This is a genomic window from Cupriavidus sp. GW821-FHT07C08 (assembly GCF_059419025.1).
In genome coordinates, this window is record NZ_JBWKQZ010000020.1 from 1 (window position 1) to 55,331 (window position 55,331).

The 55,331-nt window shown below is 67.7% G+C and carries 55 protein-coding genes (1 of these 55 running past the window's edge); 24 read left to right on the forward strand and 31 right to left on the reverse strand.

Annotation, left to right across the window (positions count from 1 at the left end):
- The first annotated feature begins 297 nt into the window (after positions 1-297).
- Positions 298-1,038, forward strand: coding sequence for a glycine zipper 2TM domain-containing protein (locus AC07UK_RS23250; RefSeq protein WP_494686313.1), 741 nt, complete (start codon positions 298-300; stop codon positions 1,036-1,038).
- Positions 1,039-1,175: 137 nt separating this feature from the next.
- Positions 1,176-2,195 (forward strand): hypothetical protein, encoded by a 1,020-nt coding sequence (locus tag AC07UK_RS23255; protein WP_436221206.1) that lies wholly within the window; start codon positions 1,176-1,178, stop codon positions 2,193-2,195.
- A gap of 43 nt (positions 2,196-2,238) precedes the next feature.
- On the opposite strand, the gene iscX is transcribed toward AC07UK_RS23255, so the two are convergent.
- The 15 genes from iscX to uvrB form a co-directional block, all read right to left on the reverse strand.
- Positions 2,239-2,433: a Fe-S cluster assembly protein IscX gene (gene iscX, locus AC07UK_RS23260; RefSeq protein ID WP_436221205.1), complete on the reverse strand. Its 195-nt coding sequence runs from the start codon at positions 2,431-2,433 to the stop codon at positions 2,239-2,241.
- A gap of 33 nt (positions 2,434-2,466) precedes the next feature.
- Entirely contained in the window at positions 2,467-2,805 is a 339-nt protein-coding gene (gene fdx, locus AC07UK_RS23265) for an ISC system 2Fe-2S type ferredoxin (RefSeq protein ID WP_114134611.1), read from the reverse strand.
- 40 nt (positions 2,806-2,845) lie between these two features.
- Entirely contained in the window at positions 2,846-4,711 is a 1,866-nt protein-coding gene (gene hscA / locus AC07UK_RS23270; protein ID WP_494686314.1) for a Fe-S protein assembly chaperone HscA, read from the reverse strand.
- Positions 4,712-4,807: 96 nt separating this feature from the next.
- Complete coding sequence (gene hscB, locus AC07UK_RS23275; protein WP_436221203.1) at positions 4,808-5,326, reverse strand: Fe-S protein assembly co-chaperone HscB; 519 nt, start codon at positions 5,324-5,326, stop codon at positions 4,808-4,810.
- Between the two features lie 63 nt (positions 5,327-5,389).
- Positions 5,390-5,611, reverse strand: a complete 222-nt coding sequence (locus AC07UK_RS23280) for a DUF3565 domain-containing protein (protein WP_010809023.1) — start codon at positions 5,609-5,611, stop codon at positions 5,390-5,392.
- A gap of 24 nt (positions 5,612-5,635) precedes the next feature.
- Positions 5,636-5,956, reverse strand: coding sequence for an iron-sulfur cluster assembly protein IscA (gene iscA, locus AC07UK_RS23285; RefSeq protein WP_010809024.1), 321 nt, complete (start codon positions 5,954-5,956; stop codon positions 5,636-5,638).
- A 43-nt stretch (positions 5,957-5,999) separates the two neighbouring features.
- On the reverse strand, positions 6,000-6,398 hold the full coding sequence (gene iscU / locus AC07UK_RS23290) for a Fe-S cluster assembly scaffold IscU (RefSeq protein ID WP_010809025.1): 399 nt from the start codon (positions 6,396-6,398) through the stop codon (positions 6,000-6,002).
- Between the two features lie 67 nt (positions 6,399-6,465).
- The gene (locus tag AC07UK_RS23295; protein WP_436223054.1) at positions 6,466-7,689 is read right to left on the reverse strand and encodes an IscS subfamily cysteine desulfurase; all 1,224 of its coding nucleotides are present in this window, start codon (positions 7,687-7,689) and stop codon (positions 6,466-6,468) included.
- 55 nt (positions 7,690-7,744) lie between these two features.
- Positions 7,745-8,299 carry a Fe-S cluster assembly transcriptional regulator IscR gene (iscR, locus tag AC07UK_RS23300; RefSeq protein ID WP_114134615.1) on the reverse strand — a complete coding sequence of 185 codons (555 nt, stop codon included), beginning with the start codon at positions 8,297-8,299 and terminating at the stop codon, positions 7,745-7,747.
- 105 nt (positions 8,300-8,404) lie between these two features.
- A complete protein-coding gene (locus AC07UK_RS23305; RefSeq protein WP_494686315.1) occupies positions 8,405-10,501 on the reverse strand; it encodes a site-specific recombinase in 2,097 nt (698 codons plus the stop codon).
- Between the two features lie 88 nt (positions 10,502-10,589).
- Positions 10,590-11,078 carry a low molecular weight protein-tyrosine-phosphatase gene (locus AC07UK_RS23310; RefSeq protein ID WP_436221201.1) on the reverse strand — a complete coding sequence of 163 codons (489 nt, stop codon included), beginning with the start codon at positions 11,076-11,078 and terminating at the stop codon, positions 10,590-10,592.
- A gap of 91 nt (positions 11,079-11,169) precedes the next feature.
- Positions 11,170-11,412 carry a hypothetical protein gene (locus tag AC07UK_RS23315; protein WP_316148966.1) on the reverse strand — a complete coding sequence of 81 codons (243 nt, stop codon included), beginning with the start codon at positions 11,410-11,412 and terminating at the stop codon, positions 11,170-11,172.
- A gap of 33 nt (positions 11,413-11,445) precedes the next feature.
- Positions 11,446-11,667 (reverse strand): hypothetical protein, encoded by a 222-nt coding sequence (locus AC07UK_RS23320; protein WP_013956112.1) that lies wholly within the window; start codon positions 11,665-11,667, stop codon positions 11,446-11,448.
- Positions 11,668-11,687: 20 nt separating this feature from the next.
- Positions 11,688-11,987, reverse strand: coding sequence for a putative quinol monooxygenase (locus tag AC07UK_RS23325; protein ID WP_013956111.1), 300 nt, complete (start codon positions 11,985-11,987; stop codon positions 11,688-11,690).
- Between the two features lie 66 nt (positions 11,988-12,053).
- Positions 12,054-14,138, reverse strand: coding sequence for an excinuclease ABC subunit UvrB (uvrB, locus tag AC07UK_RS23330; RefSeq protein ID WP_436221200.1), 2,085 nt, complete (start codon positions 14,136-14,138; stop codon positions 12,054-12,056).
- A gap of 239 nt (positions 14,139-14,377) precedes the next feature.
- On the opposite strand from uvrB, the gene AC07UK_RS23335 reads away from it, so the two are divergent.
- Both AC07UK_RS23335 and AC07UK_RS23340 read left to right on the forward strand, forming a co-directional pair.
- Positions 14,378-15,574 (forward strand): amino acid aminotransferase, encoded by a 1,197-nt coding sequence (locus AC07UK_RS23335; RefSeq protein ID WP_494686316.1) that lies wholly within the window; start codon positions 14,378-14,380, stop codon positions 15,572-15,574.
- A gap of 312 nt (positions 15,575-15,886) precedes the next feature.
- Complete coding sequence (locus AC07UK_RS23340; protein ID WP_436221199.1) at positions 15,887-17,146, forward strand: polyhydroxyalkanoate depolymerase; 1,260 nt, start codon at positions 15,887-15,889, stop codon at positions 17,144-17,146.
- A 52-nt stretch (positions 17,147-17,198) separates the two neighbouring features.
- Here AC07UK_RS23340 and AC07UK_RS23345 read toward each other — a convergent pair whose 3' ends face one another.
- Positions 17,199-17,834, reverse strand: coding sequence for a TetR/AcrR family transcriptional regulator (locus AC07UK_RS23345; RefSeq protein ID WP_013956107.1), 636 nt, complete (start codon positions 17,832-17,834; stop codon positions 17,199-17,201).
- 295 nt (positions 17,835-18,129) lie between these two features.
- Here AC07UK_RS23345 and rsxB point away from each other — a divergent pair, with 295 nt between their 5' ends.
- Together rsxB and nth are read left to right on the forward strand one after the other, a co-directional pair.
- Positions 18,130-18,936, forward strand: a complete 807-nt coding sequence (gene rsxB, locus AC07UK_RS23350) for an electron transport complex subunit RsxB (RefSeq protein ID WP_494686341.1) — start codon at positions 18,130-18,132, stop codon at positions 18,934-18,936.
- Positions 18,933-19,577, forward strand: a complete 645-nt coding sequence (gene nth / locus AC07UK_RS23355; protein WP_436221198.1) for an endonuclease III — start codon at positions 18,933-18,935, stop codon at positions 19,575-19,577. The genes rsxB and nth overlap by 4 nt, the downstream gene beginning before the upstream one ends.
- A gap of 22 nt (positions 19,578-19,599) precedes the next feature.
- Here nth and AC07UK_RS23360 read toward each other — a convergent pair whose 3' ends face one another.
- Positions 19,600-20,226 (reverse strand): TetR/AcrR family transcriptional regulator, encoded by a 627-nt coding sequence (locus AC07UK_RS23360; protein ID WP_494686317.1) that lies wholly within the window; start codon positions 20,224-20,226, stop codon positions 19,600-19,602.
- 84 nt (positions 20,227-20,310) lie between these two features.
- On the opposite strand from AC07UK_RS23360, the gene AC07UK_RS23365 reads away from it, so the two are divergent.
- From AC07UK_RS23365 to AC07UK_RS23375, 3 genes are read left to right on the forward strand one after another with little or no spacing between them, the layout of a single operon-like run.
- Entirely contained in the window at positions 20,311-21,876 is a 1,566-nt protein-coding gene (locus tag AC07UK_RS23365; RefSeq protein ID WP_494686318.1) for a flavin-containing monooxygenase, read from the forward strand.
- A complete protein-coding gene (locus tag AC07UK_RS23370) occupies positions 21,873-22,856 on the forward strand; it encodes an alpha/beta fold hydrolase (RefSeq protein ID WP_494686319.1) in 984 nt (327 codons plus the stop codon). The genes AC07UK_RS23365 and AC07UK_RS23370 overlap by 4 nt, the downstream gene beginning before the upstream one ends.
- A gap of 17 nt (positions 22,857-22,873) precedes the next feature.
- Positions 22,874-23,599, forward strand: a complete 726-nt coding sequence (locus AC07UK_RS23375; RefSeq protein WP_494686320.1) for a Coq4 family protein — start codon at positions 22,874-22,876, stop codon at positions 23,597-23,599.
- 71 nt (positions 23,600-23,670) lie between these two features.
- Here the strand turns inward: AC07UK_RS23375 and AC07UK_RS23380 are convergent, their stop codons facing one another.
- Positions 23,671-24,258, reverse strand: a complete 588-nt coding sequence (locus tag AC07UK_RS23380; protein WP_436221193.1) for a malonic semialdehyde reductase — start codon at positions 24,256-24,258, stop codon at positions 23,671-23,673.
- Positions 24,259-24,346: 88 nt separating this feature from the next.
- Positions 24,347-25,285, reverse strand: a complete 939-nt coding sequence (locus AC07UK_RS23385; protein WP_494686321.1) for a DMT family transporter — start codon at positions 25,283-25,285, stop codon at positions 24,347-24,349.
- 103 nt (positions 25,286-25,388) lie between these two features.
- Between AC07UK_RS23385 and AC07UK_RS23390 the strand changes: the two genes are divergently transcribed.
- Together AC07UK_RS23390 and AC07UK_RS23395 are read left to right on the forward strand one after the other, a co-directional pair.
- On the forward strand, positions 25,389-25,820 hold the full coding sequence (locus tag AC07UK_RS23390; protein WP_010809044.1) for a DUF1841 family protein: 432 nt from the start codon (positions 25,389-25,391) through the stop codon (positions 25,818-25,820).
- 133 nt (positions 25,821-25,953) lie between these two features.
- Entirely contained in the window at positions 25,954-27,270 is a 1,317-nt protein-coding gene (locus AC07UK_RS23395) for a phospholipase A (protein ID WP_494686322.1), read from the forward strand.
- Positions 27,271-27,301: 31 nt separating this feature from the next.
- Here AC07UK_RS23395 and AC07UK_RS23400 read toward each other — a convergent pair whose 3' ends face one another.
- Positions 27,302-27,733: a thioredoxin family protein gene (locus AC07UK_RS23400; protein WP_494686323.1), complete on the reverse strand. Its 432-nt coding sequence runs from the start codon at positions 27,731-27,733 to the stop codon at positions 27,302-27,304.
- Between the two features lie 88 nt (positions 27,734-27,821).
- Positions 27,822-28,382 carry a nucleotide exchange factor GrpE gene (gene grpE, locus AC07UK_RS23405; protein ID WP_436221190.1) on the reverse strand — a complete coding sequence of 187 codons (561 nt, stop codon included), beginning with the start codon at positions 28,380-28,382 and terminating at the stop codon, positions 27,822-27,824.
- A gap of 275 nt (positions 28,383-28,657) precedes the next feature.
- On the opposite strand from grpE, the gene AC07UK_RS23410 reads away from it, so the two are divergent.
- A complete protein-coding gene (locus AC07UK_RS23410; protein ID WP_010809048.1) occupies positions 28,658-28,831 on the forward strand; it encodes a hypothetical protein in 174 nt (57 codons plus the stop codon).
- 67 nt (positions 28,832-28,898) lie between these two features.
- Here AC07UK_RS23410 and AC07UK_RS23415 read toward each other — a convergent pair whose 3' ends face one another.
- The 3 genes from AC07UK_RS23415 to hrcA all read right to left on the reverse strand — a co-directional run bounded on the left by AC07UK_RS23415 (position 28,899) and on the right by hrcA (position 31,547).
- Positions 28,899-29,294: an RNA-binding S4 domain-containing protein gene (locus tag AC07UK_RS23415; RefSeq protein ID WP_494686324.1), complete on the reverse strand. Its 396-nt coding sequence runs from the start codon at positions 29,292-29,294 to the stop codon at positions 28,899-28,901.
- The gene (hemH, locus tag AC07UK_RS23420) at positions 29,291-30,406 is read right to left on the reverse strand and encodes a ferrochelatase (RefSeq protein WP_494686325.1); all 1,116 of its coding nucleotides are present in this window, start codon (positions 30,404-30,406) and stop codon (positions 29,291-29,293) included. The genes AC07UK_RS23415 and hemH overlap by 4 nt, the downstream gene beginning before the upstream one ends.
- Positions 30,407-30,512: 106 nt before the next feature.
- Positions 30,513-31,547: a heat-inducible transcriptional repressor HrcA gene (gene hrcA, locus AC07UK_RS23425; RefSeq protein WP_013956091.1), complete on the reverse strand. Its 1,035-nt coding sequence runs from the start codon at positions 31,545-31,547 to the stop codon at positions 30,513-30,515.
- Between the two features lie 102 nt (positions 31,548-31,649).
- Here hrcA and AC07UK_RS23430 point away from each other — a divergent pair, with 102 nt between their 5' ends.
- The 4 genes from AC07UK_RS23430 (at position 31,650) to mprA (ending at position 36,624) form a co-directional block, all read left to right on the forward strand.
- Positions 31,650-32,567, forward strand: a complete 918-nt coding sequence (locus tag AC07UK_RS23430; protein ID WP_013956090.1) for an NAD kinase — start codon at positions 31,650-31,652, stop codon at positions 32,565-32,567.
- Positions 32,568-32,633: 66 nt separating this feature from the next.
- Entirely contained in the window at positions 32,634-34,388 is a 1,755-nt protein-coding gene (gene recN / locus AC07UK_RS23435) for a DNA repair protein RecN (protein WP_494686326.1), read from the forward strand.
- Positions 34,389-34,437: 49 nt separating this feature from the next.
- Positions 34,438-34,887: a hypothetical protein gene (locus AC07UK_RS23440; protein ID WP_011614896.1), complete on the forward strand. Its 450-nt coding sequence runs from the start codon at positions 34,438-34,440 to the stop codon at positions 34,885-34,887.
- Between the two features lie 108 nt (positions 34,888-34,995).
- Positions 34,996-36,624 carry an MprA protease, GlyGly-CTERM protein-sorting domain-containing form gene (gene mprA / locus AC07UK_RS23445; protein WP_494686327.1) on the forward strand — a complete coding sequence of 543 codons (1,629 nt, stop codon included), beginning with the start codon at positions 34,996-34,998 and terminating at the stop codon, positions 36,622-36,624.
- 18 nt (positions 36,625-36,642) lie between these two features.
- Here the strand turns inward: mprA and rrtA are convergent, their stop codons facing one another.
- Entirely contained in the window at positions 36,643-37,281 is a 639-nt protein-coding gene (gene rrtA / locus AC07UK_RS23450; RefSeq protein ID WP_436221185.1) for a rhombosortase, read from the reverse strand.
- Positions 37,271-40,144: a bifunctional [glutamate--ammonia ligase]-adenylyl-L-tyrosine phosphorylase/[glutamate--ammonia-ligase] adenylyltransferase gene (gene glnE / locus AC07UK_RS23455; RefSeq protein WP_494686342.1), complete on the reverse strand. Its 2,874-nt coding sequence runs from the start codon at positions 40,142-40,144 to the stop codon at positions 37,271-37,273. Before glnE ends, rrtA begins: the two co-directional genes overlap by 11 nt.
- A 329-nt stretch (positions 40,145-40,473) precedes the next feature.
- Between glnE and AC07UK_RS23460 the strand changes: the two genes are divergently transcribed.
- The 3 genes from AC07UK_RS23460 to tldD all read left to right on the forward strand — a co-directional run bounded on the left by AC07UK_RS23460 (position 40,474) and on the right by tldD (position 47,168).
- On the forward strand, positions 40,474-44,754 hold the full coding sequence (locus tag AC07UK_RS23460) for a YhdP family protein (protein WP_494686328.1): 4,281 nt from the start codon (positions 40,474-40,476) through the stop codon (positions 44,752-44,754).
- 23 nt (positions 44,755-44,777) lie between these two features.
- Positions 44,778-45,608: a carbon-nitrogen hydrolase family protein gene (locus AC07UK_RS23465; protein ID WP_436221182.1), complete on the forward strand. Its 831-nt coding sequence runs from the start codon at positions 44,778-44,780 to the stop codon at positions 45,606-45,608.
- 99 nt (positions 45,609-45,707) lie between these two features.
- On the forward strand, positions 45,708-47,168 hold the full coding sequence (tldD, locus tag AC07UK_RS23470) for a metalloprotease TldD (RefSeq protein WP_114134000.1): 1,461 nt from the start codon (positions 45,708-45,710) through the stop codon (positions 47,166-47,168).
- Positions 47,169-47,232: 64 nt separating this feature from the next.
- Here tldD and AC07UK_RS23475 read toward each other — a convergent pair whose 3' ends face one another.
- Positions 47,233-48,288 (reverse strand): class I SAM-dependent methyltransferase, encoded by a 1,056-nt coding sequence (locus tag AC07UK_RS23475; protein WP_316148943.1) that lies wholly within the window; start codon positions 48,286-48,288, stop codon positions 47,233-47,235.
- Positions 48,289-48,410: 122 nt separating this feature from the next.
- Between AC07UK_RS23475 and AC07UK_RS23480 the strand changes: the two genes are divergently transcribed.
- Together AC07UK_RS23480 and aroG are read left to right on the forward strand one after the other, a co-directional pair.
- On the forward strand, positions 48,411-48,656 hold the full coding sequence (locus AC07UK_RS23480; protein WP_148271560.1) for a hypothetical protein: 246 nt from the start codon (positions 48,411-48,413) through the stop codon (positions 48,654-48,656).
- A gap of 144 nt (positions 48,657-48,800) precedes the next feature.
- On the forward strand, positions 48,801-49,880 hold the full coding sequence (gene aroG, locus AC07UK_RS23485; protein WP_013956081.1) for a 3-deoxy-7-phosphoheptulonate synthase AroG: 1,080 nt from the start codon (positions 48,801-48,803) through the stop codon (positions 49,878-49,880).
- Between the two features lie 99 nt (positions 49,881-49,979).
- Here the strand turns inward: aroG and AC07UK_RS23490 are convergent, their stop codons facing one another.
- Positions 49,980-50,378 (reverse strand): c-type cytochrome, encoded by a 399-nt coding sequence (locus tag AC07UK_RS23490; protein ID WP_436221181.1) that lies wholly within the window; start codon positions 50,376-50,378, stop codon positions 49,980-49,982.
- A 9-nt stretch (positions 50,379-50,387) separates the two neighbouring features.
- Positions 50,388-50,735 carry a c-type cytochrome gene (locus AC07UK_RS23495; RefSeq protein WP_354687598.1) on the reverse strand — a complete coding sequence of 116 codons (348 nt, stop codon included), beginning with the start codon at positions 50,733-50,735 and terminating at the stop codon, positions 50,388-50,390.
- Positions 50,736-51,274: 539 nt separating this feature from the next.
- Between AC07UK_RS23495 and AC07UK_RS23500 the strand changes: the two genes are divergently transcribed.
- Genes AC07UK_RS23500 through AC07UK_RS23510 form a run of 3 tightly spaced genes read left to right on the forward strand, consistent with a single transcriptional unit; the run spans position 51,275 to position 53,976 of the window.
- Positions 51,275-52,165: an AAA family ATPase gene (locus AC07UK_RS23500; protein ID WP_436221180.1), complete on the forward strand. Its 891-nt coding sequence runs from the start codon at positions 51,275-51,277 to the stop codon at positions 52,163-52,165.
- Between the two features lie 13 nt (positions 52,166-52,178).
- Entirely contained in the window at positions 52,179-52,772 is a 594-nt protein-coding gene (locus tag AC07UK_RS23505; protein ID WP_436221179.1) for a GNAT family N-acetyltransferase, read from the forward strand.
- A gap of 28 nt (positions 52,773-52,800) precedes the next feature.
- Positions 52,801-53,976 (forward strand): vWA domain-containing protein, encoded by a 1,176-nt coding sequence (locus AC07UK_RS23510; RefSeq protein WP_013956076.1) that lies wholly within the window; start codon positions 52,801-52,803, stop codon positions 53,974-53,976.
- 61 nt (positions 53,977-54,037) lie between these two features.
- On the opposite strand, the gene AC07UK_RS23515 is transcribed toward AC07UK_RS23510, so the two are convergent.
- Together AC07UK_RS23515 and AC07UK_RS23520 are read right to left on the reverse strand one after the other, a co-directional pair.
- A complete protein-coding gene (locus AC07UK_RS23515; protein WP_436221178.1) occupies positions 54,038-55,027 on the reverse strand; it encodes a Bug family tripartite tricarboxylate transporter substrate binding protein in 990 nt (329 codons plus the stop codon).
- Positions 55,028-55,086: 59 nt separating this feature from the next.
- Positions 55,087-55,331, reverse strand: the end of a protein-coding gene (locus AC07UK_RS23520) for an aldehyde dehydrogenase (protein WP_494686329.1). The gene runs 1,207 nt beyond the window's last position; the window shows 245 of its 1,452 coding nt (coding positions 1,208-1,452); its start codon lies beyond the right edge, outside the window; it ends in the stop codon at positions 55,087-55,089.

A 55,331-nucleotide genomic window follows, 5' to 3' on the forward strand; every position in this document is an offset into this window, starting at 1 on the left:
TTGTCAACTTCACCCGAAGTTAACACCGTCCAATCCCGTTTACAACCTTTCCTATCGAGATGTGGGTAAAGGCAAGCGCCTGCGGGAGAGGGAGCACACAATCGGTAGTCGAGATCACTTCGCCAACTCATCGATTGTTACAGCCTGCGCCGCACCAGCCGACACTAGAAGCACCCAACCCATTGATATAAAAAGCTTTTTCCGCCTACATATATTTACAAAAACAAACGGAAAACGCAGCCCGCTTCGGCCACACTGGTTCCATCCCATCGCGGCCTTCGCCGCACCGGAGCCACAATGCAGAGCCAAGCCACCTCGCCAGACCACACCCCCGCCCCGCTGCCGCCGCAACGCCGGCTGCATCCGCTGATTGGCGCGGCGGCCGTGGCCGTGGTGATCGCCAGCCTGACCGCTGTCGCCGCCGTGACCGGCGTGCTGCCGATCAGCAAGGCCAACCCCGACCTGCAAACGCAACAAGGTCCGCAGGGCCCGCTGCCAGTCACCGCGGAAACCGCGCCCCCGCCGGGCAGCACCACGCGCCCACCGGTCTACGATGACGGCCAGCCGCGCCCGGCCAATCAGGACGCTGCCCGTTCGTCGCAAGCCGCACCGCGCACCGCCCCGGCACGCCAGGCCGCGCAGCGCGACAGCGAGCCGCGCGCCAGCCAGCGTGCCGACACCGAGCGCCAGGCAGCCAAGGGCAGCCCCTACGCCGGCCGTATCGTCTCCGTGACGCCGGTCGAGACCCAGAAGCCCAACACCAGCGGCCTGGGCGCGCTCGGCGGCGCCGTGGTGGGTGGCCTGCTGGGCAACCAGGTCGGCAAGGGCAACGGCCGCATCGTCGGCACCGTGGTGGGTGCCGTGGGCGGCGGCGTAGCCGGCAACCAGATCGAGAAGGCGGTCAGCAAGGACACGCATTACGAAGTGCGCGTGCGCATGGACGATGGCAACCACCGCAGCTTTACCTACGAGCAGAACCCTGGCGTGCAGGTGGGCCAGCGCGTGCACCTGGAGAATGGTGCGCTGGTGACCGGGTGACCGGGTGACCGCCCACCGCACGCGCCGGCGCATTTAGTGTGCCGTTACAAACCAAGGCCGGCTTGTCGTCGGCCTTTTTCATGGTCGCTTTGCTATGATTCTTGGGCGCCACCTCCCGGTGGACCGGAGTCCATACCATGCAGCCAGCCCCCCACAACACCTGCAGGATCTGGCAACGGCTTCTCCCACTGGCCGGCGCGCTGCTGCTGGCGCTGTCGCACCACGCGGCGCATGGGCAGGAATTGCTGCTGCTCGGCGGCCTCCAGTCGACGGAATCCCTCGGCGAGCGCAGCTACGGCTACGCCTACTCCTACCAGCACAACCTCGGCGAGAACTGGTACGCGACCTTCACCTACCTGAATGAAGGCCATGTCACCAACCATCACCGCGACGGCCACAGCGTCCAGCTTTGGTGGCGCTACCTGGCCCTGGACCGCAGGCTGACGCTGGCCCTCGGCGCCGGCCCTTACCGCTATTTCGATACTACCGACCAGCGCTCGGACGGCACCTACGACAACCACCACGGCTGGGGCGCGCTGCTGAGCGCTGCGGCAACCTGGTATGTGAACGGTGGCCCCTGGATGCTGCAGGCGCGCTACAACCGGACGCAGACGGCTTCGAGCATCAAGACCAACACGCTGCTGGTGGGCGTCGGCTACCAGCTCGATCGCGGTGACCGCGGCGGGCCGGTGGTGCCGCCGCCGGGCCGGACCGACAATGTCACGCAGAATGAGCTGACGGTGTTTCTTGGCGAAACCATCGTCAACAGCTTCGATTCACAGACTTCTTTCGCCAAAGCGGTGGAATACCGGCGCGGGCTGTGGCAATACGTGGACGGCACGGTCAGCTACATCAACGAGGGCGAAAACGCGGCGCTGCGCCGCAACGGCGTGGCCGCGCAGGCGTGGCTCACGCGCGCGTTCTTCCACGATAAGCTGACGCTCGGGGTCGGCGTGGGCCCGTACTATGCAGTCGACCTGAGCCAGAAAGGCCTGGGCGCGGCCAGCCCGCCGTCGCGCTGGTCCGGCCTGATGTCGATGTCGGCCAGCTACCGGCTCGGCAACCACTGGCTGACGCGGCTGACATGGAACCGCACCGTGACCGGCTACGACCGCGATACCGACGTGATCCTGGCGGGCGTCGGCTACCGCTTCTAAGCAAACAGGCCGGCGGAGCCGGCCTGTTTCAGGGCGTTCTTGCTTATTGGGATTCTTCGATCCAGGCGGCCTGGATCGCTTCCAGGATCTTCTCGCCGGAACGCTCCGGCATATCGGCAAAGCCATCCAGTTCCAGCACCCAGCGGCGCAGGTCGGTGAATCGCACCGACATGGGATCCACATCGGGATACTTGTCGTACAGGGCTGCCGCGATGTCGTAGGTATCGGTCCACTTCATGGGGTTATTCTCCGCTGAGGTCTGCCGGGCCGCTCAGTGGCCTTCCTTGGCGTGGTTGATGGTGTACTTCGGGATCTCGATGGTCAGGTCTTCCTCATCGACGATGGCCTGGCACGACAGCCGCGAATTCGGCTCCAGCCCCCAGGCCTTGTCGAGCAGGTCTTCTTCCTTCTCTTCGGCCTCGTTGAGCGAGTTGAAACCCTCGCGCACGATCACGTGGCAGGTGGTGCAGGCGCACGATTTCTCGCACGCATGCTCGATCGCGATGCCGTGCGAGAGCAGCGCATCGCAGACGCTGACACCCGCCTCGGCTTCAATCACCGTCCCATCCGGGCAGTATTCGACGTGGGGCAAAACTATGATCTGTGGCATCTCGTGTCCTGGTATCTGTAATGCGGTGCAGGCGTGGTGATCAGCCCAGCTCCTGCACCTTGCGCCCCGCCAGCGCGCTCTTGATCGAGCGGTCCATGCGGCGGGCAGCGAATTCGTCGGTGCCGAGCGACAGCTTTTCCACCGCGGCGTGGATGGCTTGGTGGTCGTCGCCGGTGGCGATCTCGCGCACCGTGGCCATCAGCGCTTCCACCGCAGTGCGCTCCTCGGCCGACAACAGGTCGCCATCGGTTTCCAGCGCGCGCTGCGTGGCCTCGACCAGCCGGTCGGCTTCGACGCGCTCTTCGGCCAGCGCGCGGCTCTTCATGTCGTGCTCGGCCTCGCGGAAGCTGTCCTGCAGCATGCGCGCGATATCGTCGTCGGCCAGGCCGTACGACGGCTTGACCGTGACCGAGGCCTCCACACCCGAATGGGTCTCGCGCGCGGTCACCGACAGCAGGCCGTCGGCGTCGACCTGGTAGGTCACGCGGATGCGCGCCGCGCCCGCCACCATCGGCGGGATGCCGCGCAGCTCGAAGCGCGCCAGCGAGCGGCAGTCGCTGGCCAGCTCGCGCTCGCCCTGCAGCACGTGGATCGCCATCGCGGTCTGGCCGTCCTTGAAGGTGGTGAATTCCTGCGCGCGCGCCACCGGGATGGTGCTGTTGCGCGGGATGATCTTCTCGACCAGGCCGCCCATGGTCTCGACGCCCAGCGACAGCGGGATCACGTCGAGCAGCAGCCAGTCTTCGCCCGGGGCATGGTTGCCGGCCAGCAGGTTGGCCTGCATCGCGGCGCCCAGCGCCACCACGCGGTCCGGGTCCAGGTTGGTCAGCGGGGTCTGGCCGAAGTAGTCGCCCACGGCCTTGCGGATCGATGGCATGCGCGTGGCGCCGCCCACCAGCACCACGCCCTTGACGTCATCGGGGGTCACACCGGCGTCGCGCAGCGCCTTGCGCACCGGCGCCAGCGTTTTCTGCACCAGGTGTGCGGTGATCTGTTCAAAGGTTTCGTCGGTCAGAGCCAGGTGAACGATCTCGCCGGAATCGAGCACGGCATCGATCACGGTACTGTCCGCTTCCGACAGCGCTTCCTTGGCCGCGCGCGCGCGCACCATCAGCAGGCGCATGTCCTGCGCCGACAGCGGCTGCAGGCCGGCCTGCTCGACGATCCAGCACAGCACGCGCTGGTCGAAATCGTCGCCGCCGAGCGCCGAGTCGCCGCCCGTGGCCATCACTTCGAACACGCCCTGCGTCAGCTTGAGCACCGAGATATCGAAGGTACCGCCGCCCAGGTCGTAGACCGCGTAAATGCCTTCCGACGCATTGTCCAGCCCGTAGGCAATAGCCGCCGCGGTCGGTTCGTTGAGCAGGCGCAGCACTTCCAGGCCGGCCAGGCGCGCGGCGTCCTTGGTCGCCTGGCGCTGGGCCTCGTCGAAGTACGCCGGCACGGTGATGACCGCGCCGACCAGGTCGTCGCCCAGCGTGTCTTCGGCGCGCTGGCGCAGCGTGGCGAGGATCTCGGCCGAGATCTCGACCGGGCTCTTCACGCCGGCCGCGGTCTTGATCTGCAACATGCCGGGCGCGTCGACGAAGTCGTATGGGCTGTGCTCGATATTGGCGATGTCGCGCAGGCCGCGGCCCATGAAGCGCTTGACCGAGACGATGGTGTTCTTGGGGTCGCGCACCGCTTCATCCTGGGCCCGGTAGCCGATATGCGTGGTGCGGTCCGGCAGGTAGCGCACGACCGACGGCAGCAGCGCGCGGCCGCGTTCGTCGCCCAGCACTTCGGGAATGCTGCTGCGTACTGCGGCCACCAGCGAGTTGGTGGTGCCGAGGTCGATGCCGACGGCCAGGCGGCGTTGGTGGGGCGCCGGCGACATGCCGGGTTCGGAAATCTGGAGCAGTGCCATGGTAATTCTTCGCTGTCTTGTGCGGCAGGGGAAGCCGCCATGCGGGCGGATCTCGCGCCGGGCGCCATTTTGTCACGGGCCCGGCAAACGTGCCGGTCAGTCTTCCAGCCGGTCGATGGCCTCGCTGGTATCGTGCTCGATCTTCTCGATAAACATCAGTTGCCGTACCGCGCCGCCGGCCGCCTCGTTGTCGCCGGAATCCAGCAGCGCGCCCAGTGTTTCGTGGCGCTCGCGCTTTTCCTGGCGCAGCTCGCGCAGCAGCGCATCGAGCCGGTCCACTGCGCGCTCTTCCACCGCTTCCTGCAGCGCTTCGCGCCATTCCATCTGCTGCATCAGGAAGGCCGGCGTCATGGCCGTGTTGTTTTCGGCCTGCACATCGACGCCGCGCAGCTTCAGCAGGTAGGTCGCGCGCCGCAACGGCTGCCGCAGCGTACGGTAGGCTTCATTGGCATGCGCGGCCCACTGCATGGCCACGCGACGCTCGGCGTCGCCCGCCTTGGCAAAGCGGTCCGGATGTGCCTGCGACTGCACGGTGCGGTATGCCGCATCCAGCGCGGCCTCGTCGACACCGTACTGCGCCGGCAGGCCGAACAGCGCAAAAAAATCGTCTTTCAACTGCTTCCCCAAGAAAAAGGAGCGGCCGCGCCGCCCCTTTGTCCATTGCCGCCACGGTGCCGCTCAGGCGGGCTTGCGTGCCCACTCGGCCGGCGGTTCGTTGCGGTCGCACTTCAGGCAGTTCACCCGCATGCCGATCATGCCGGCGCGGCCCTGCTCGCTTTGCGTCCATGGCCGCGACTGCCACGGCGGGTCGTGCCGCATATGCTGGCCGTGCCCGCATTCGAGTTCGGCCACCCAGTGGCCTTCCTCGTCCCGGCGGAACCCGACGATGCTGCGCTCCACCGGGGCTTGCTTGCGCTGGCGCGCTCAGACCGTGAAGGACTCGCCGCAGCCGCACTCGTCCTTGACGTTGGGGTTGTTGAAGCGGAAACCTTCGTTCAACCCTTCACGTGCGTAGTCGAGTTCGGTGCCGTCGATATACGGCAGGCTCTTGGCGTCGACGATGACCTTGATGCCGTGCGATTCGAACACCGCGTCTTCCGGCAGCAGCTCGTCCACATATTCCAGCTTATAGGCCAGGCCCGAGCAGCCGGTGGTCTTCACGCCCAGGCGCAGGCCCACGCCCTTGCCGCGGCGTTCCAGGTAGCGGGCCACATGCTTGGCCGCCTTCTCGGTCATGGTGATCATCGTTGCGTCTTCCTTCGTCGATGCCGTGGTCAGTGCGACAGAATCAGGCAGCCTTCTGCTCGGCGCCGTGCTTCTTCTTGTAGTCTTCGACGGCGGCCTTGATCGCGTCTTCGGCCAGGATCGAGCAGTGGATCTTCACCGGCGGCAGCGCCAGTTCTTCGGCGATTTGGGTGTTCTTGATCTCCAGCGCCTGATCCACGGTCTTGCCCTTGACCCACTCGGTCACGAGCGAGGACGAGGCAATGGCCGAGCCGCAGCCGTAGGTCTTGAACTTGGCGTCTTCGATCACGCCAGCCTCGTTGACCTTGATCTGCAGCTTCATCACGTCGCCGCAGGCCGGCGCGCCGACCATGCCGGTGCCGACCGCATCGTCGTTCTTGTCGAACGAACCGACGTTGCGGGGGTTTTCATAGTGGTCGAGAACCTTGGTGCTGTATGACATTTTGCTTACCTCTTGCGTATCTTTGCGGGGGTATTGCTTTTTGTACTGATGATCTGTGGCGGGCGCGTCAGTGCGCGGCCCACTGGATCGAATTCAGGTCGACGCCGTCCTTGAACATCTCCCACAGCGGCGACAGGTCGCGCAGCTTGCCGATCTTGCTCTTGAGCAGTTCGATGGTGTAGTCGATTTCCTGCTCGGTGGTGAAGCGTCCCACCGTGAAGCGGATCGAGCTGTGGGCCAGTTCATCGTTGCGGCCCAGCGCGCGCAGCACATACGACGGCTCCAGCGAGGCCGAGGTGCAGGCCGAACCCGACGACACCGCCACGTCCTTGATCGCCATGATCAGCGACTCGCCTTCGACGAAATTGAAGCTGACGTTCAGGTTGTGCGGCACGCGGTGTTCCAGGTCGCCGTTCAGGTAGACCTCTTCCATGTCCGACAGGCCGTTCCACAGGCGGTCGCGCAGCATGCGGATGCGTTCGTTTTCGGTCGCCATCTCTTCGCGGGCGATGCGGAAGGCTTCGCCCATGCCGACGATCTGGTGCGGGGCCAGCGTGCCCGAGCGCATGCCGCGCTCATGGCCGCCGCCGTGCATCTGCGCCTCGATGCGCACGCGCGGCTTGCGGCGCACGTACAGCGCGCCGATGCCCTTGGGGCCGTAGGTCTTGTGGGCCGAGAACGACATCAGGTCGCACTTCAGCTTGTTCAGGTCGATTGCCACCTTGCCGGTCGCCTGCGCGGCGTCGCAATGGAAGATGATGCCCTTCTCGCGGCAGATCTCGCCGATCTGCTCGACGTCCTGGATCACGCCGATCTCGTTGTTGACCAGCATCACCGAGACCAGGATGGTGTCCGGGCGCAGTGCCTGCTTGAACACTTCCATGTCGAGCAGGCCGTTTTCCTTCACGTCCAGGTAGGTCACTTCAAAGCCCTGGCGCTCCAGCTCGCGCGTGGTGTCGAGCACGGCCTTGTGCTCGGTCTTCAGGGTGATGAGATGCTTGCCCTTGCCCGAATAGAAGTTCGCGGCACCCTTGATCGCCAGGTTGTTCGATTCGGTCGCGCCCGACGTCCACACGATCTCGCGCGGGTCGGCGCCGACCAGTGCGGCCACCTGCTCACGCGCTTCTTCCACCGCGCGCTCTGCTGCCCAGCCGTACGCATGGCTGCGCGAGGCGGGGTTGCCGAACTGCTCGCGCAGGTACGGAATCATCTTGTCCGCCACGCGCGGGTCCACCGGCGTGGTGGCCGAGTAATCCATGTAGATGGGGAAATGTGGGGTGCTCATCGTTATGACTGCCTTGTTAGGGACCGCTGATCGCTGTTTTGCTGTCGTTGCCTGGGCGCGCTCAGGACTGCGCCAGGCTGAAAACTGAATTCACCATTCTGGCCCGGACCGGCTTTTCCTGCTTGTCGGCCTTGCCGCGCACCGCTGCCGCCGGCTGCGCGGCGTCTTCGCGCATGTCGTGCAGTACGGCCGCGGGCTGGCGCTCGCGCTGCTGGTCCACCAGGTTCTTGAGGGAAACGGAGTCGAGGTACTCGACCATCTTCTGGTTCAGCGTGGCCCACAGTTCGTGGGTCATGCAGCGCCCGGAGCCGTCATCTCCGTTACAATTGCCCTTGCCGCCGCATTGGGTGGCATCCAGGGGCTCGTCCACGGCGATGATGATGTCCGCCACGGTGACGTCTTCGGCCTTGCGCGCCAGACTGTAGCCGCCGCCCGGGCCGCGCACGCTTTCAACGATCTCGTGCCGGCGCAGCTTGCCAAACAGCTGTTCCAGGTAGGACAACGAGATCTTTTGCCGCTGGCTGATGCCGGCGAGCGTGACCGGTCCCTGGTCCTGGCGCATGGCCAGGTCGATCATCGCAGTGACCGCGAAGCGGCCTTTGGTGGTCAGTCTCATGGTGCAGGGCTCTGGGGGTGATGCCAATACTTGATCGTTTCCGTCAAGTATAAAGGTACCCGACTAATTCAGTCAACTACCCTGCCGCACCGCACCACGTCCCCATCACGCTTCGCGCCCGCCTGCGGCCGTCTCCGGGCCTGCCATGCGCGGCGGCATGACCAGCGACAGCGGGTGCGTCAGGATGCGCCGCCGCACGGCCGCGCTCAGCTCCGCGCGGTCCACGCGCCGCAGGTTGCGTGACCGCAGCGCCATATTGAACGCCAGCGCGAAGCTCACCGCCACGTTCAGCATCCCCATCAGCGCAATGCCCGCCACCGCCAGCCACAGCGACGGCATGCGCAGCGCATCCAGCCCCAGCACGCCGATGGCCGCGCCGACCGAGCCGGTCGACAGCGTCACATGGCGCACTTCCATATGCGGCCCGAAGAAGCTCAGGATTTCCGGCCCCAACCCCAGCAGCAGGCCCAGCGACACGTTGGCGACAATGCCCGACAGGTTGCGCTTCCAGAAATCCGCCAGCCGGGTGGCGCCGCGCGCACCCAGCACGTAGCGCAGGCGCCGGTTGTAGGCCATCACGTCATGCACGCGATGCAGCGCAAACCAGTTGTCGGCCCAGCCGGCAATCAGGCTGGACAGCCACAACAGCACGCCGGTGAAGGCGGCGTAGAGCGGTGTCGGGCCCAGGATCGAGAACGATTCGATGGTGGCAATCGCCCTGGCGGGCGTGATCAGGTTGGCGCCCAGCAGCTTGTGCGCCAGCCACTGGATGCCCAGCGCCACCGGGAACACCACCGCCAGGTTGCCGACAATCGCCGCCACGTTGGAACGGATCATGGCGATGGTGTCGTCGATGAATATCTCGCGTCCTTCCGGCCGCCCTGCCCCGTCCAGCCGGTGCGCCAGCGCCGGCCCGGTCATGGCCGGCTGCTTGGTCGCCAGCGTGAAGTGCGCAAAGTGGATGGCCAGGAAGCTGCCGGCGTAGTTGAGCGAGGCCAGCAACCCCTCACTGAACTTGTCCAGGTGCAGGCCGTAGATCAGGAACTTCAGGTACACCGTGGCGACCGAGACCAGGCCGCCGCCGGCCGCGGCGCGCACCAGTTCGGCGTATTCCTTGCGGTCGCGCGTGATGTAGTGCTCGCCGGTCTCGGCCGAGCGCTCCACCACCTTGCGCGCCAGCTGCGCGAACGAGGTCCCGGCCAGATGCGAGATGCTGCGCCGGGCCTGGGTCGATCGGATCAGTTCCGCCACCAGGTGCGCATGCATGCCGGGCCGGTGGGGCTCGACCCAGGCCGCCAGCAGCAGCTCGATGCGGCTGAGCTGCACCTTCATGCGCTCGATCTGGAACACCACCTCGATCGATACGCCGTTTTCTTCCAGGTCTTCATACACGTGGCGGATCGCGGCATGGCAGCCGTCCAGCAGCGCGCGGAAATAGTTCAGGCGATGGCCGAAGCTGTTGTCGTCATGGCGCAGGCCATCTTCACGCAAGGCCTGGATGGCCTCGTCAAGGCGGAAGAACGGCGTCTCGTCCACGCGCCCGGCCAGGCGTGAACGGATCGCCTGGCTCAGGCCGGTGGCGCGCACCTGGCTGACCAGCACCGCTATGCTGGTGGCCAGCGTCTGGCCCAGCGCATCGCGATAGTGCGCCATGCCCGCCGCTTCGCCTTCGGCGCTGCCGGCCTGCAGCACGCGCCCCAGCCGGGCCAGCAGCTCATCGTCGATGGCCTCGACCCACTCCGCGTCTTCATCCCCGACGAACACCAGCGCAAACAGCCCCGCCATGTCGCTGCGGTTGGGCGGCGGCGGCAGGAAGCGGTTCTGCAGCCGGCCCACCATCTCGCTGACGAAGCCCGGGTGCAGGGCCACGCCGGTATCGCAGAACAGGCCGGTGGGGTCGTTCTCGCGCACCAGGCTGCGCACGGTCAGGGCAAAACGTTCGGCCCAGTCGGGATGCCGCTCCAGCACCTGCAGCAGGTAGCGCAGCCGCACATGCTCGGGGTGGCTGCGGTCCGTGCCGGGCTCCTGGCTGCCGGCATCGGCGCCCAGCCCGCCATCGCGGCGGATCCAGAAGCCCAGCTCGATCAGCCAGCCGTTGCGCTCGGCCAGCGGGGCCTCAGGATCGGCCGCGGCCAGGATAGCGTCGAGCTGCAGGCTGGCATTGCGCGATTCGCGCCATTTGCGGAACAGTTTGCGAAGCATGGATTCTCGTGGGATCGGGCCGCCGGCCGCGGCGCTCGTGGCGTCGCGGCGCGGGCCGCAGAAGAAGCGACGGGGCGGGTGCCCGGGATCAGCCCGCGTTGCCTTGCAGGCGCTGGCGCAACTCGGCCACCAGGCCGTCGCAGGCATCTTCGATGTAGTCGAGCACGCGCTCGAAGCCATCGCCTTCGCCGTAGTACGGGTCCGGCACCTCGTCGGCGTCGTGGCGGGTGGCGAAGCTCATCAGCAGGCGCAGCTTGTCGCCGGCATCGGGGCGCAGCCGCGCCAGGCCGGCCAGGTTCTCGCGGTCCATCGCCAGGATCAGGTCGAAGCGGTCGAAGTCAGGCAGGCCGACCTTGCGCGCGCGCAGCGCGGACAGGTCATAGCCGCGCTGCAGCGCGTGGCGCTGGGTGCGGGGATCGGGCGCGCGGCCGAGGTGGTATTCATGCGTGCCCGCCGAATCCAGCTCCACCAGCGTGTCCAGCCCGGCCGCCGCCAGCTTGGCGCGCAGCACGCCCTCCGCCGTCGGGGAACGGCAGATGTTTCCCATGCAACACATCAGGATGGCGTATGTCTTCATCGGATCACGACTTGGCGGGAGTGGAATGGCAGGCGCACCGGCCCTCGGCAGGGCCGCCGGCCGGACAGCCCGCAATTCTACCCGCAGCCCTTCAGGCCAGTTGCTTGGCCAGCCGCTCGCCGTGCGCAAACCCGGCCACTTCCGCGGCTTCGCGCGATTTGTAGTGCTCGGTGATGCGCGAGGCCTCGGTCAGCGTGCCGGCGGCGCGGATATTGGTGCCGGGACGGCAGACGCGCACGGTGTAGGACCATTCGCTCTGTGAGCGCTGCCTGACCTGGACCTGCACTTCGTGGGTTTCATAGACCTTCTTCTTCCATTCACCGATTTCGGTCATTGTGGTTCTCCACGGAAAATGGGGGATGCCTGGCTAGTTGACCTCGCCGGCGTCGATCGCGCGCATGGCGCCGGCCTCCGCCAGCGCGATGGCCCCTTCGGGCGTGGGCGCGTCGCCCGCAATCGCCTCGAAGCTGGGGCCGGAAGGCTCGCCGAAGGCATCGGCGATGCGCATCTGCGCCGCAAACCCGCCTGCGGCATTCGGGACCGCGCTGACCACGACCGCGTAGCCGCCGTATTCAAACTGGCGTTCCATCGTAGCTCCTTCGTTCGCCATCAAGGCAGCTTGGCCGCCACCACCTCCAGCTTCTGGATCGGCGGCGTCCCCATGAACAGCTCCGGCGCCCTGGCCATCAGCGCCGCCGCAACCTTGCCGCCGAGGTGCGCCTCGCGCGCTGACTCATCGGGGAAAGCATCGAAGATGCCGAACATCGACGGGCCCAGCCGCAGCGCGAACCAGGCCGTGGTGCCGGCCTCCTGCTCCACCAGCGCGAGCCCGTCGCGCAGGAACTGCTCAACCTCCTGCTCCTTGCCCGGCCTGGCCTCCAGCGGTACCCACAGTCCAAGTTTTACCATGTTGCGCCTCCCGGATCAGGTGTGACGCATTTCACTATAGGCCAGCCGGAGCCGGCACCACGCGTATCAGGCGGGCGGCAGCGCGCCATCTCCGCTGGCGCCGAACACCTGCGCCTTGAGCTTGGCCAGCTGGTCGCGCACCTGCGCCGCCTGCTCGAACTCCAGGTTGCGGGCATGGTCGAGCATAAGCTTCTCCAGGCGCTTGATTTCCTTGGAGACCTGCTTCTCGCTCATGTCCTCGTAGCGGGCCTGCTCCTGCGCCGCCAGCAGCTCGGCCTTGGCATCGCTGACGCTGTAGACGCCGTCGATGATGTCCTTGATGCGCTTGACCACGCCGCGCGGGGTGATGCCGTTGGCCTCGTTGAAGGCGATCTGCTTGGCGCGGCGGCGCTCGGTCTCGCCAATGGCCTTCTTCATCGACTCGGTCATGCGGTCCGCATACAGGATGGCGGTACCGTTGACATTGCGCGCGGCGCGGCCGATGGTCTGGATCAGCGAGCGCTCGGCGCGCAGGAAGCCTTCCTTGTCCGCATCGAGGATTGCCACCAGCGACACCTCGGGAATATCCAGGCCCTCGCGCAGCAGGTTGATGCCCACCAGCACGTCGAAGGTGCCCAGGCGCAGGTCGCGGATGATCTCCACGCGCTCGACGGTGTCGATGTCCGAGTGCAGGTAGCGCACCTTGATCCCGTTCTCGGACAGGAACTCGGTCAGCTGCTCGGCCATGCGCTTGGTCAGCGTGGTCACCAGCACGCGTTCGCCAGCCTCGACGCGGGCGTGGATCTCGGACACCAGGTCGTCCACCTGCGTGGTCGCCGGGCGCACCAGGATGATGGGATCGACCAGCCCGGTCGGACGCACCACCTGCTCCACCACCTGCCCGGCATTCTCCTGCTCGAACTGCGCCGGCGTGGCCGAGACAAACATCACCTGGCGCATCTTGCGCTCGAATTCGTCGAACTTCAGCGGCCGGTTGTCCAGCGCCGAGGGCAGCCGGAAGCCGTACTCCACCAGCGTGGTCTTGCGCGCGCGGTCGCCGTTGTACATGCCGTTGAGCTGGCCGATCAGCACGTGCGACTCGTCCAGGAACATCAGCGCATCCGGCGGCAGGTAGTCGACCAGCGTCGGCGGCGGATCACCGGGGCGTGCACCGGACAGGTGCCGCGAATAGTTCTCGATGCCCTTGCAGAAGCCCAGCTCGGACAGCATTTCCAGATCGAAGCGGGTGCGCTGCTCCAGCCGCTGCGCCTCCACCAGCCGGTTTTCCTTGTGGAAAAACTCCAGCCGCTCGCGCAGCTCCGACTTGATCGCCTCGATCGCGCGCAGCACGGTCTCGCGCGGGGTCACATAGTGGCTCGACGGGTAGACCGTGAAGCGCGGGATCTTCTGGCGCACGCGGCCCGTGAGCGGGTCGAAGAAATGCAGCGACTCGACTTCGTCGTCGAACATCTCCAGCCGCACCGCCATCTCGGCATGCTCGGCCGGGAAAATGTCGATGGTGTCGCCGCGCACGCGGAAGGTGCCGCGCTGAAAGTCGGTCTCGTTGCGGGTGTACTGCATCGCGATCAGACGCGCGATCACATCGCGCTGGCTGATCTTGTCGCCGGCCCGCAAGGTGAGAATCATCTGGTGGTATTCGGTCGGGTTGCCGATACCATAGATCGCCGAGACGGTTGCCACGATGATGGTGTCGCGGCGCTCCAGCAGGCTCTTGGTTGCCGACAGCCGCATCTGCTCGATATGCTCGTTGATCGATGAGTCCTTCTCGATGAACAGGTCGCGCTGCGGGACGTAGGCCTCGGGCTGGTAGTAGTCGTAGTAGCTGACGAAGTACTCGACGGCGTTGCGCGGGAAGAATTCACGGAATTCCGCATAGAGCTGCGCCGCCAGCGTCTTGTTCGGGGCAAACACGATGGCCGGCCGCCCCATGCGGGCAATCACGTTGGCCATGGTGAAGGTCTTGCCCGAGCCCGTCACGCCCAGCAGCGTCTGGAACGACAGGCCGTCATCCACCCCCTCCACCAGTTGCCGGATGGCCTCCGGCTGGTCGCCGGCGGGCGGGAACGGCTGGTACAGCTGGAACGGGGAGCCGGGAAATGTGACGAATTTGTCTTCGTCCAGGGCCGGCGCGGCTTCGGCAAGGTTCGACATAAGGGGCGTGGTGGCTGGAGAAGTAGCGGTACGAGTAAGGAAAGAAATAACGAAAGAAGGCGCGGCGAGATTAGGGAAAAACCTCAGGAAAACGGGCGGATACGCTAGAATCTTGGGGTTGACAGCCCCCGCTTCAAGCCACTTCCCGCCGGAAGGGAACGGGGCCTGCCAGCCGCCAGCGCAGTCCGAAGCATTCTACGCCTTCCCGTTTTCATTCATTGCCGACCACGAGATTCCAAATGAGTTTGTTTTCTGCCGTCGAGATGGCCCCGCGCGACCCGATCCTGGGCCTCAACGAAGCCTTCAATGCCGATACCCGCCCGACCAAGGTCAACCTGGGCGTTGGCGTGTACTTCACCGACGAAGGGAAAATCCCCCTGCTGCGCGCCGTCCAGGAGGCAGAAAAGGCCCGTCTGACCACCGCCACCCCGCGTGGCTACCTGCCGATCGAAGGTATCGCCGCCTATGACCAGGCCGTGCAGACGCTGCTGTTCGGCAAGGAATCGCCGCTGATCACCGAAGGCCGCGTAGTGACGGCACAGGCACTCGGCGGCACCGGCGCGCTGAAGATCGGCGCCGACTTCCTGAAGCGCCTGTACCCGGACGCCAAGGTCGCCATCAGCGACCCGAGCTGGGAAAACCACCGCGCACTGTTCGAATCCGCCGGCTTCCCGGTGGTCAACTATGCCTACTACGACGCCCCCAGCCACGGCCTGAACTTTGCCGGCATGGTGGAATCGCTGAAGTCGTTCCCGGCTAACACCATCGTCGTGCTGCACGCCTGCTGCCACAACCCGACCGGCGTGGACCTGTCGCCCGAGCAGTGGAAGCAGGTGGTGGAACTGGTCAAGGAACGCAACCTGATCCCGTTCCTGGACATGGCCTACCAGGGCTTTGCCGACGGCATCGACCCGGACGGCGCCGCCGTGCGCCTGTTCGCGGACTCCGACCTGCCCTTCTTCGTGTCGAGCTCGTTCTCGAAGAGCTTCTCGCTGTACGGCGAGCGCGTGGGCGCGCTGTCGATCGTCACCACCAGCAAGGAAGAAGCGCAGCGCGTGATGTCGCAGGTCAAGCGCGTGATCCGCACCAACTATTCCAACCCGCCGACGCACGGCGGCACCGTGGTCGCCAGCGTGCTGAACAGCCCGGAACTGCGCGCCATGTGGGAAGAAGAACTGGCCGAGATGCGCGACCGCATCAAGCTGATGCGCCATGCGCTGGTGGACAAGCTGGCCGCCAAGGGCGTGCCGGGCGACTTCTCCTTCGTCAAGGCACAGCGCGGCATGTTCTCATACTCGGGCCTGACCTCGGCCCAAGTGGATCGCCTGCGCAATGAGCACGGCATCTACGCCGTCGGCACCGGCCGCATCTGCGTGGCCGCGCTGAACAGCCGCAACATCGACGCCGTCGTCGATGCGATCGCGGCTGTGATGTAAAAGCCCTGTGGAGTCGCCACTCTGCAACGGGTGGCGACTGGCGCAAGCATCACAAAGCAATGCACAAAAAGCGGCTTCGGCCGCTTTTTGCATTTGTTTGCAATTTATCAGCCAAATGTCATCCAGAAATCAGCCTTTTACCTTATTGTTTTCCGCAGCAATGGATGTACCTTAAGGTATATGCTGCAGAGCAAGATCGTTAGCACGGTCGTTCGGTTAAGGGCATAATCGGCGCCACGATCCACGGTGTATTGTCAGTACATTAGTACCTGGTAGTACGTACCTCATAGCTAGACCCCAGGCAGAAAAGGCATGCTCTACCAATTGCATGAGTTCCAGCGTTCGATCCTGCACCCGCTGACCGCGTGGGCCCAGGCGACGGCCAAGACCTTCACCAACCCCCTCAGCCCGCTCTCGCTGGTTCCCGGCGCACCCCGCCTGGCTGCCGGCTATGAACTGCTGTACCGGCTCGGCAAGGAATACGAAAAACCGGCATTCGACATCAAGTCGGTGCGCTCAAACGGGCGCGACATCCCCATCGTCGAGCAGACCGTGCTCGAGAAGCCCTTCTGCAAGCTGGTGCGCTTCAAGCGCTATGCCGACGACCCGGACACCATCAAGCTGCTCAAGGATGAGCCGGTGGTGCTGGTGGCCGCGCCGCTGTCGGGCCACCATGCCACGCTGCTGCGCGACACGGTGCGCACGCTGCTGCAGGACCACAAGGTCTACGTGACCGACTGGATCGACGCACGCATGGTGCCGGTGGAGGATGGCACGTTCCACCTGTCCGACTACATCTACTACATCCAGGAATTCATCCGCCACATCGGCGCCGAGAACCTGCATGTGATCTCGGTGTGCCAGCCCACGGTACCGGTGCTGGCCGCGATCTCGCTGATGGCCTCGGCCGGCGAGAAGACGCCGCGCACCATGACGATGATGGGCGGCCCGATCGACGCCCGCAAGAGCCCCACCGCGGTCAACTCGCTGGCGACCAACAAGTCGTTCGAGTGGTTCGAGAACAACGTCATCTACACCGTGCCGGCCAACTACCCCGGCCACGGGCGCCGTGTCTACCCGGGCTTTTTGCAGCATGCCGGTTTCGTGGCGATGAACCCGGACCGGCACCTTTCCTCGCACTATGATTTCTACCTGAGCCTGGTCGAGGGCGATGCGGACGACGCCGACGCCCACGTGCGCTTCTACGACGAATACAACGCGGTGCTCGACATGGCCGCCGAGTACTACCTCGACACCATCCGCGAGGTGTTCCAGGAGTTCCGCCTGGCCAACGGCACCTGGGCCATCGACGGCAATCCGGTGCGGCCGCAGGACATCAAGAGCACCGCGCTGATGACCGTCGAGGGCGAGCTTGACGACATCTCCGGCGCGGGCCAGACCGCCGCGGCGCACGACCTGTGCGCCGGCATCCCGAAAGCTCGCAAGCAGCACCTGAATGCGGAACACTGCGGCCACTACGGCATCTTCTCGGGCCGGCGCTGGCGCGAGGAGATCTACCCGCAGCTGCGCGACTTTATCCGCAAGTACCACCAGGCCTTGGCCACCAAGTAAAAAAACGCCCGCGATCGCGGGCGTTTCTTCTTGCGGGGCCGGGCCGGGAGGTTCAGTGCTTCTTCAGGTAGCTGAGCAGCATTTCCGAGTGCAGCTCGGCAAAGCGCTCATGCTCCTGCTGCGAGGCCACGTCGCGGCCGATCACGGCACTGATGGTGTAGCGGTTGGACAGCACGTAGTAGCCCAGCGCGGAAATCGTCAGGTAGAACTGCGGCACGTCGATATTGTCGCGGAACACGCCTTGCTCCTGCCCGCGCCGGATCACGTCGGCCAGTACATCCACCACCGGGTTGATCAGCTGCTGCAGCTGTGCCGACTTCTTCAGATGCCGGGCCTCGTGCAGGTTCTCGCTGTTGACCAGGCGGATGAACTCCGGATGCTCGTAATACCAGTCCCAGACGAAACGCGCCAGCGTGCGCACGCCCTGGACCGGGTCTTCGTCGACGAGGTGCAGCTGCTCCTCGTCGGCGCGGAAATTGGCGTATTGCTTCTCGAGCACCGCCAGGAAGAGGCCTTCCTTGCTGCCGTAGTAGTAGTACAGCATGCGTTCGTTGGTTTCCGCGCGCCGGGCAATCTGGTCGACGCGGGCGCCGGCCAGACCCCCCTTGGCGAATTCCTCGGTGGCCGCAGCGAGGATGCGTCGGCGCGTCCCTTCCGGGTCGCGTTTGGTCTTGGGCTCAGTTGACATGGGGTGGCTGGTCGATCGTTGCGCGGATTATGGCATAGGCCGGAATGCGGCAATCCGGCGGTGCGCGCATCATCGCCGTTTCTGCCCGCCGGCGAAATCGGGGATAATCCTTGCGGCGCGATGGCTCGCAGGGGTTCACAGAAATCCCAGTGCCGCAGGGTCGCTGGCCTATTGTCCGCCGCAGGGTTCGGCTGTTATGTCGCCAAACCCTCACAGTGCCCCGTAAATTTCGTGTCTTGACCGTTCTGATCCGGCCTTGGTCCCTGTTTTGTCCCCTGATTTCCTGCCCGTAGTCGTGAATCCCGCCGTCAAGTCCCTCGCCGACCGCATCGAAGCGCTGCTGCCCCAGACCCAGTGCACCAAATGCGGCTTCAACGGCTGCCGCCCCTACGCTGAAGCCATGGCCAGCGGCGAAGCCGCCTGCAACCGCTGCCCGCCCGGTGGCGCGGAAGGGATCGTGCGCCTGGCCGCGGTGCTGGGCACCGAACCGCTGCCGCTGGACCCGGAACGAGGCAGCGAACAGCCGCGCGCGGTGGCCCGCATCGACGAAAGCCTTTGCATCGGCTGCACGCTTTGCATCCAGGCCTGCCCGGTCGATGCCATTGCCGGCGCCGCCAAGCAGATGCATACGGTGATCCCTGACTGGTGCACCGGCTGCGACCTGTGCGTGGCGCCCTGCCCGGTCGACTGCATCGACATGGTCCCGGTCACCGGCGAACGCACCGGCTGGGCCGCGTGGTCGCAGGCGCAGGCCGATGCCGCGCACGCGCGCTACCTGGCGCGCAATGCGCGACTGGTGCGCGAGCGCGAGGAAAACGACGCGCGCCTGGCCGCCAAGGCCGCCGCCAAGCTGGCCGCGGTGCAGGCCGAAGAGCCGGAGAACGATGCCGAGCGCGCCGCGCAGGAACGCAAGCGCGCCATCATCCAGGCCGCGATCGAACGCGCCCGGCAGAAGCAGCAGGCCGCGCAGCCGCGCAACACGGAGAACGTCTCGGCTGCGGTGCAGGCCCAGATCGACGCCGCCGAAGCACGGCGCGCGCGTGCAGGGCTTACCAGGCCTGGATCCGACCAGAACGCCAATACCGACCCAGAAGAAAAATGAACGCCGCCAAGTGCCGTGCCATCTTTGAGACGCTGCGCGAAACCAACCCAGCCCCGGCCACCGAGCTGGAATACAGCTCGCCGTTCGAGCTGCTGATCGCCGTGCTGCTGTCGGCGCAGGCGACCGACGTCGGCGTCAACAAGGCCACGCGGCGGCTGTTCCCGGTGGCGCATACCCCGCGGCAGATGCTGGACCTGGGCGAAGCCGGCCTCAGCGAGTACATCAAGACCATCGGGCTGTACAAGACCAAGGCGAAGCACGTGATTGAAACCTGCCGCATCCTGGTCGAGCGCCACGGCGGCAAGGTCCCGCCCGATCGCGAAGCGCTAGAGGCCCTGCCGGGCGTGGGCCGCAAGACCGCCAACGTGGTGCTCAACACCGCGTTCGGCGAGCCCACCATCGCGGTGGACACGCATATCTTCCGGGTAGCGAACCGCACCGGGCTGGCGCCGGGCAAGACTGTGCAGATCGTCGAGCAGAAGCTGCTCAAGTGCGTGCCGCATGAGTTCCTGCACGATGCCCACCACTGGCTGATCCTGCACGGCCGCTACGTCTGCAAGGCGCGCAAGCCCGAGTGCTGGCACTGCGTGATCGAGCCGCTATGCGAGTTCAGGGAAAAGACGCCGGCGCCGCAGCTGTAACGCGGGCCCAGGGTCCTGTTCCCTAGTCCGGCTCGTGCGCCAGCACCAGGGCCAGCTGTAGCGCCGTGCGCGCGACCTCCTCCACATCGGGCGCGTAGCCGTGCGTGATCCAGCGCAGGGCGATGTGGACCACCCCGCCCGCCACCCCCGCCCCCAGCAACGGATCCAGCTTGCGTCCCGGCGGCAGCAGCGCATGCGCCAGCAGCCCGCCGAATTCATCCAGCGAATCCGCCAGCGCCCCGTCGACCAGCTTGCTGACGCCGCGGATTTCCACCAGGAACACCCGCGCTGAACGCGGCTCGCGCTGCAGCGCCCCGAAATAGGCGCGCAGCATGGCCAGCGCGCGTTGCTGGCCGTCGCCTCCGGCCCCCTCGCCCGCCAGGGCGAGAGTGTGCAGCAAGCGGTGGGTCACCGTTTGAAACGATGCCAGCAGCAAGGCCTCGCTGTTGGCGAACGACTCATAGAAATACCGTTCGGTCAGGCCCGCGGCCTCGCACACGGCCTTGACGGTGGCGTTCTGGTAGCCACGCTCGCCGTAGACCTGCACGGCCGCGGCAATCAGCTGCACACGGCGCTGGGCACGTCGTTCCTCGGCTTCGGCGCCGCGGTAGCGGCGCGCGGGGGTGAGCTCGGTCGTCATGCGCGCCATTATGACATTCCCTATTGTCAGATTACTTGCCGGATCGCTTCTGACAATCTATGTTGTCAGAAGTGCCACTCGTCCGGATCCGCCATGACCGCCCCAAGTTCCGATGACGCAGTCCTCGATGTCCTGATCGTAGGCGCCGGCCTGTCCGGCATCGGCGCCGCGCGCCAGCTGCAAATGCGCTGCCCCGGCAAGCGCTACGCCATCCTGGAGGCGCGCGAGGCCATGGGCGGCACCTGGGACCTGTTCCGCTACCCCGGCATCCGCTCGGATTCGGACATGTACACGCTGGGCTACCGCTTCAAGCCCTGGCGCGGCGCCAAGGCCATCGCCGACGGGCCGTCGATTCGCGCCTACATCCGCGAAACCGCCGAAGAGGCCGGCATCACGTCACATATCCGCTTTGGCCATCGGGTCGTCAGCGCGGCATGGGACAGCGCCGCAGCCTGCTGGACGGTCGAAGCCGAACACACGGCGGACCACAGCCGGCTGTGCCTGCGCGCACGCTTGCTCTATGTGTGCGCAGGCTATTACAGCTACGCCGAGGGCCACCGGCCCGAATTTCCAGGCGAAGCGCAATTCCGCGGCAGCATGGTGCATCCGCAGTTCTGGGACGAATCGCTCGACTACGCCGGCAAGCGCGTGGTGGTGATCGGCAGCGGCGCCACGGCGGTCACGCTGGTGCCGGCCATGGCGAAAAGCGCCGCGCACGTGACGATGCTGCAGCGCTCTCCCACCTATATCGTGACGCGCCCCGGCGAGGACGCCATCGCCCACAGGCTGCGCCGCGTGCTGCCGGAGCGGCTGGCCTACGCCGCCACGCGCTGGAAGAACGTGCTGCTGGGCATGATGTTCTTCCAGTTGGCGCGGCGCCGGCCGGACCGCGTCAGGCAGCGCCTGATCGGCATGGCGGCAGCGCAACTGGCGCCAGGCTATGACGTCGGCACCCACTTCACGCCCCGCTACAGGCCGTGGGACCAGCGCCTGTGCCTGGTGCCCGACGGCGACCTGTTCCGCGCGATCCGCGACGGGCGCGCATCGGTGGTGACCGATACCATCGACCGGTTCACCGAAGACGGCATCGTGCTGGCCAGCGGCAAGACGCTGGCCGCGGATGTCGTGGTGGTGGCCACCGGCCTCAAGCTGAACATGCTGGGCGACATTGCGCTCACCGTGGACGGCCAGCCGCGCCGCCCCGCCGAATGCCTGGCCTACAAGGGGATGATGCTGAGCGATGTGCCCAACCTCGTGCTGGCCTTCGGGTACACCAATGCCTCGTGGACGCTCAAGGCCGACCTCACGGCCGAGTACGTCTGCCGCCTGCTGCGTCATATGGATCGCCACGCCCACCGCATTGCCGTGCCGCGCGCCCCGGCTGACGTTGAGCCGACCCCGTTCCTGGATTTCACCTCCGGCTACGTGCAGCGTGCCGCCACCGTGCTGCCCCGGCAAGGGCATCGCAAGCCATGGCGCGTGCACCAGAACTACCTGAAGGACCTGCTGACGATCCGGCACGGGCGCATCGCAGACGGCGTGTTGCAGTTCGATGTCCCGCCTCCCTCTCCCCTGGCACACCGAGCGCACCGGGACAGCCAGCACACCACGGACAACAACACGGTGCCGGCCGTTGCCGCCAGCAAGGTGCAATCATGACCATCGTCCTGACCGTCTTCGCGGTGCTGATCGGGCTGATCCTGGCGCTGGGCGCGTCGCTGTATCTGTACACGTGGCGCACCGCGCGGCGCATCGAAGCCGCCATGCCGCCGCCCGGCCGCTTTGTCGACGTGCCCGGCGCGCGGCTGCATGTGGTGGAGCGCGGCCAGGGCCCGGCGGTGCTGCTGGTGCATGGCTTGTCTGGCCAGCTTGAGAATTTTGGCTACGGCATGATCGGGCCGCTTGCCGAGCACTTCCGCGTGATCGCCGTCGACCGCCCCGGCGCGGGCCACTCCACACGCACGCCGGGCAGCGCCGCGGACCTGCCGGCGCAGGCCGCAGCGCTCGCCGCGCTGTGCGACAAGCTTGGCCTGGAGCGTCCGCTGGTGGTGGGCCATTCGCTGGGCGGTGCGATTGCGCTGGCGCTGGCCATCGACCACCCCGAGCGTGTGGGCGGGCTGGCACTGATCGCGCCGCTCACGCACCCGCCCAAGGCGATCTCGCCGGTATTCCAGGCCATGACCGTGCACAGCGCGTGGCTGCGCCGGCTGATGGCATGGACGCTGGTGGTGCCGATGTCGATACGGCGCCGCGAAGCCGTGATGGACATCGTATTCGGCCCGGACCCGGTGCCGGACGACTTCCCGACGCGCGGAGGCGGCCTGCTGGCGCTGCGGCCCCGCCACTTCCTGGCCGCGTCCGAAGACCTGATTGGTGCCGCGCATAGCCTGCCGGCGCTGCTGCACCGCTATGGCACGCTGCGCGTGCCGGTCAGTGTCCTCTATGGCCGCGAGGACCGTATCCTGGACTTTGCCGAGCATGGCGAAGCGCTTGTCGCCAAGGTCCCGGGCGCCACGCTGACATTGGTCAGCGGCGGGCATATGCTGCCGGTGACCGCCATCGATACCAGCGTCGATTTCGTCCGCGACGCCGCCGCCCGGCTGCATGTACCCGCGCCGGCCCAGGCACAGGTCGCCTGACCCAAGGAGCCCCGCCCATGGCTACCACCACCGGTTCCAACCCCTACAAGCAGGATGTCTTCACCGCGTTCCAGGCCGTTCGCAAGCTGATGGCGAATGGCAACGACACGGAGCAGGTGTTCCGCATCATGCGCGCGCTCAACGGGCCGTCCATGCCGCGCAACTTCAACCGCCTGCTGAGCACGCCCGACGGGCGGCGCATGGTCTACCAGCACATCGAGCTGGCGGAGCGTCTGTCCGATCCCGCCTACGTGGCCAGGTTCGCACCGGGCACGGTGGGCGCGGCTTATCGCGCGTTCCTGGAACAGACTGGCTACAGCGCTGACGGGCTGGCCAAGGTCTCGAACCTGGACCAGGAACCGGTGGTCGAGGACGCCTACATGTGGTTCGGCCGGCGTACCCGCGACATCCACGACATCTGGCATGTGCTCACCGGCTACCGGGCCGATGAAACCCTTGGCGAAGCCGCACTGGTGGCATTCAGCTACGCGCAGACCGGCGGCAAGGGCTGGGCCTTCATCGCCATCGCGGCGTCGCTGAAGAGCCTGCGCGTGAGCGGCAGCCTGGCCTTTGCGCGGGCCGTGCTGGAGGGCTACCGGCTGGGCCGGCGCGCCCGATGGCTGTTGGGCGAGGACTACGAGAAACTGCTGCACGAACCCATCGACGCGGCCCGCGCGCGGCTTGGCATTGCCGAACCCCAGCGCTACCTGGCCTGCAATCCCGTGCAGGAATGGACGGCCTGAAGCCAGACAAAAAAAGCGACCACGGCGGGTCGCTTTTTTTTTTGTTCTGGCACCGTTGGTGCGCAGCGCGTTCAGACGATGCGGCAGGCTTCGTCGAACGACAGGCGCGGGCCGCGCGGGAACAGCTTGTCGGCCTCACCGTAGCCCAGGTTGCACAGGAAGTTGACCTGCCACTTGCCGTCGGGGAAGAAGGCCGCGTTGACCTTGTCGGCATCGAAGCCGCCCATCGGGCCGCAGTCCAGGCCCAGCGCGCGCGCCGCCAGGATGAAGTAGCCGCCTTGCAGCGAGCTGTTCATCAGCGCGTCGCGGGCGATCTTCTCGTCGTTGCCGGCATACCAGGAACGGGCGTCGGCATGCGGGAACAGCTTGGGCAGCTGGTCGTGGAAGGCGGTGTCGAAGGCGATGATGGCCGTCACCGGCGCCGAACGGGTCTTGTCGACGTTGCCGGCCGACACGCAGTCCACCAGGCGCGCCTTCTCGGCAGCGCTCTTGACGAACACGATGCGCGCCGGGCTGCTGTTGGCAGCGGTCGGGCCGAACTTCATCGCATCATAGATCTGGTGCAGCACGGCGTCGTCCACGTGGCGGTCCTGCCACACGTTGTGCGTGCGGGCTTCGGTGAACAGCTGCGCCAGCGCGGCGTTGTCGATCTGGGACATGCGCTTCTTTCCTGTACGAGATTTAAGAGAAGGAGCGATTGTACCCAACGCTTTGTGCGCTCCACGACAGCGCCTTTGAGCAACCCGTTCAATTCCCTTGCATATCGGCGCGGGCCGGCGCCGGCGCACTGCCCCGGCGGGTCAGCCACAGCACGCCGGCCAGGATCAGCCCGCCGCCAACTGCCTGCGCCGCGCCGATATGCTCGCCCAGCAGCAGCGCCGCCAGCAGCACCGTGACCACCGGCTCCAGCGTCGACAGCATCGACGCCTGCGCCGCGCCCAGCCGCTGCAGGCCGGCGAAGAAGGTCAGGATCGCCAGCACCGTCGACAGCAGCGCGATGGCCGCCAGCGCCAGCCAGCCGCCGGCAGTGGCCGGGAACTGCGGCGGCGCGCCCGCCCCCATCCGCAGCAGGCCGACGGCACCGTAGACCAGCGCCGCCGCGGTGCAGATCACCGTGGTGGTGGCGATCGGGTTGACGCCGGCGGTCACGCGCGCGCCGACGATGATATAGACCGAATAGATCACCGCCGCCGCCAGCCCCAGCGCGATCCCCAGCGGCGAGCCCTCGCCGCCGCCGACGGTCAGGCCGGCGCCCACCGAACACAACACCAGCGCGATCACCGCGGCAGTGGTCAGCCGCTCCTTCAGGAAGACCGCCGCCAGGATCGTCACGAACAGCGGATACAGGTACAGCAGCAGCGCCACCAGGCTGGCCTGCGCATGGTTGAGCGCGCTGAAGAAGCAGAACGACTGGCCGACATAGCCGATGCCTCCCATCGCCGCCAGCGCCAGCACGCGGCGCCACGGCGGCAAGGCGATGCCGCGCGTGCGCATCACCCAGGCCAATGCCGCGGCCGCCAGCACGAAGCGCACCAGCAGCAGCCCGTAGACATCCGCGCCGGCCGCGTAGGCAAAGCGCGCGAAGATCGCCATGGCGCCAAAGGCGCTCGCCGACAGCGCGATCAGCAGCACGCCGGCCAGCTTGTCGCGGGCGTGGTCCGGGGCGGTTTGGGCGGAAGCGGTCATCGGGCGGGCGGGAAGTCGGCGATCCCGCATTCTACTTTGGCGCCGCTTGCAACAAGCGGGGCCGCCAGCGCGGGCCGCGACCCTCGTTTACAATGTCGCCACCATGTTTAATCCCTCCCGAGAAGAAGTCCGCCGGTTCTTCTGCGATGCCTGGCAGAAGCAGCTCACAGGCGGCGTGCTGACCCCGCTGGAAGCCATCGCCGTCGACTGGATCGGCGAGCACCCCGAGTACCACGGCCTGCTGCGCGACACCGAAGGTGCGCTGTCGCAGGACTACACTCCCGAGCAAGGCCAGACCAACCCCTTCCTGCACCTGTCGATGCACCTGTCGATCTCCGAGCAGGTTTCGGTCGACCAGCCGCGCGGCATCCGCCAGGCCTACGAGGCACTGGCGCGCCGGCTGGACTCTCCGCACGAAGCGCAGCACCAGGTGATGGAATGCCTGGGCGAAATGCTGTGGCAGGCACAACGCACCGGCCAGCCGCCCGACGGCGACCACTACGTCGATTGCGTGAAGCGCCGCGCCAACCGCTAAGTCCGGTACGCCTCACGCATCAAGTGCAGCGTACAATTCGTCACAACCCTCCGATGGGTGCGTGGTAGGCTTTGCGGGTCTGCATTTTCCCTAGCCGCGTTGCCGTCACATGGCGGCGCGGTGCCCGCAAGCCATGCCCCGTATTGCCCTCCCCTGCCGGCGCCGGCTCGCGCCCGCCGGCCGCGCCGTTGCCCCGCTCTGCCTGTCGCTGATGCTGGCCTGGCCGCTGGCCGGCCACGCCGGGGTGGCGCTGCTGCAGCCGCCGCGCGTGATCGACGGCAACCAGCCGCTGACGCTGACGCTGGTGGTCAGCGCCGACGACGCCACGCGCCGCTACCGTATTCCCGACACGCTCGAAGTGACCGCCTCGGGCGACCTGCAGGCGCCGGTGCGGCTGGTGCTGTGGCGCGAAGTCTCGGGCCCGGCCGTGGTCAACCTGCGCCGCGGCGAGCACCGCGCGATCCGCTACACGGTGGCGCTGCCCCCGGCTCTGCGCGGCCAGGTGCGGCTGGATGCCACCGGCATCGACGCCGCGCCAGTACTGGTGACGCTGAACCGCCAGCCGCGGCCCGGTGAACCCGCCACCGCAGCGCCGCCGGTTGCCAGCAAGGCGCCGGCAGCGAACGGCACCGAGCCGGCCACCGACGCCGCAGAGCCGGCGACCGCTACCGCAGCCGTGCCGGTCTCCCCGGTCACCACGGCGGGCGCCGCCGCACCCGCGCCAGCCGACCTGCGCGACAGCGCCCGGCTGTCGTTCCATGACCCGATGTATTTCATGGTCGGCGCGCATGGCGGCGCCAACGCCAAGTTCCAGCTGAGCTTCAAGTACCGCCTGTTTCAGGGCGAGGACCCGGCGTCGAAGCGCCTGTTCGACAACCTGTACGTGGGCTACACGCAGTTTTCGCTGTGGGACCTGTCCGAGCAGTCCAAGCCGTTCCGCGACACCAACTACCGGCCCAGCCTGTTCTATTACCTGTCGGATACCGGCGTGCGCAACAACGTCATCAGCCGGCTGTCGCTGGCGGCCGGCCTGGAGCATGAATCCAATGGCCGCAGCGGCGACGAATCGCGCAGCATCAATACGGTCTTCGTCAAGCCGACCTTCTACTTCGGCGACCAGAACGACTGGCACTGGCGCGTCGCGCCCAAGCTCTATGCCTATGTGGAAAAGGGCGACAACCCCGACATCGCCCACTACCGCGGCTTCATGGACCTGGGCATTGCCTATGGGCGCCCGGACTCATGGGAGTTCTCCGCCACGCTGCGCAAGGGCACGCGCAAGTGGTACGGCAGCGTCGACGCCCAGCTGACCTACCCGATGGCGCGGCTGATCCCCGGCACCGCGGGCTACCTGATGGCGGGCTACTTCGTCGGCTATGGCGAGAGCCTGCTGGACTACAACCACAAGCTGCCGTGGCAGTTCCGCATCGGCTACGCGCTGTCCCGCTGAACCCGCTGAACCCGCTGAACGGCCAGACCGCTCAGCCGGCCAGCGGCTTGCCGCTGGCCTTGAGCCGCGCATTGGCCACCGCGCCGGCAAACTGGCCGTGGCCATGCCAGCCGGTGGCGCGGCCCAGCTTCTTGCCGTTCTGGAAGAACATGAACACCGGGATGCCATGCAGGCCAAAGCGCCGGCCCAGCCCGGGATGCGCGTAGACGTTGGCGTGCAGCCAGTGCAGTGCCAGCGCTCGGACCGGTTCGGGGTTGGCCAGCATGGCCTTCTTGGCCATCTCGCAGTTGAAGCAGTCCTCCCCCCAGAAGAACACGCACACCAGCGCATCGCCGGCCCCGGCTATGGCGGCGTCGATGCTGCCGTCATCGACCTCGCGCATGCCGAATGCCTCGAAGGCGCGGTGGTCGGGGTGGGGGGCTGGGGACGGCTGCGCCGAGCCGGCGCCTGGTTCAGTGGTCATGCTCGCTCCAGAATGACAAACGCCCGGGCCAGCCGGCACCGGGCGTCAGGTCGCAATCGAGGACGGCACGCCGCCGTCCCGGGCCGCCTTACTTCGGTGCCGCCACCGTCACCAGCGCCGGCCGCAGCACGCGCTCGGCAATGGTGTAGCCGCGCTGGAGCACGGTCACCACGGTATTGGGTTCCTGGTCCGCCGGCACCATCGAGATGGCCTGGTGGCGATGCGGGTCGAATTTCTCGCCCACCGGGTTGAGTTCAACGATCTTGCCGCGCTCAAAGGCGGCCGCCAGCTGGCGCGCGGTCAGCTCGACGCCTTCGCGCAGCTTGGCGATATCGCCCGAGCCGTCGGCCAGCGCGGCCTGCAGGCTGTCCATCACCGGCAGCAGGTTGTCGGCGAAGTTCTCGATGGCGAACTTGTGCGCCTTGGCGACATCGTCCTGCGCCCGGCGGCGGATGTTCTCGCCTTCGGCAACGGCGCGCATATACAGGTCGTAATGCTCGCGCGCCTTGGCTTCCAGGGCGGCCAGCTGGGCCGCCACGTCATCCACGGCAGCGGCTTCCGGCGCACCGGTTTCCTGGCTGGCGTTGGCCGCCTCTTCGCCCGCGGGCGTAGGCGTCTGGGTGGTTGGCGTCTGCTTCTGTTCTTCCATGTCGATCCGTATCAATGCATTGTCGCGGCCCGCCGTGGGCCTGGCCGCGGGTGGTAAATCGGCGCGTGTTCCGTGCAGGTGGTGGCAAGGCGCAGGTTTTCAAGAGTGGCGCTGGCGTGACGCGGAAACACACGGTTACAAAGGCCACCCATATGCAATCGACGCCTTATTGCTTTGCTGCATCGCACTCACTAAGATTCTTAGTAAGAAAAATGACAAAAATGTCGGGGGTCCTGGAGATGGTTCACCTTTGTGCCTCTTCCGTAAGGTTGGCCATGCATAAGCTGCCAGTCGTGACGCTCTGCCTTGTGGCCGCCTTGGCGGTCATGACCGTCTTTATCTGCCTTTCCGGCGCATTCACCCCGCGCGATACGGAGTATGGCAGCGGCAAGGCTGTGTTCAAGCACTACATCGTCCCTATCGTCAGTCAGGAAGTCACGCAGGAATAAGCGCCACCTGACCCTGTGCCCACTGCGCGGCGGCGCCGGAGCTTCCCGGTGCCGCCGCGTTGTCATTTCAGCTCTTCAGGTGGTCGATGCGGCGCCGGTCCCGCTTGGTCGGACGCCCCTGGATCTGCGCGGACGGCTCCGGCTGCAGGCGCCGGCGTTCGGCATCGGCCAGCCGGCGGGACTGGCTTTCGGCACTTTCCTCGTACAGCGTCTGCGCCACCGGCGCCGGCCCGCGCGCCGGGGCGATGCCCTTCACCACCAGTTCCCAGCGCTGCTGGTGCGCTTCCAGCACCACCATGTCGCCGGGCTTCACCTCGCGCGAGTTCTTGCATGGCTGGCCGTTGACGGTCACCTTGCCGCGCTCCACCGCTTCGGCCGCCAGCGAGCGCGTCTTGAAGAAGCGCGCGCACCACAGCCATTTGTCGATGCGCTGGCGCGCATCCGGCTCAAAGTCGACGTTCATGCCGCCGCTCCCCGGGTCTGGGCGCGCGTGCGCCGTGCTTCCAGTTCGTGCGGATGCGGCGTGGCCAGCGGCCAGCCCTGCAGATGCTGCAGCGCGATCTCGGCCATGGCCGCGACCCACGGATCGGCATCATTCAGGCACGGGATGAAGTGGAAATCCTTGCCGCCCGCGACCTTGAACTCGGTCTGCCCTTCCATGGCGATTTCCTCCAGGGTCTCGATGCAGTCGGCCGGAAAGCCCGGGCAGAAGACGTCGACCCGGCCCGCGCCGACCTTGCCCAGCTCGGCCAGCGTCGGCGCGGTGTACGGCTGCAGCCATTCCGCCTTGCCAAAACGAGACTGGAACGTCACCTGATACTGACCCGCCTGCAGGCCCAGCGCCTCGCCCAGCAGCCGGCCGGTCTTCAGGCATTCGCAGTGATAGGGATCGCCCAGTTCCAGCGTGCGCCGCGGCACGCCGTGGAACGACAGGATCAGCTTGTCGCCGCGGGCAAAGTCCGGCATGCCGTGCCGCGCCCAATAGGCGCCGACCTGCTGTTGCAGCGCCGCGATATAGGCCGGGTGGTCATGGAAATGCTTGACCAGCCGCAGCTCGGGCTGGTTGCGCCACTGGCCCAGCACCCGGAACACCTCGTCGAAGGCCGTTGCCGTGGTGGTGCCCGAGTACTGCGGATACATCGGCAGCACCAGCACCTGCTCGCAGCCCTGCCGGCGCAGCGCCTCCAGCACCGAGGCGATCGACGGGTTGCCGTAGCGCATTGCGCACGCGACCGTCACTTCATAGCCGTGCTGGTTCAGCAGCCGCTGCAGCGCATGGGCCTGGCGCTCGCTGTAGACCAGCAGCGGCGAGCCCGTCATATGGGCCTCGCGCAGCCAGATCGATTCGTACTTCAGCGCCGAGGCGCGCGAACGCAGCGGCAGGATCACCCCATGCAGCAGCGGCAGCCAGGCCGCGCGCGGGATCTCGACCACGCGCGGGTCGGACAGGAATTCCTTCAGGTAGCGCCCCACCGCCTTGGGCGTGGGTGCGTCCGGGGTGCCCAGGTTGACCAGCAGGATCGCCGTGCGCGGCGCGTGGCCGTGCTGGTAGGCCGGTTCGGGAGAAAACGTCATGTCGCTTCCGGGTTGGCACGGTGCCGGGATGGCGCCGGTGCGGCGCACCGGCGATTGCCGCGCTCGGTAGGAATGGAGCCGCTTGTCAGACCAGCCAGTCTTTGCACTAGTTCTGGCTCAGGGCGCTGGACAGCAAGCGCGCGGTGATGTCGACGATGGGAATCACGCGCTCGTACGCCATGCGCGTGGGGCCGATCACGCCGAGCGTGCCGACGATCTGGCCGTCAACCTCATACGGGGCGGTGATGACCGCCATGTCTTCGATCGGCACCAGCCGGCTTTCGCCGCCGATAAAGATCTGCACGCCCTGCGCATGACTGGACACGTCCAGCAGCTGCAGCAGGCTGGTCTTGTGCTCGAACACGTCGAAGAGGCGCCGCAGCTTGTCCATGCTGGAGGCCAGGTCTTCCACTTCCAGCAGCTTGCGCTCGCCGCTGATAAAGACGTGGTCGTCGTCCTCGTCCTCGGCGACGCTGCCGGCCTCGACCGCGGCCTGCATCAGCTGCGACATGTCGCGGCGCAGGTCCTGCAGTTCCACCCGCAGGTGGCCGCGCACCGTGTCGAAGCTCATGCCGGCATAGTGCGAGTTGAAGAAGTTGGCCGCCTCGATCAGCTGGGCCGGCGTGTATGACAGCTCGGTCTGGATGATGCGGTTCTGCACGTCGCCCTCGGGGCTGACGATGATCAGCAGGATGCGCTTGTCCGACAGCCGCATGAATTCGATCTGCCGGAACGCCTGCGCGCGGCGCGGCGTCATCACCACGCCGGCGAAGTGCGACAGGTTGGACAGCGTGCGCGCCGCCGCCGTGATCATGCGCTGCGGCCCCAGCTGCTGGCCGCCGAGCTGGTCCTGGATCTGGCCGGTCAGCTCGGCCAGGTCGGCGTTGCGCTCCAGCGGCTTGGCCGTCAGCATCGAATCGACGAACAGCCGGTAGCCGCGCGGGGTCGGGATACGGCCCGCGGAGGTGTGCGGGCTGGCAATAAAGCCCATTTCCTCCAGATCGGACATCACATTGCGAATCGTCGCAGGCGACAGGTCCAGCCCCGAGTACTTCGACAGGGTGCGGGAACCGACCGGCTGCCCTTCGGCAATATAGCGCTCGATCAGAGTCTTGAGCAGCGTTTTGGAGCGTTCATCCATGATGCCCCGATTTTACGCAAGTTTTGGACCTTCTGGCGGGCGGCCTGGGCCGCCCGCCCGCGCCTGCTGACAACCGTCATGGCGGTATGGTCTAATCCACGCATGTCCGCCCCCCCGAAAGCCAGCGCCGTGCGCACTTCGTTCAAGACCGTCGCCCTGGTGGGCCGGTACTCCACTGCCGGCATCGAAGGGCCGCTGGAGGAGATCGCCTCTTATATCCTGCGCAACGGGCAGGACGTGGTGTTCGAGCGCGAAACCGCGCTGGCCACCGGGCTGACCGGCTACCCTGCCCTGTCCGCCGAGGAGATCGGCCGGCAGGCCGACGTGGCCGTGGTGCTGGGCGGCGACGGCACGCTGCTGGGCATCGCCCGCCAGCTCGCCGGCTATGACGTGCCATTGATCGGCGTCAACCACGGGCGGCTGGGCTTCATGACCGACATCGCGCTGGAAGACGCGCACACCGTGCTGCCCGACATGCTCGACGGCCGGTATGAGGCCGAGACCCGCCTGCTGCTGGAATCGCGCGTGGTGCGCGACGACATGGACATCTTCTCCGCGCTGGCCCTGAACGACGTGGTGGTGAACCGCTCGGGCATCTCCGGCATGGTCGAGCTGGCGGTGTCGGTGGACGGCCACTTCATGTACAACCAGCGCTCGGACGGCCTGATCGTGTCGACCACCACCGGGTCCACCGCCTACGCGCTGTCCGCCGGCGGACCGATCCTGCACCCGACGCTTTCGGGTGTGGTGCTGGTGCCGATCGCCCCGCACGCGCTGTCCAACCGCCCGATCGTGCTGCCGCACGACGCCGAGGTCACCATCGAGGTGGCCAGCGCGCGCGACGCCAGCGTCAACTTCGACATGCAGTCGCTGACCTCGCTGCTGCCGGGCGACCGCATCGTGGTGCGGCGCTCCGAAAAGTCCATCAACCTGCTGCACCCGGTCGGCTACAACTACTACGCCACGCTGCGCAAGAAGCTGCACTGGCACGAGTATCCTTCCGAAGACAATCGCCTCTGAGCCAGTATCAAGCCGCCCCTTGAGCCTGATCCCGAACCCATCGGACCGACTACCTTCCACGCCACGATGCTGCGCAGCCTGTCCATCCGCGATTTCGTCATCGTCGATACGCTCGACCTGGATTTCACCACTGGCTTCACCGTCTTCACCGGCGAGACCGGCGCCGGCAAATCCATCCTGATCGATGCCCTGGCGCTGGTGCTGGGCGAACGCGCCGATGCCGGCGTGGTGCGCGAAGGCGCCCCGCGCGCCGGCGTCAGCGCCACCTTCTCGACCCACCCGGCACTGGATGCCTGGCTGGCCGAGCGCGAGCTCAACGGCGAAGCGGAAGACGGCGTGCATACCGTGCTGCTGCGCCGCACGGTCGATGCCGGCGGCCGCAGCAAGGCCTTTATCAACGGCGCCGCCGCCACCCTGGCGCAGCTGCGCGAAGTCGGCGACCAGCTGGTCGACATCCACGGCCAGCACGCGCACCAGCTGCTGCTGCGCCCCGACGCGCAGCGGCTGCTGTTCGACGCCCACGCCGGCCTCACCCAGCAGGCCGGCGCGGTGGCCGAGGCCTGGCGCGCCTGGCGTGCCTGCGTGCGCCAGCGCGAGGCGGTGGAACACCAGTCGCGCGAGATGCAGCTCGAACGCGAACGGCTGGAATGGCAGGTCGGCGAGCTGGACAAGCTCAACCCGCAGCCGGGCGAATGGGAAGAGATCCAGTCCGAGTACAACCGGCTGTCGCATGCCGCCGGCCTGATCGACGGCAGCCGCGCCGCGCTCGACGCATTGTCCGAGGCCGACGGCTCGGTGCTGTCGGCGCTGAATACCATCGTGCACAAGCTGCAGCAGCTTGCCGATGTCGATCCCGCGCTGCGCGACGTGCTGGCCGCGCTCGAGCCTGCGCAGATGCAGGCCGAGGAAGCCGCGCACTCGCTCACGCGCTATGTCGACCGGCTCGAACTCGATCCCGAGCGGCTGCAGGCCGTGGACGAACGCATGCAGGCGCTGCACGCCACCGCGCGCAAGTACCGCCTGCCGCCCGAGCAGCTGCCCGACGAGCTGGTGGCCCGCCGCCAGCAGCTGGACGACCTGCAGGCCGCGCAGGACCTGAACAAGGTGATGGCGCGGGAGGCCGCGGCCAAGGCCGCCTACCTGACCCTGGCGCAGCATCTCAGCCACGCCCGCAAGCAGGCCGCGCAGGCGTTGTCCGCCGCGGTCACCGACGCCATGCAGGGGCTGTCGATGGCCGGCGGCAGCTTTGTCGCCGCGCTCAATGCGCTCGACGAAGGCCAGAGCCATGGACTGGAGCAGGTCGAATTCCTGGTCGCCGGCCATGCCGGCGTGAGCCCGCGGCCACTGGCCCGGGTGGCCTCGGGCGGCGAACTGGCGCGCATCAGCCTGGCGATCTCGGTGATCACCAGCGAAGCCTCGCCCACGCCCACGCTGATCTTCGACGAGGTCGATACCGGCATCGGCGGCGCGGTGGCCGAAGTGGTCGGCCGGCGCCTGCAGGAGCTCGGCCGCGCGCGCCAGGTGCTGTGCGTGACGCACCTGCCGCAAGTGGCGGCGCAGGCCAGCACCCATCTGCTGGTCAGCAAGGAAACCACCGATGCGGGCGACGGTTCGGTCACGCGCTCGCGCATCCGGGTGCTGGACCCCGCCGGGCGCGTGGTCGAGACCGCTCGCATGCTGGGCGGCGCCACCGTCACCGCCACCACGCTGCAACATGCGGAAGAAATGCTGGCGCAAGGCATGGCCGGCGGCCAGGGCAGCCAGCCTGCACGCGGCGCGGGCGGCAAGGATGGCCGGCGCAGCCGCCGCGCCGCCGGCTGAAAGCCGCCCCCGCACGTGCGCCAATCCATACACTGACAGGAGCTTCACCATGACCCGCCAAGCGCAAGCCGGCCTCCGGCAACGCCCGCGCGCATCGCTGCGCGCCGTGCTGGCCATCGCCACCGCCGCATCGGCCGCACTGCTGGCGCTGTCCGCCTGCCAGGCCCAGCCCAAGTCCTCGGCCCCGCCGCCGGGCAGCATCAGCGATGACCGTTCCCTGGGCGACATCATGGTGCGCTTCAAGCCGCCCGCGGTAAACCTGTCGGAGGATGCCGGCAAGCTGCTGGCCGGGATCAAGGGCCCGATCCGCTACGTGGTCAAGCGCCCGATGTCCGGCGGCGTCTGGCTGGTCACCGCGATCTCGCCGTCGGCGGACGCCACCATCGACCAGGCCGTCGAGACCCTGCGCGCCACGCCCCGCATCGAGACCGCCGAGCCCGACCGCGTGCTCAAGCCCAACCGCAACATTCCCACCAGCCGCGACATGCCGCAGAGCTGAGCCCGGATGCAGGACAGGACTTAAGCCTTCGGTTGCCCTTGCGCAACCACGCTGGATCGTATTCGCTACATAACAAGCCCCTCGCGCGCTACGCCCCAGGAGGAATACATGCCGCAACCCGCGCAGTCCGACTTCCGTAGCAGCCCCTTGACCCGCCGCTGGCGGGCCATCGTCTTCGCCGCCGCTGTGTGCGGCGCGATGCCGGCCAGCGCGGCACTGGCTGCCGGCGTCCATGCCGCACCCGCCTACACTGGCCAGATCATCGTGCGCTGGCGTGACGGCGCCAATGGCACCGCCAGCGATGGCAGCAGCAAGACGCCCGCAGCCGCCGCGGATGCGCTCAAGCAGCTGAGCGAGCGCACCGGCATTGCCGTCACGGCGCGCCGCGCCATGGGCGGCAACCTGCACCTGCTGCAGGTGCCCGACGCACTGGCAGCCGACCCGGAAGCCGCGGCGGCCCGGCTGCGCCAGGATCCGCGCATCGCCGATGCCGTGCCCGACCGCTGGCTCAAGCTGCACGACACCCTGCCCAACGATCCCGAATTCATCTCGCGCCAGCCTTACCTGATGGGTACCGGCACGGCGGTGGGCGGCGTCAACCTGCCGCGCGCGTGGGACCGCAGCCGCGGCAGCAGCGGCGTGGTGATCGCGGTGGTGGACACCGGCATCCTGCCGCACCCGGACCTGGCGGCGCGCGTGTTGCCGGGCTACGACTTCATCAGCAGCAGCACCATTTCCAATGACGGCGATGGCCGCGACGCCGATGCCACTGATGCCGGCGACAATGTCCCGGCCAACTTCACCTGCCCGGGCAGTTCAACGCCCACGCAGACGGCGACCAACAACAGCTGGCATGGCACGCGCGTGGCGAGCGTGCTGGGCGCGCAGACCAACAACGCGCAGGACATCGCGGGCGTCGACTGGAACGCGCGCATCCTGCCCGTGCGCGTCTCGGGCCGCTGCGGCGCGCTGCTGTCCGATACCGTCGACGCCATGCGCTGGGCCGGCGGCTTGTCGGTACCCAACGTGCCGGCCAATGCGACGCCGGCGCGCGTGGTCAATATCAGCCTCGGCGGCGGCACCTGCAGCAGCATCGAGCAACAGGCCGTCAACGACCTGAACGCGCGCGGCGTGGTGGTGGTGGCCGCCGCCGGCAATGAGCGCGGCGCGGTGGAAGCGCCGGGCGACTGCAGCGGCGTGATCGCGGTCACGGCGCATGCCAACGACGGCGAGAATGCCAGCTATGCCAACGTCGGCCCGCAGGTCGCGATCAGCGCGCCGGGCGGCGGTTGCGGCAACTCGCAGATAGTCAATGGGCAGTGCACGACCACGCCTTCGGTCATCCGCACCTTGAACAACGATGGCAAGACCAGCGTTGGTGCCTATGTCGTGACGTCATCCGCGGGCACCAGCTTCGCCGCGCCGATGGTCTCGGGCGTGGTGGCCATGATGTTCGCGGTCAATGGCTCGCTGACCCCGGCCCAGGTCACCGCGGCGCTGAAGGCTTCGGCACGCCCGCATCCGTCCGGCACCTATTGCACCACCAATCCGGGCGTCTGCGGCGCCGGCCTGCTCGATGCCGACGGCGCACTGGCGGCCGCCGCGGGCACGCCACCGGCGCAGGCTGCGCCGGCACCGGGCAATGGTGGTGGCGGCGGCGGCGCCATTGCGCCCTGGACCGCGATACTGCTGGCGCTGTCCGGCCTGCTGGCCTTCGCGCTGCGGCGTCGCCTGTAACCCCGGCGCCCGGCCGGCTCAGGCGTCGTCGCCGCGGGCCGGGCGCCGCGCCAGCCACCACTCCTGCAAGACCCAGCACAGCAGGCCGGCCACGGCGCCGGCCGCGTGCGCGAGGCGCACCACGCCAAATCCCCAGGCCGGTTCGAACACCACCGGCGCCAGCCACGACTGTTCCACCCAGACCTTGGCCAGCACGCCCAGGCACAGCAGCACGCCGGTGACGCGCGCCAGGCCCGATGCCCGCAACAGCGCGAGCGCGCCCCACAGGGCCAGCCCGTGCAAGGCGCCGGAGAGCCCGCCATACCATGCAATCGCCGGCGCGCGCAGCAGCACCACCTGCACGCCGATGCCGCAGGCAACCAGCACCAGCAACAGGGTGCGCGCACGCGCCACGCGCGCGGCGATGGCCAGCACGCCGGTGGCCGCCAGCGCGTCGGCCAGCCAGTGGTGTCCATCCAGGTGCACCCACATGGCAGTGGCCAGGCGCCACCACTGGCCGTCCAGCCGCACGGCATCGCGCAGGTAGAGGCCATGCGCATGCCACCATGGCATGAAGGTGAACCAGGCCGACAGCGCCCACACCAGCGCGATCGCCGCCAGCAGCCCCGGCCACGATGCCCCGGCCGGTGCCGGCGGAACTGCCGCGTCAGGCCTCACCGAACACGGCCTGCCACAGCGCGCGCACCTGTCCGGTCTGCTGCGCCACCGACGCGGGCGCGACGCGCGCATGCGCCTGCCCCTCGAGCCGCAGCTGGTGCTGGCGCGCGCGGAACAGCCGGTAGGCATCGCCCACCGCCAGTGCCAGCGTCGCGTCGATCAGGCCCAGCTCGCCCGCTTCGCGCAGCAGCGCGATATTGCCCGCATTGCGCGTGAGCTGCGGGTGCGCCCGGCTGTGCAACAGCACCAGGTACTGCACCGTGAATTCGATATCGACCATGCCACCGCGATCGTGCTTCAGGTCGAACAGGTCGGTCGGGTTGGGATGGCCTTCGGCGACCTTGCGGCGCATCTGCACGATCTCGTTGCGCAGCGCGGCGGCATCGCGTTCCTGGCACAGCACCTCGCCGCGCAGCGCCTCGAAGCGGTCACCGATGGCGGCGTCGCCGGCGCAGAAGCGCGCGCGCGTCAGCGCCTGGTGTTCCCACACCCAGGCAGTGTTGTCGCCTTCGCGCAGCTGGTAGCGGCGGAACGCCTCGAAACTGGTCACCAGCAGGCCGGCCGCGCCGTTGGGGCGCAGCCGCGTGTCGACGTCGAACAGCGCACCGGCGGCGGTATGGCTGGTCAGCCAGGTAATCAGCCGGCGCGCATAGGCGGCGTAGACGTCGGGCGCGCGCTCATGGTCGTCGTCGTACAGGAAGATGATGTCCAGGTCCGAGGCATAGCCCAGTTCCTTGCCGCCCAGCCGGCCGTAGGCGATCACCGCGAAGCGCGGCGTGTCGCGGTGGCGCGTGGCCAGCTGGCGCCAGACCGTTGCCAGCGTGGCCTCGAGCATGGCATCGGCCAGGTCGGACAGGCGGTCGGCCACCTGCTCCACCGTCAGCATGCCCTGCAGGTCCTGCAGCAGCACTCGGAAGGTCTCGACATGATGCTCGCGCCGCAGGATGTCCATCTGCTGCTCGATCTGGCCCTCGGCGGCCAGCAGCCGCTCATGCAGGCGCTTGCGGAAGGCGGCCCAGTCGGGCGCGCCGGCCAGCGCATCGCTGTCGAGCAGTTCGTCCAGCAGCTGCGGGTGCCGCGTCAGGTAGGCCGCGGCCCAGCGCGAGGCATGCAGCGTCTGCGCGACGCGGTCCATCGCCTGCGGATACTCGGACAGCAACGAGAGGTAAGAAGCGCGGCGGCTGATCGCCTCGAGGAAGTCGATAAAGCGCGCGATGGTACTGTCGGCGTCGTCCTGGCGCGCGGCCAGGTCAAGCGCGCGGTTCACCAGCTGATCGAAGCGCGCCCGGCTGGACTCGGACAGCGCGCGGTAGCGCAGCGACGAGGCGATCGCGCGCAGCCGGTCCAGCAGCCCGTTGCAGTCGGTGAAGCCGGCGGCTTGCAGGCGCTGACAGGGCGCGGCGTCATCGTCGCAGGCCGCGTCGTCCTGCTTCTGTTCCAGGTTGTCCTGCGCTTGCGCGGCGTTATCGTCGAACACGATGCCCGGCCACAGCGCTTCGCACGGGGCGGCATCGGGATCCGAGAAGGTGGCTTCGAACTGCTGCGCCACCGGCTCCTGCAGCGCCGCCAGGCGCGCCAGCAGTTCCTGCCAGTCGGCGCAACCCATCATCCGCGCCACCGCCAGCTGTTCGTCGGGCGAAGTCGGAAGGTGGTGGGTCTGGGCGTCGTCGCGGTACTGCAGCCGGTGTTCGAGCTGGCGCAGGAAACGGTAGGCATCGCCGAGCTGCTCGGCCTGGCCGGCGGGCAACAGCCCGCGCTCGACCGCCACCGCAAGCACTTCCAGCGTCGGGCGCACGCGCAGCACCGGGTCCTGGCCGCCGCGGATCAGCTGGAACACCTGCGCCATGAATTCGATCTCGCGGATGCCGCCGCGGCCCAGCTTGATATTGAACGAACGCTGGTTGACGCCGTGCCCCGCCAGCCCCCCGCTGCGCTTGGCGGCCTCGCTGCGGATCTGCGCATGCAGCGAGCGGATAGCGGCGATCACGCCATAGTCCAGGTAGCGGCGGAACACGAAGGGCGTGGTCAGCCGCGCCAGCAGGCTGGCGGTGCGCTGCGCGTGCGGCGTGTCGAGCGCCGACACCACGCGGCCCTTGATCCAGGCATAGCGCTCCCACTCGCGCCCCTGCACCACCAGGTATTCCTCCAGCATGCCCAGGCTGCACGCGAGCGGGCCGGCATCGCCGTTGGGGCGCAGCCGCATGTCGACGCGGAACACATAGCCATCGGCGGTCACCTCGGCCAGCAGGTTGATCAGGCGGCGGCCGAGACGAATGAAGTACTCGTGGTTGGACAGGCTGCGCGAGCCGCCCTGGGTCTCGCCGTCCTCGTCATAGAGGAAGATCAGGTCGATGTCGGACGAGACATTGAGCTCGCGCCCGCCCAGCTTGCCCATGCCCACCACCACCAGCTCCTGCACCTCGCCGCTTTGGGCGCCGACCGGGCGCCCGAAGGTGGCGGCCAGGTCGTCGCCCAGCATCGCCAGGCCATGCTGGATCGCCAGCTCGGCCAGGTCGGTCATGGCGCCGGTGACCTCGCCCAGCGTGGCCAGGCCGCGCAAATCGCGCTCGATCACCGCGCACATCACTTCGGCGCGCAGACGGCGCAGGGTGCGCTTGGCGGACTCCTCGGCATCGGCCGAGGGCTCGTGCAGCGCCTGCAGCCGCGCCTGCATCCAGGCGCGCGTCAGCGGCTGGGCGGCCGCGGCGGCCAGGACGGCCGGCAAATCCGGCCGGGCCTGCAGCACGCGGCGCGCGTAGTGCGAATACGCAGCCGAGTACAATACGTGGCCGCCTGCTTGGCCAACCCCGTCAGCCGGCTGCAGCGCCTGCGCGGCGGTGATGGCAAAGGCGCCGGCAGCCATGGTGCCGGGGCCCGGCCCTGGCTGCGCATTCGCTGGATTGGCCGGATCCGGTGTGGCGCACGCGCCATGTTGGTCAGCAGCGTCGCCAGCGGCGGAACTCGTCGGTTCAGAGGCAGTCATTCCAGTATTTGAAATGCGAGAAAAGGTGCGGCCCGTGGTTCGCCCCGCGGTTCACCCCGCGGCTCACCCGATCTTCGCGTCTTGTTGTCCGCGCAGCGGGCGTGCCAGCGTCGCTATTGTCGCGTTGGGTGCGCGCAGCTTGCGCGTTCTTGTTTCAGCCGGCCGGGCACCAGATTGGAGAGCGGCTAGTATTGTCGGATAATCTGCGCATGTCCAGCCGCGCCCCACAACCCGCTGATGGTTCCCCCCCCAATGGCGGCGCGGGCGGGCCGGAGGCCGCCTCCACCCTGGCCCCGCCACACCCCGTGAATCCCCCGGCCAACGATGCCGCCAGCGCCCGGCGCAGCGGTTCCGCCCGCGCACGCGCGGGCACATTCCTGCGCGCCTGCGCGCGCGGCGTGGCGGCAGCCGTGCGCCACCCATTCTGGCGCGGGCTGGGCCGCGCGCTGGTGCGGCTGGCACTGGTGCTGGCCGCGCTGGCGCTGGTGGCGGGCCTGCTGATCCGCTTCGTGCTGTGGCCACAGGCATCCACCGCGCGCCAGTGGCTGGAAGAGCGTGGCTCGGTGGCGCTCTCGGCCAAGGTCAGCATCGGCGCGCTCGATACCTACTGGGACGGCTGGCACCCAGCCTTCCGCGCCCGCGGCCTGCGCGCCGTGGACCCCGAACAGCGCGTGCTGCTTGCGGCCGCCACGCTCGACGGCGAGCTGTCGTGGCGTTCGCTGTTCAGCATGAACCTGCAGTTCGTCAGCCTGGGCGCGACCAGCACCGACATCCTGGTTCGGCGCACGCCCGAGGGCAGGCTGCTGGTGGGCGGCATGGTGGTGGACGCGACCGGCGGCCAGCAGGACGACGACCGCTTCCTGGGCTGGCTGATGTCGCAGGGGCGCGTGGCGCTGTCCGACGGCAAGCTGCGCTGGCTGGACGAAAAGGCAGGCCTGCCGCAGCTCGATATCGGCGAGATCCGCCTCGATACCCGCCGCGATGGCGTGCGCCATACGCTGGAACTGGAAGCGCGCTCGCCGGCGCTGGGGCCGAGCCCGCTGGTGGTGCAGTCCACCTTCCGCAACGACTACCTGCACAGCGCCGGCAACTGGCGCTACTGGACCGGGCAGGCCAGCTGGGACCTCGGCCAGCTGCAGCTGCCGGTGCTGCAGCGCTACCTGGCGATGTTCGAGCGCGTCGCCAGCGGCACCTTCAGCACCGACGGCAGCATTGAATTCCGCCAGGGCCGCATCGTGCGCAGCCAGACGCGGCTGCGCGCCAGCGGCGTCGACCTGCAGCTGGCCGGCGCCTCCGCCCCGCTGCGCCTGGCCAATGCGCAGGCCTTCCTGCTGCACCGGACCGAGCGTGACGGCAGCAACCTGCTGACCGTCGACACCCTGCTCTGGCAGCCCCAGCCAGCCAGCGACGATGAGGGCACCCCCGCCGACAGCACCTGGCGCGAAGGCATGCGCAAGGTCACCCTCGGCTGGGCCACCGCCAAAGACGGCACCCTGCGCAAGTTCTCGCTGAAGGCGCCCACGCTGGACCTGAACACGGTACGCGCGGTGTCCAGCTCGATGCCGCTGGACACCGCGGTGCTGCGCCGGCTGCGCGCGCTGCAGCCGGCGGGCCACATCGACAACCTTAACGTGACCTGGAGCCGCGAGGGCGCCGGCATGCTCGAGCGCGGCGGCGGCAAGCCGCTCTACAGCGTGCAGGGCACGCTGCGCGACGTCTCGGTCAACGGCCAGCCGGCCGTGCCCGCGGTGGACGCCAGCGGTCACCCGCGGCTGGGCACGCCCGGCTTCTCGCACCTGTCCGGCACCTTCTCCTTCGATGACCAGCAGGGCAATGCCCGCTTCGAAGGCAATGGCGCGGCACTGGTGCTGCCTGGCTTGTTCGAGGAGCCGCGGCTGCCGTTCGACCAGATCGGCGGCGAAGTGCGCTGGACCCACACCGGCGGCAAGCTCGCGGTCACGCTGGACGGCGTGCGCTTTGCCAATGCCGATGCGGCCGGCTCGGTGCGCGGCACCTGGCGCGCAGGCGGCGACGGTGTGTCCGGCATCGCCGACCTGACCGGTGACATGACCCGCGCCCAGGTGGCGCGCGTGCCGCGTTACCTGCCGCTGAGCATTCCGGCCGGCACCCGGCACTACCTGGCCGGTGCGCTGGCGGGCGGCGAAGCGGCCGGCGTGAGCTTCGTGCTGCGCGGCGACCTGGCGCATTTCCCGTTCCATGCCCCGCACGAGAAGGCCGGCGAGTTCCGCGTCGAGGTGCCGATCGAACACGTCAGCTACCAGATCGCCCCGCACGAGACCGCGAGCGGCACCACCGCCGGCGTACAGGCGTGGCCCACGTTCACCGACATTGCCGGGCGGGTCGTGTTCGACCGCGGCGGCATGACGTTCCTGGCGAGCCGGGCCACGGTCCAAGATATCCCCGGCGTCACGCTGCAGGACGTCAAGGGCCGCATCGACGACCTTGGCCCGCACGGCAAGCTGGTGATCGACGGCGGCGCCAGCGGGCCGGTGCAGGGCTTCCTGCGCTACATCAACACCTCGCCGGTGCGCGAATGGACCGCGCACGTGGCCGATGCGGCGCAGGCCAACGGCAACGGCGAGCTCAGGCTCAAGCTCGACATGCCGCTGGAACACGCCAATGCCGCCAAGGTGGACGGCCGCTTCCGCTTCCCCGGCAACGATGTCGTGCTCAGCCCGCAACTGCCGCAACTGGGCCATGCCAACGGCACCATCACCTTCAACGAACACGGTTTCGGGCTGGAGAACATGCGCGCCCGCTTCCTCGGTGGCGAGATCCGGCTCGGCGGCGGCACCCAGCCGGACGGCGCCACGCACGTCACCGCCAGCGGCAGCGTCTCGGCCGCGGGGCTGCGCGAGGCTGCCGCGGGCTCGGCGCTGGCGCCGGTGGCCGCGCGGCTCGAAGGCAGCACCAGCTACAGCGCCGTGATCGCTACGCGCGAGCGCCAGCTGCAGGTGCAGCTGAGCTCCGAACTGAATGGCATGGCGAGCGGCCTGCCCGCGCCCCTGGCCAAGGCCGCGGCGCAAGACCTGGCGCTGCGCGTGGACCTGCGCCCGGCCAGCGCCCCGGGCCGCGCCGGCACCAGCGAGCTGGTGGTGCAGCTGGGCCATGCGCTGAACGCGCGCTACCTGCTGCGCCGCGACCAGGGCGGCGGCATCGACGTGCTCGCCGGCGGCATCGGCGTGCAGCAGGCGGCGCCGCTGCCCGCGGCCGGTGTCAGCGCCGCGGCCACCTTCGACCAGCTCGATATCGATGCGTGGCGGGCGGCCTTCGGCGGCGGTGCCGGCACCGCGGGCCCCACCGAGGCGCCCTCGCCCTTCCTGCCTGGCCGCATTGCGCTGCGCGCGCGCGCGCTGCACGCCATGGGCCGCACGCTGGATGAGGTGGTGCTCGACGCCAACCGCGAGGCCGGTGGCTGGAACGCGAAGATCGACTCGCGCCAGGTGGCCGGCGCGGTGCAGTGGCGTCCGGCCGGGCCCTCGGCCACCGGGTCGCTGCAATTGCGCCTGGCGCGCCTGAACGTGCCCGATGCCAGCGACGAGCACAACGTGGTGGACGCGCTCGCCAGCAGCATCGACGAGCTGCCCGCGATCGACCTGGTGGCCGACCAGTTCATGCTGCGCGGGCATGACTTCGGCAAGCTTGAAGTCAAGGCCCATACCGGCACCAGCGCTGCCGACCCGGTCTGGACCCTGGACAAGCTGCAGATCGAGCAGCCCGGCGCCACCCTGACCGGCAGCGGCAGCTGGCGCGTGCCGCGCCGGCTGCGCGCCGACGCCAATGCCGAGCGCCGCACCCTGTTGTCCTTCACCATCGACGTGCGCGATGCCGGCGCCACGCTGGACCGGCTGGGCCTGGCACACACGCTGAGCGACGGCAAGGGCAAGCTCGAAGGCCGCGTGGCCTGGCGCGGCTCGCCGCTGTCGATCGACTATCCGACGCTGTCGGGCAAGCTGTCGCTGGACCTGGAGAATGGCCAGATCCTGAGCGTGGACCCCGGCGCGGCGCGGCTGCTGGGCGTGCTCAGCCTGCAGGGCCTGCTGCGCTTTGCCACGCTGGACTTCCGCACCCTGTCGGGCCGCGGGCTGGTGTTCGACCGCATTGCCGGCTCCGGCACGATCGAGAACGGCGTCGGCACGATCCAGGACTTCGAGCTCAGGAGCCCGCAGATCATGGCCAGCATGAGCGGCACCGCCAACCTGCTGCGCGAGACCCAGGACCTGCGCGTGGAGGTGGTGCCGCGCATCAACGCCACCTCCACCTCGATCGCGGCCGCCTTCATCAACCCGGTGCTGGGCATCGGCACGTTGGCCGCGCAACTGCTGTTTGCCGACGAGTTCTCCAAGGTGTTCACCCAGCACTACCGCATCACCGGCAGCTGGGCCAACCCGCAGATCGGCAAACTGGAGGACAATAAGGCGCAAGCTCCGACCTTCCAGAACCGCGCGGACCCCGCCTTCCCGCGCTGAGGAAAACCACGCCCGCCCCGCCTATGACTGCACCCGCCGCCCCCGCCCCGTTCCGCGTTGCCGCCATCCAGACCGTGACCGGCACCTCGCTCGATGCCAACCTGGCGCGCGCCGGCGCGCTGATCGCCGAGGCCGCCGCCGGCGGCGCCGCGCTGGTGCTGCTGCCCGAATACTTCTGCATGATGGGCCGCTCCGAATCGGACAAGGTGGCGGTGCGCGAGCATGACGGCGACGGCCCGGTGCAGCAGTTCCTGGCCGATGCGGCACGCCGCCACGGCATCTGGCTGGTCGGCGGCACGCTGCCGATGTGGTGCGACGACCCGGCGCGCGTGTACAACACCTCGCTCGCCTTCAACCCGCGCGGCGAGCGCGTGGCGCGCTACGACAAGATCCACCTGTTCGGCTTCACCCGCGGCACTGAAAGCTACGACGAGTCGCGCACCATCCTGGCCGGGCGCACGCCGGTCAGTTTTGACGCGCCCTGCGGCCGGGTGGCGATGTCGGTGTGCTACGACCTGCGCTTCCCCGAGCTTTACCGTGGACTGGCCGCCGGCGACGGCACCAGCTTGATTCTGATGCCGGCCGCCTTCACCTACACCACGGGGCAGGCGCACTGGGAGATCCTGCTTCGCGCCCGCGCCATTGAAAACCAATGTTATGTGCTGGCCGCGGCACAGGGCGGCAAGCATGAGAACGGCCGGCGCACCTGGGGCCATTCGATGCTGGTCGATCCGTGGGGCGAAGTCCTGGCAACGCTGCCTGAAGGCGAAGGCGTGGTCGGCGGCGTGATCGACCCCGTGCGCCTGGCCGAGGTCCGGCAGAACCTGCCGGCACTGCGACACCGGGTGCTGTAGCATGTACGCAACCGCGGGGGCCGCCACCGGCGCCCGCCCAGAGAATTTTTTGCCGCGCCGGCCGCAAGCCGGCGCGTTCCCAGGAAGAAAGGACATCTCATGAACGCCGGCGATCTCGGAATCCGCAACCTGGCCACCGCGCAGCAACTGCTGCTGGCACCGTACGGCCTGGACGAGGCCAAGCTCCAGCGCGTGCTGGCCGATATCTTCACGCACAAGGTCGACTATGCCGACCTGTACTTCCAGTACACCCGCAACGAGGCCTGGAGCCTGGAAGAAGGCATCGTCAAGTCGGGCAGCTTCAGCATCGACCAGGGCGTGGGCGTGCGCGCGGTCTCGGGCGACCGCACCGCCTTTGCCTATTCGGACGACATCAGCCTGGCGGCGCTGTCGCAGGCCGCGGCGGCCACGCGCACCATCGGCCGTGCCGGCAGCGGCCGCGTCAAGGTGGCCGGCGAGCTGGCCACGCACGCCGGGCGCAACCTGTACACGCCCAACGACCCGCTCGACTCCATGAGCGCGGCCGAGAAGGTGGCGCTGCTGGAGCGCGTCGAGCGCATGGCGCGCGCCAAGGATCCGCGCGTGGTGCAAGTGATGGCAGGCCTGGCCGGCGAATACGACGTGGTGCTGGTGGCGCGCAGCGACGGCGTGATCGCCGCCGACGTGCGTCCGCTGGTGCGGGTCTCGGTCACGGTGATCGCCGAACACGGCGGGCGCCGCGAGGTCGGCTCTTCCGGCGGCGGCGGCCGCTATGCCTATGGCTACTTCACCGACGAGCTGCTGCAGAAGTATGTGGACGAGGCCGTCTCTTCGGCCCTGGTCAACCTGGACGCGCGCCCGGCCCCGGCCGGCGCGATGACCGTGGTGCTGGGCCCGGGCTGGCCTGGCGTGCTGCTGCATGAAGCCGTCGGCCACGGCCTGGAGGGCGACTTCAACCGCAAGGGCTCGTCGGCCTTTGCCGGCCGCATGGGCGAACGCGTCGCGGCCAAGGGCGTGACCGTGGTCGACGACGGCACGCTGGCCAACCGCCGCGGCTCGCTCAACCTGGACGACGAAGGCAACCCGACCCAGTGCACCACGCTGATCGAGGACGGCATCCTGCGCGGCTATATGCAGGACACGCTGAATGCGCGCCTGATGAAGTTGCCGGTCACCGGCAACGCGCGCCGCGAAAGCTATGCCGCGCTGCCGATGCCGCGCATGACCAACACCTACATGCTCAATGGCGACAGGGATCCGCAGGAGATCATCGCCAGCGTCAAGCGCGGCCTGTATGCGGTCAACTTCGGCGGCGGCCAGGTGGACATCACCAACGGCAAGTTCGTGTTCTCGGCCAGCGAGGCCTACATGATCGAGGATGGCAAGATCACCTACCCGGTCAAGGGCGCGACGCTGGTCGGCAACGGCCCGGAATCGCTGAAGGACGTCACCATGATCGGCAACGACATGCGCCTGGACTCGGGCGTCGGCGTCTGCGGCAAGGAAGGCCAGAGCGTACCGGTGGGCGTGGGCCAGCCGACGCTGCGCATCGAGAACATGACGGTGGGCGGCACCGCCTGACCGGCCCGGCTACAACGAAGACGGGACCCCGCGGGGTCCCGTTTTTCATGGGATCGTCCCAGCCTTACGGCCGCACTTCATACACCAGGTTGAACGGCGTCTGCGCCGCGCGGCGAAAACTGCGGAAGCCGGCCTGCTCCACCACTGCGCGCATGCGCGCCTCGCCCGCCTGCGCGCCCAGGCACAGGCCGACTTCCTGCGCGCGCGACGCCGGCGTGCAGATGAAGGTGGACGCGGAATAGAACACCCGGCCGACCGGGTTGAGGTTCTGCTCCAGCGTGTCGTTGGCAAACGGCTCCACGATCATCCAGGCGCCATCGGCGCGCAGGGTCTCGCGCACGTGGCGCGCCGCGCCCACCGGATCGCCCATGTCGTGCAGGCAGTCGAACACCGCCACCAGGTCATAGTCCTTGCCGCCGTAGTCCTTGGCGGTGGCCACTTCGAAGCGCACGCGCTCGGCCACGCCGGCGCGGCGCGCGGCTTCGGCGGCATGGCGCACCGAAGGCTCGTGGTAGTCGAAACCGACAAAGCGCGAGGCCGGATACGCCTGCGCCATGATGATGGTCGACGCGCCGTGGCCGCAGCCCACGTCCGCCACCGACGCGCCCGCCTTGAGCCGCGCCTCCATGCCGTCCAGTGCGGGAATCCATTCGGAGACCAGGTGCGCCGCGTAGCCGGGCCGGAAGAAGCGCTCGGTGCCGTGGAACAGCGCGGGATCGTGCTCGTGCCAGCCCAGCCCGCGGCCGTTGCGGAAGATATCGATCATCTTCGGGATGGCGCGGAACTGCGCCACCGCGATCTGGAACGCGCCCGGGATAAATGCGAGGCTGCCCTCCTGCGCCAGCGCATAGGCCTGCTCTTCGTTCAGGCTGAACTGCCCGGTTGCCGGGTCATAGTCGACATAGCCGCTGGCCGCCTGGGCCGACAGCCATTCGCGCAGGTAGCGCACGTCGGTATGGGTTTTTGCCGCCAGCACTTCTGCGGTCATGGCTTTTTCCGCCATCGCCTTGTACAGGCCGAGTTCATCGCCCACGACCACGGTCGCGGCATGCATCACCGCGCCGATATCGTTGATGAATTTTTCCATGAAGGCATTCAGCCTCGCTTCATCGACGCTCATGATGCACCTCCCCGTGCTCACCGCTCCCCGGTTCCAATATAGCCCCCGGTTATGTTGGGAAAAGCCGAAAAGCGGCGGCGGGACAAGGCTTGCGCGGCAAGGCTGCAAGCCGCCGGAGATCGGTGCGCCAGCGCACCGCATGGCCTCGTCGACACTTGCCAACCCTGGCAAAAGGCGCTATAAAGATGCTTCGCCGCGCGATAAGCAACGGACGCACGCCGAAAATTGACCGACCGGCGCGCAATTTCCTGCCTTTCTGCTACGCAGTGCAGCATAAATTCGGCGCCCACGACGATAATCGATTCAAGCTGACCCAAGCCAACGCCTTTTTCCGCCATGTCCGCCAAGTTTTACTTTTACTTTTTTAGCGATCTCACACCGCTGGCGGATAGGGAGGGACGGCTGTAAGCAGCGCCCCGAATACAAAAAAGACCGCCAGCGACCCTGGCGGTTTTTTTATACCCGTTTGTTACCCCACACACTCACGACCTCACAAGAATCCTGGAGCCATCATGCTGAAGAACACCGACGACCTGCGCATTCGCGAACTCAAGGAACTGCTGCCGCCCGCGCACCTGATCCGCGAGTTCGGCTGCTCCGAACAGGCTTCGGACGTGATCTACGGCGCGCGCCAGGCCATGCACCGCATCCTGCACGGCATGGATGACCGCCTGATCGTCATCATCGGCCCGTGCTCGATCCACGATACCCGCGCCGCGCTGGACTACGCCAAGCTGCTCAAGGTCCAGCGCGACCGCTTCGCCGGCGAGCTGGAGGTGGTGATGCGCGTGTACTTCGAGAAGCCGCGCACCACGGTAGGCTGGAAGGGGCTGATCAACGATCCGCACATGGATGGCAGCTTCAAGATCAACGATGGCCTGCGCACCGCGCGCGAGCTGCTGCTGAACATCAGCGAGATGGGCGTGCCCACCGGCACCGAGTACCTCGACATGATCAGCCCGCAATACATCGCCGACCTGGTCAGCTGGGGCGCGATCGGCGCCCGCACCACCGAGTCGCAGGTGCACCGCGAACTCGCTTCCGGGCTGTCGTGCCCGGTGGGCTTCAAGAACGGCACCGACGGCAACGTCAAGATCGCGGTCGATGCGATCAAGGCCGCGTCGCAGCCGCACCATTTCCTGTCGGTGACCAAGGGCGGCCACTCGGCGATCGTGTCGACCTCCGGCAACGAGGACTGCCACGTGATTTTGCGCGGCGGCAAGGCGCCCAACTACGACGCGGCCAGCGTGCAGGAAGCGTGCGACGCCATCGCCAAGGCCGGCCTGGCCTCGCGCCTGATGGTCGATGCCTCGCACGCCAACAGCAGCAAGCGGCATGAGAACCAGATCCCGGTGTGCGAGGACATCGGCCGCCAGATCGCCGGCGGCGACCAGCGCATCATCGGCGTGATGGTGGAATCGCACCTGGTGGCGGGCCGCCAGGACCACGTGCAGGGCCAACCGGTCGAGGAACTGACCTACGGCCAGTCCGTGACCGATGCCTGCATCGGCTGGGACGACTCGGTCAAGGTGCTCGAGGGCCTGGCCGAGTCGGTGCGCCAGCGCCGGCTGGCCTCGGGCAGCGGCAACTGATGCCGCGGCGGGGCCTGGGCCCCGCGCTGCCGCACACAACAAAAAGCCGCTTCCAGGGAAGCGGCTTTTTGGCATCGGCGCGGCAGCCGCCGCGCGTTCTTACTTCTTCAGCACCAGGTCGCCAGGCAGCGACTCTATGTAGGCGGCGATGTCCTTCAGCTCCTTGCGGGTGAACGGGCGCGGCTTGCCGTCCTTGTCGGTCACGGCCGGATTGGCGTTGACCTGGCCGGCCATGATGGCGTTGGAGCGGCCCACCAGGGGGTTGCCCGACACCTGGTACGACGCCAGCGCGTGGTACAGGTAGTCGGCGTGCTGGCCCGCCAGCTTGGGGTAGTCCGGCGAGATCGGGGCGTTCAGGCCTGCGCCATGGCAGGCCACGCAGGCACCCTTTTCCACCAGCGCCTTGCCGGCGGCTAGGTCGGCGGCCGAGGCCGGCATGGCGGCAGCACCCAGCACGAGTGCGCCGAGCGCGAACGAAAGCGTCTTGAGCGTATTCATGTGGGTCTCTTACTTGAGGGAATTGTTCTGCGTACCGGCCTTCTGCTGCGAGTAGTAGGCCGCCACGTTGGCGATATCCTGCTCGGTCAGCGTCGCGGCGATGCTGCGCATGGTCGGGTGCTTGCGCTCGCCCTTCTGGTAGGCCTTGAGCGCGTTCTCGATGTACTTGGCGCTCTGGCCGCCCAGCAGCGGCACTTCATAGATTTCGGGGAATGACGCACGGTAGCCCGGAATGCCGTGGCATCCGATGCACATTGCAACCTTGTCCTTGGCAGCGTCTCCATTGCCCTTGACTTCCTGTGCCTGCGCAGCCGTTGCAGCCGCGCCCAGCACCACCATCGTGAGGAGCTTTTTCATTGTCTTTGCGGATTGGAAGTTAAACCGTGTGACCTGCCCTGCCGGGCGGAGACGGTTTCAGAATGCTTCTGCGGGGAAAACCAGGGCAGCCGGACGGATTGCCGAGGTGCAACCCGCCAGACATGTCGCATCCGCTCTGTTGCCGGGATGTGGAACACCATTCTGGAACCACCTCTCGCAATCGCCGCGACCCGGAGGGGCCGCTGGGACTTCTGAACGCGGACTGCCGGATGCTGGAGAACTGGACGTGGGGGCGCGTCAAACCGCCGCATTGTACCGCAGCCGGCACCTGCCAGTCCAGCAACCGGCCCCGGCCGCCGGCGGCCTGTCAGCGTGCCCCAACACGAACCGCAAAGGTCTTTTATACTGGCTGATCCCGGGAATCTGCACGACCGTTCGCGAATGCTGCCGCCAGCAGCGCGCGGGCGCCCTGCACCGGACCCTGTTTCCAAAATGAAAGCGCGCATGACAGCGCGAAGAGACCGCGCCAAGCACGCCAACCCGGCCCTCGATCCGAGGCCGTCACCTCAGGTTGCCTCATGTCAAACACCGCCAACGCTTCCGCCCAAGCTTCCATCGCCCAGCAGGCCCGTTTCGAGGGCAGCGATCAATATGTCGCCACCGACGACCTCAAGCTGGCCGTCAATGCCGCGCGCACGCTGCAGCGCCCGCTGCTGATCAAGGGCGAGCCCGGCACCGGCAAGACCATGCTGGCCGAGGAAGTCGCCGCCGCGCTGGGCATGCCGCTGCAGCAGTGGCATATCAAGTCGACCACCAAGGCGCAGCAGGGCCTGTACGAGTATGACGCGGTGTCGCGCCTGCGCGACTCGCAGCTGGGCGACGACCGCGTCCACGACATCCGCAACTACATCGTCAAGGGCGTGCTGTGGCAGGCCTTTGACGCCGACGAGCAGGTCGTGTTGCTGATCGACGAGATCGACAAGGCCGACATCGAATTCCCCAACGACCTGCTGCGCGAACTCGACCGCATGGAGTTCTATGTCTACGAGACGCGCGAACTGGTCAAGGCGAAGCATCGCCCGCTGGTGATCATCACCTCGAACAACGAGAAGGAGCTGCCCGACGCCTTCCTGCGCCGCTGCTTCTTCCACTACATCAAGTTCCCCGATGCCGAGACGATGCAGCAGATCGTCGACGTGCACTACCCCGGCATCAAGCGCGAACTGGTAGCTGCCGCGCTGGAATCGTTCTACGAGATGCGCAACCTGCCAGGCCTGAAGAAGAAGCCGTCCACGTCCGAGCTGATCGACTGGCTCAAGCTGCTGATGGCCGAGGACATCCCGCCCGAGGCGCTGAAGAGTCCGGACAAGAAGGCCGCGATCCCGCCGCTGCATGGCGCGCTGCTGAAGAATGAGCAGGACGTGCACCTGTTCGAGCGCCTGGTGTTCATGAACCGCGCCAACCGCTGAGGCACCGCCCGCCATGACTGCGTTCGTCAAACCCGTCACGCTGGTGGGCCGGCACGTCACGCTGGAGCCGCTGCGCGCCGAGCATGCCGATGGCCTGCGCAGCGCCTGCGCCGACGGCGAGCTGTGGAAGCTCTGGTACACCAGCGTGCCCGCGCCCGAGCGGATCGAAGCCGAGATCGCGCGGCGCCTGGCGCTGCAGGAACAGGGCTCGATGCTGCCGTTCGCGGTGCGCGATGCCGCCGGCGAGCTGGCGGGCATGACCACCTACATGAATGTCGACGCGACCCACCGGCGCGTGGAGATCGGCTCCACCTGGTACGCGCGCCGCGTCCAGCGCACGCCGCTGAACACGGAATGCAAGCTGATGCTGCTGGGCCATGCCTTCGAGCATCTCGACTGCATCGCCGTGGAATTCCGCACGCACTGGATGAACCAGCAGAGCCGCGCCGCCATTGCGCGCCTGGGCGCCAAGCAGGACGGCGTGCTGCGCAACCACCAGCGCATGCCGGACGGCTCCTTGCGCGACACCGTGGTGTTCTCGATCATCGCCAGCGAATGGCCGGCGGTGCGGCAACACCTGCAATTCCAGCTCGACCGTCCGCGCTGAAGCGGCCGCCGACTGAAAGCGAGGCATCATGCTGATCGATTTCTTCTTCTCGCTGCGCCACGCCAAGCTGCCGGTCTCGGTCAAGGAATACCTGACCATGCTGGAAGCGCTCAAGGCGCAGGTCATCTCGCCGTCGATCGACGAGTTCTACTACCTGTCGCGCATGACGCTGGTCAAGGACGAGAAGCACTTCGACAAGTTCGACCAGACCTTCGCCGCCTACTTCAAGGGGGTCGAGAGCCTGGTCGACTGGAAGTCCGACATTCCGCTCGACTGGCTGCAGAAGACGCTGGAGCGCGAACTCTCGCCCGAGGAAAAAGCCAAGATCGAGGCCATGGGCGGCCTCGACAAGCTGATGGAGCGCCTCAAGCAACTGCTGGAGGAGCAAAAGGAAAAGCACGAGGGCGGCAACAAGTGGATCGGCACGGGCGGCACCTCGCCCTTCGGCCACGGCGGCTACAACCCCGAGGGCATCCGCATCGGCGGGCCAAGCAAGGGCAACCGCACCGCGATCAAGGTGTGGGAGGCGCGCGCCTACAAGGACTATGACGACCAGGTCGAACTGGGCACGCGCAATATCAAGGTCGCGCTGCGCCGGCTGCGCCGCTTCGCCCGCGAAGGCGCCGACACCGAGCTGGACCTGGACGACACCATCCACTCCACCGCGGCCAACGCCGGCCTGCTCGACATCAAGCTGCGTCCCGAGCGCCACAACAAGGTCAAGGTGCTGATGCTGATGGACGTGGGCGGCTCGATGGACGACCACATCAAGCGCGTGGAGGAGCTGTTCTCGGCCACCAAGACCGAGTTCAAGCACCTGGAGTACTACTACTTCCACAACTGCCTGTACGACTACGTGTGGAAGAACAACCGCCGCCGCCACGCCGAGAAGCTGGCCACGTGGGACCTGCTGCACAAGTACACGCCCGACTACAAGATCATCTTCGTCGGCGACGCCACTATGAGCCCGTACGAGATCCTGCAGCCGGGCGGCTCGGTGGAGTACAACAACACCGAAGCCGGCGCGGTATGGCTGAACCGGATGACCGAGCAGTTCCCGCACTTCGTCTGGCTCAACCCGGAGCCGGAAGGCCTGTGGCAGTACCGGCAGTCGATCACGGTCATCAACCAGCTGATGAAGGGACGGATGTATCCGGTGACGCTGGCGGGGCTGGAACAGGCGATGAAGGTGCTGTCGAAGTAAGGCGGCGCTCGCTGCTGAAGCGCGCAAAGGGCGGCATCGACATGCCGCCCTTTCTCATGGGTCAGTCCACGGTGATGCCCGCCTGCCGGATGAACCTGCCATAGCGCGCGCGATCCACGTTCTGCCGCTCGGCAAACGCCTGGATGCTCAGCGGCGCCACCGCACCGCCCAGCTTGTTGACATTGTCCTGCAGCTGCGCGCCGGCGAGCGCGCGGTTGATCTCGCGGTTCATGCGCTCGACGATGGCCGGCGGCGTGCCGGCGGGCGCATAGACGCCGAAGGTCGAGTCGCCGTCCACGTCCTGCAGGCCGGCCTCGGCCAGCGTCGGCACGTCCGGGTATTGCGCCGCGCGCTTGGCGCTGGCCACCGCCAGCAGCCTGAGCTTGCCGCTGGCCACGTGCTGCAGGCCGGGGCCGGGATCGAACATGAACTGCACCTGCCCTGCCAGCAGGTCGCTCAGGGCCGGGGCCGCGCCCTTGTACGGCACGTGCACGGCGTCCAGCTTGCCGGCGCGCTTGAACATCTCGGCAGCGATATGCGGCGTGCTGCCGTTGCCGGCCGAGCCGTAGCTGAGCTTGCCCGGATGCTCGCGCACATAGGCGATGAACGCGTCCAGCGTCTTCGCCGGCACCGACGGATGCACCAGCAGGTAGACCCGCACCAGCGCCACCGACGCGACCGGGGTCAGGTCCTTGAGCGGGTCGTACGGCATCTTCTTGTAGAGGAAGGGATCGATGGCCACCGCGCCGCCCGAGGTCAGCAGGAAGGTATAGCCATCAGCCGGCGCCTTGGCCACGGCATCGCCGCCAACGATGCCGTTGGCGCCCGGGCGGTTGTCGATCACCACCGGACGCTTCAGCGCCTCGGACAGACCGGGCGAGATGCCGCGCGCCAGCGTATCCGCGGCCCCGCCGGCCGGGAAGTTGACGACCAGCCGGATCGGCTTGTCCGGCCACGGCTGCGCGGCGGCCGGCGCGCTCATGCCAGCCAGCAGGCCCGGCACGCACAGTGCGGCGCAAAGGGCGCGCGCGATACGGTGGGGGAATCGCATGATGGTTGTCTCCTGTCTTATGTTTTGCTACTGCCTGCCGCAGCGCTCTGCGGCGCCACTCAGAACGGATATTGCCGTGGCGTGGTCTGCACCGTGATCCAGCGCAGCTCGGTGAAGGCATCGATCCCGGCCTTGCCGCCGAAGCGGCCATAGCCACTCGCCTTGACGCCGCCGAACGGCATCTGCGCCTCGTCGTGCACGGTCGGGCCATTGACGTGGCAGATGCCCGATTCGATGCGGCCGGCCACCCGCATCGCGCGCGCCACATCGCCGCCGAATACCGCCGCCGACAGCCCATAGGCGG

What these genes read in the sequence shown, in the direction of transcription:
- AC07UK_RS23250 (WP_494686313.1), top strand. Translation starts at nt 298, where the DNA reads ATGCAGAGCCAAGCCACCTCGCCAGACCACACCCCCGCCCCGCTGCCG.
- AC07UK_RS23255 (WP_436221206.1), top strand. Translation starts at nt 1,176, where the DNA reads ATGCAGCCAGCCCCCCACAACACCTGCAGGATCTGGCAACGGCTTCTC.
- iscX (WP_436221205.1), bottom strand. Translation starts at nt 2,433, where the DNA reads ATGAAGTGGACCGATACCTACGACATCGCGGCAGCCCTGTACGACAAG.
- fdx (WP_114134611.1), bottom strand. Translation starts at nt 2,805, where the DNA reads ATGCCACAGATCATAGTTTTGCCCCACGTCGAATACTGCCCGGATGGG.
- hscA (WP_494686314.1), bottom strand. Translation starts at nt 4,711, where the DNA reads ATGGCACTGCTCCAGATTTCCGAACCCGGCATGTCGCCGGCGCCCCAC.
- iscA (WP_010809024.1), bottom strand. Translation starts at nt 5,956, where the DNA reads ATGATCACCATGACCGAGAAGGCGGCCAAGCATGTGGCCCGCTACCTG.
- iscU (WP_010809025.1), bottom strand. Translation starts at nt 6,398, where the DNA reads ATGTCATACAGCACCAAGGTTCTCGACCACTATGAAAACCCCCGCAAC.
- iscR (WP_114134615.1), bottom strand. Translation starts at nt 8,299, where the DNA reads ATGAGACTGACCACCAAAGGCCGCTTCGCGGTCACTGCGATGATCGAC.
- AC07UK_RS23305 (WP_494686315.1), bottom strand. Translation starts at nt 10,501, where the DNA reads ATGCTTCGCAAACTGTTCCGCAAATGGCGCGAATCGCGCAATGCCAGC.
- AC07UK_RS23310 (WP_436221201.1), bottom strand. Translation starts at nt 11,078, where the DNA reads ATGAAGACATACGCCATCCTGATGTGTTGCATGGGAAACATCTGCCGT.
- AC07UK_RS23315 (WP_316148966.1), bottom strand. Translation starts at nt 11,412, where the DNA reads ATGACCGAAATCGGTGAATGGAAGAAGAAGGTCTATGAAACCCACGAA.
- AC07UK_RS23320 (WP_013956112.1), bottom strand. Translation starts at nt 11,667, where the DNA reads ATGGAACGCCAGTTTGAATACGGCGGCTACGCGGTCGTGGTCAGCGCG.
- AC07UK_RS23325 (WP_013956111.1), bottom strand. Translation starts at nt 11,987, where the DNA reads ATGGTAAAACTTGGACTGTGGGTACCGCTGGAGGCCAGGCCGGGCAAG.
- uvrB (WP_436221200.1), bottom strand. Translation starts at nt 14,138, where the DNA reads ATGTCGAACCTTGCCGAAGCCGCGCCGGCCCTGGACGAAGACAAATTC.
- AC07UK_RS23335 (WP_494686316.1), top strand. Translation starts at nt 14,378, where the DNA reads ATGAGTTTGTTTTCTGCCGTCGAGATGGCCCCGCGCGACCCGATCCTG.
- AC07UK_RS23340 (WP_436221199.1), top strand. Translation starts at nt 15,887, where the DNA reads ATGCTCTACCAATTGCATGAGTTCCAGCGTTCGATCCTGCACCCGCTG.
- AC07UK_RS23345 (WP_013956107.1), bottom strand. Translation starts at nt 17,834, where the DNA reads ATGTCAACTGAGCCCAAGACCAAACGCGACCCGGAAGGGACGCGCCGA.
- nth (WP_436221198.1), top strand. Translation starts at nt 18,933, where the DNA reads ATGAACGCCGCCAAGTGCCGTGCCATCTTTGAGACGCTGCGCGAAACC.
- AC07UK_RS23360 (WP_494686317.1), bottom strand. Translation starts at nt 20,226, where the DNA reads ATGGCGCGCATGACGACCGAGCTCACCCCCGCGCGCCGCTACCGCGGC.
- AC07UK_RS23365 (WP_494686318.1), top strand. Translation starts at nt 20,311, where the DNA reads ATGACCGCCCCAAGTTCCGATGACGCAGTCCTCGATGTCCTGATCGTA.
- AC07UK_RS23370 (WP_494686319.1), top strand. Translation starts at nt 21,873, where the DNA reads ATGACCATCGTCCTGACCGTCTTCGCGGTGCTGATCGGGCTGATCCTG.
- AC07UK_RS23375 (WP_494686320.1), top strand. Translation starts at nt 22,874, where the DNA reads ATGGCTACCACCACCGGTTCCAACCCCTACAAGCAGGATGTCTTCACC.
- AC07UK_RS23380 (WP_436221193.1), bottom strand. Translation starts at nt 24,258, where the DNA reads ATGTCCCAGATCGACAACGCCGCGCTGGCGCAGCTGTTCACCGAAGCC.
- AC07UK_RS23385 (WP_494686321.1), bottom strand. Translation starts at nt 25,285, where the DNA reads ATGACCGCTTCCGCCCAAACCGCCCCGGACCACGCCCGCGACAAGCTG.
- AC07UK_RS23390 (WP_010809044.1), top strand. Translation starts at nt 25,389, where the DNA reads ATGTTTAATCCCTCCCGAGAAGAAGTCCGCCGGTTCTTCTGCGATGCC.
- AC07UK_RS23395 (WP_494686322.1), top strand. Translation starts at nt 25,954, where the DNA reads ATGCCCCGTATTGCCCTCCCCTGCCGGCGCCGGCTCGCGCCCGCCGGC.
- AC07UK_RS23400 (WP_494686323.1), bottom strand. Translation starts at nt 27,733, where the DNA reads ATGACCACTGAACCAGGCGCCGGCTCGGCGCAGCCGTCCCCAGCCCCC.
- grpE (WP_436221190.1), bottom strand. Translation starts at nt 28,382, where the DNA reads ATGGAAGAACAGAAGCAGACGCCAACCACCCAGACGCCTACGCCCGCG.
- AC07UK_RS23410 (WP_010809048.1), top strand. Translation starts at nt 28,658, where the DNA reads ATGCATAAGCTGCCAGTCGTGACGCTCTGCCTTGTGGCCGCCTTGGCG.
- AC07UK_RS23415 (WP_494686324.1), bottom strand. Translation starts at nt 29,294, where the DNA reads ATGAACGTCGACTTTGAGCCGGATGCGCGCCAGCGCATCGACAAATGG.
- hemH (WP_494686325.1), bottom strand. Translation starts at nt 30,406, where the DNA reads ATGACGTTTTCTCCCGAACCGGCCTACCAGCACGGCCACGCGCCGCGC.
- hrcA (WP_013956091.1), bottom strand. Translation starts at nt 31,547, where the DNA reads ATGGATGAACGCTCCAAAACGCTGCTCAAGACTCTGATCGAGCGCTAT.
- AC07UK_RS23430 (WP_013956090.1), top strand. Translation starts at nt 31,650, where the DNA reads ATGTCCGCCCCCCCGAAAGCCAGCGCCGTGCGCACTTCGTTCAAGACC.
- recN (WP_494686326.1), top strand. Translation starts at nt 32,634, where the DNA reads ATGCTGCGCAGCCTGTCCATCCGCGATTTCGTCATCGTCGATACGCTC.
- AC07UK_RS23440 (WP_011614896.1), top strand. Translation starts at nt 34,438, where the DNA reads ATGACCCGCCAAGCGCAAGCCGGCCTCCGGCAACGCCCGCGCGCATCG.
- mprA (WP_494686327.1), top strand. Translation starts at nt 34,996, where the DNA reads ATGCCGCAACCCGCGCAGTCCGACTTCCGTAGCAGCCCCTTGACCCGC.
- glnE (WP_494686342.1), bottom strand. Translation starts at nt 40,144, where the DNA reads ATGGCTGCCGGCGCCTTTGCCATCACCGCCGCGCAGGCGCTGCAGCCG.
- AC07UK_RS23460 (WP_494686328.1), top strand. Translation starts at nt 40,474, where the DNA reads ATGTCCAGCCGCGCCCCACAACCCGCTGATGGTTCCCCCCCCAATGGC.
- AC07UK_RS23465 (WP_436221182.1), top strand. Translation starts at nt 44,778, where the DNA reads ATGACTGCACCCGCCGCCCCCGCCCCGTTCCGCGTTGCCGCCATCCAG.
- tldD (WP_114134000.1), top strand. Translation starts at nt 45,708, where the DNA reads ATGAACGCCGGCGATCTCGGAATCCGCAACCTGGCCACCGCGCAGCAA.
- AC07UK_RS23475 (WP_316148943.1), bottom strand. Translation starts at nt 48,288, where the DNA reads ATGAGCGTCGATGAAGCGAGGCTGAATGCCTTCATGGAAAAATTCATC.
- aroG (WP_013956081.1), top strand. Translation starts at nt 48,801, where the DNA reads ATGCTGAAGAACACCGACGACCTGCGCATTCGCGAACTCAAGGAACTG.
- AC07UK_RS23490 (WP_436221181.1), bottom strand. Translation starts at nt 50,378, where the DNA reads ATGAATACGCTCAAGACGCTTTCGTTCGCGCTCGGCGCACTCGTGCTG.
- AC07UK_RS23495 (WP_354687598.1), bottom strand. Translation starts at nt 50,735, where the DNA reads ATGAAAAAGCTCCTCACGATGGTGGTGCTGGGCGCGGCTGCAACGGCT.
- AC07UK_RS23500 (WP_436221180.1), top strand. Translation starts at nt 51,275, where the DNA reads ATGTCAAACACCGCCAACGCTTCCGCCCAAGCTTCCATCGCCCAGCAG.
- AC07UK_RS23505 (WP_436221179.1), top strand. Translation starts at nt 52,179, where the DNA reads ATGACTGCGTTCGTCAAACCCGTCACGCTGGTGGGCCGGCACGTCACG.
- AC07UK_RS23510 (WP_013956076.1), top strand. Translation starts at nt 52,801, where the DNA reads ATGCTGATCGATTTCTTCTTCTCGCTGCGCCACGCCAAGCTGCCGGTC.
- AC07UK_RS23515 (WP_436221178.1), bottom strand. Translation starts at nt 55,027, where the DNA reads ATGCGATTCCCCCACCGTATCGCGCGCGCCCTTTGCGCCGCACTGTGC.